At 69.1% G+C, this 56,163-nt stretch carries 53 protein-coding genes and 1 pseudogene (1 of these 54 only partly in view); 24 read left to right on the forward strand and 30 right to left on the reverse strand.

Annotated elements, in window-relative coordinates:
* From ABZ345_RS22930 to ABZ345_RS22945, 4 genes and pseudogenes are all read right to left on the reverse strand, one after another.
* A pseudogene (locus tag ABZ345_RS22930) lies at positions 1-396 on the reverse strand (chitinase); the annotation flags it as partial.
* A 166-nt stretch (positions 397-562) separates the two neighbouring features.
* Positions 563-1,249, reverse strand: a complete 687-nt coding sequence (locus ABZ345_RS22935; protein WP_359852120.1) for a chitinase — start codon at positions 1,247-1,249, stop codon at positions 563-565.
* 110 nt (positions 1,250-1,359) lie between these two features.
* Positions 1,360-2,055, reverse strand: a complete 696-nt coding sequence (locus ABZ345_RS22940; RefSeq protein WP_359852122.1) for a chitinase — start codon at positions 2,053-2,055, stop codon at positions 1,360-1,362.
* A gap of 98 nt (positions 2,056-2,153) precedes the next feature.
* Positions 2,154-2,537: a VOC family protein gene (locus ABZ345_RS22945; protein ID WP_359852125.1), complete on the reverse strand. Its 384-nt coding sequence runs from the start codon at positions 2,535-2,537 to the stop codon at positions 2,154-2,156.
* Positions 2,538-2,594: 57 nt separating this feature from the next.
* Between ABZ345_RS22945 and ABZ345_RS22950 the strand changes: the two genes are divergently transcribed.
* Positions 2,595-3,029, forward strand: coding sequence for a hypothetical protein (locus ABZ345_RS22950; RefSeq protein ID WP_359852127.1), 435 nt, complete (start codon positions 2,595-2,597; stop codon positions 3,027-3,029).
* Here the strand turns inward: ABZ345_RS22950 and ABZ345_RS22955 are convergent.
* Positions 3,026-4,288 (reverse strand): BNR-4 repeat-containing protein, encoded by a 1,263-nt coding sequence (locus tag ABZ345_RS22955; protein WP_359852130.1) that lies wholly within the window; start codon positions 4,286-4,288, stop codon positions 3,026-3,028. The genes ABZ345_RS22950 and ABZ345_RS22955 overlap by 4 nt on opposite strands.
* 52 nt (positions 4,289-4,340) lie before the next feature.
* On the opposite strand from ABZ345_RS22955, the gene ABZ345_RS22960 reads away from it, so the two are divergent.
* A complete protein-coding gene (locus ABZ345_RS22960) occupies positions 4,341-7,550 on the forward strand; it encodes a GH92 family glycosyl hydrolase (RefSeq protein WP_359852132.1) in 3,210 nt (1,069 codons plus the stop codon).
* Here ABZ345_RS22960 and ABZ345_RS22965 read toward each other — a convergent pair.
* Positions 7,537-8,214, reverse strand: a complete 678-nt coding sequence (locus tag ABZ345_RS22965; RefSeq protein WP_359852135.1) for an alpha/beta hydrolase — start codon at positions 8,212-8,214, stop codon at positions 7,537-7,539. The genes ABZ345_RS22960 and ABZ345_RS22965 overlap by 14 nt on opposite strands.
* A gap of 83 nt (positions 8,215-8,297) precedes the next feature.
* On the opposite strand from ABZ345_RS22965, the gene ABZ345_RS22970 reads away from it, so the two are divergent.
* The gene (locus ABZ345_RS22970; RefSeq protein WP_359852138.1) at positions 8,298-9,191 is read left to right on the forward strand and encodes a phosphotransferase; all 894 of its coding nucleotides are present in this window, start codon (positions 8,298-8,300) and stop codon (positions 9,189-9,191) included.
* Here the strand turns inward: ABZ345_RS22970 and ABZ345_RS22975 are convergent.
* The gene (locus ABZ345_RS22975; RefSeq protein ID WP_359852141.1) at positions 9,186-10,094 is read right to left on the reverse strand and encodes an RluA family pseudouridine synthase; all 909 of its coding nucleotides are present in this window, start codon (positions 10,092-10,094) and stop codon (positions 9,186-9,188) included. The genes ABZ345_RS22970 and ABZ345_RS22975 overlap by 6 nt on opposite strands.
* Before the next feature lie 93 nt (positions 10,095-10,187).
* Between ABZ345_RS22975 and ABZ345_RS22980 the strand changes: the two genes are divergently transcribed.
* Positions 10,188-11,051 (forward strand): EamA family transporter, encoded by an 864-nt coding sequence (locus ABZ345_RS22980; RefSeq protein ID WP_359852144.1) that lies wholly within the window; start codon positions 10,188-10,190, stop codon positions 11,049-11,051.
* On the opposite strand, the gene ABZ345_RS22985 is transcribed toward ABZ345_RS22980, so the two are convergent.
* Positions 10,954-11,841: a LysR substrate-binding domain-containing protein gene (locus ABZ345_RS22985; RefSeq protein WP_359852147.1), complete on the reverse strand. Its 888-nt coding sequence runs from the start codon at positions 11,839-11,841 to the stop codon at positions 10,954-10,956. The two genes, ABZ345_RS22980 and ABZ345_RS22985, sit on opposite strands and share 98 nt — an antisense overlap.
* 80 nt (positions 11,842-11,921) lie before the next feature.
* Between ABZ345_RS22985 and ABZ345_RS22990 the strand changes: the two genes are divergently transcribed.
* Positions 11,922-12,524 (forward strand): hypothetical protein, encoded by a 603-nt coding sequence (locus tag ABZ345_RS22990; RefSeq protein WP_359852150.1) that lies wholly within the window; start codon positions 11,922-11,924, stop codon positions 12,522-12,524.
* Complete coding sequence (locus ABZ345_RS22995; RefSeq protein ID WP_359852153.1) at positions 12,521-13,195, forward strand: fibronectin type III domain-containing protein; 675 nt, start codon at positions 12,521-12,523, stop codon at positions 13,193-13,195. Before ABZ345_RS22990 ends, ABZ345_RS22995 begins: the two co-directional genes overlap by 4 nt.
* A gap of 178 nt (positions 13,196-13,373) precedes the next feature.
* Here the strand turns inward: ABZ345_RS22995 and ABZ345_RS23000 are convergent, their stop codons facing one another.
* On the reverse strand, positions 13,374-14,018 hold the full coding sequence (locus ABZ345_RS23000) for a hypothetical protein (RefSeq protein ID WP_359852156.1): 645 nt from the start codon (positions 14,016-14,018) through the stop codon (positions 13,374-13,376).
* A 187-nt stretch (positions 14,019-14,205) separates the two neighbouring features.
* Between ABZ345_RS23000 and ABZ345_RS23005 the strand changes: the two genes are divergently transcribed.
* The 4 genes from ABZ345_RS23005 to ABZ345_RS23020 are packed head-to-tail and all read left to right on the forward strand — an operon-like array spanning position 14,206 to position 20,448.
* Positions 14,206-16,374, forward strand: a complete 2,169-nt coding sequence (locus ABZ345_RS23005) for a hypothetical protein (protein ID WP_359852159.1) — start codon at positions 14,206-14,208, stop codon at positions 16,372-16,374.
* The gene (locus tag ABZ345_RS23010; RefSeq protein WP_359852162.1) at positions 16,371-17,336 is read left to right on the forward strand and encodes a MoxR family ATPase; all 966 of its coding nucleotides are present in this window, start codon (positions 16,371-16,373) and stop codon (positions 17,334-17,336) included. Before ABZ345_RS23005 ends, ABZ345_RS23010 begins: the two co-directional genes overlap by 4 nt.
* A gap of 11 nt (positions 17,337-17,347) precedes the next feature.
* Positions 17,348-18,454 (forward strand): DUF58 domain-containing protein, encoded by a 1,107-nt coding sequence (locus ABZ345_RS23015; RefSeq protein ID WP_359852165.1) that lies wholly within the window; start codon positions 17,348-17,350, stop codon positions 18,452-18,454.
* A complete protein-coding gene (locus tag ABZ345_RS23020) occupies positions 18,451-20,448 on the forward strand; it encodes a transglutaminaseTgpA domain-containing protein (protein WP_359852168.1) in 1,998 nt (665 codons plus the stop codon). The genes ABZ345_RS23015 and ABZ345_RS23020 overlap by 4 nt, the downstream gene beginning before the upstream one ends.
* A gap of 406 nt (positions 20,449-20,854) precedes the next feature.
* On the opposite strand, the gene ABZ345_RS23025 is transcribed toward ABZ345_RS23020, so the two are convergent.
* Both ABZ345_RS23025 and ABZ345_RS23030 read right to left on the reverse strand, forming a co-directional pair.
* The gene (locus tag ABZ345_RS23025; RefSeq protein ID WP_359852170.1) at positions 20,855-22,453 is read right to left on the reverse strand and encodes a serine/threonine-protein kinase; all 1,599 of its coding nucleotides are present in this window, start codon (positions 22,451-22,453) and stop codon (positions 20,855-20,857) included.
* A 62-nt stretch (positions 22,454-22,515) separates the two neighbouring features.
* Positions 22,516-23,160: a DUF4230 domain-containing protein gene (locus tag ABZ345_RS23030; RefSeq protein WP_359852172.1), complete on the reverse strand. Its 645-nt coding sequence runs from the start codon at positions 23,158-23,160 to the stop codon at positions 22,516-22,518.
* A gap of 97 nt (positions 23,161-23,257) precedes the next feature.
* Between ABZ345_RS23030 and ABZ345_RS23035 the strand changes: the two genes are divergently transcribed.
* Genes ABZ345_RS23035 through ABZ345_RS23045 form a run of 3 tightly spaced genes read left to right on the forward strand, consistent with a single transcriptional unit; the run spans position 23,258 to position 25,043 of the window.
* Complete coding sequence (locus ABZ345_RS23035) at positions 23,258-24,148, forward strand: PAC2 family protein (RefSeq protein WP_359852175.1); 891 nt, start codon at positions 23,258-23,260, stop codon at positions 24,146-24,148.
* A gap of 10 nt (positions 24,149-24,158) precedes the next feature.
* Positions 24,159-24,518, forward strand: a complete 360-nt coding sequence (locus tag ABZ345_RS23040; protein ID WP_359852178.1) for an MmcQ/YjbR family DNA-binding protein — start codon at positions 24,159-24,161, stop codon at positions 24,516-24,518.
* 12 nt (positions 24,519-24,530) lie between these two features.
* Positions 24,531-25,043, forward strand: a complete 513-nt coding sequence (locus ABZ345_RS23045) for a YciI family protein (protein ID WP_359852575.1) — start codon at positions 24,531-24,533, stop codon at positions 25,041-25,043.
* Here the strand turns inward: ABZ345_RS23045 and ABZ345_RS23050 are convergent.
* Genes ABZ345_RS23050 through ABZ345_RS23065 form a run of 4 tightly spaced genes read right to left on the reverse strand, consistent with a single transcriptional unit; the run spans position 25,040 to position 27,855 of the window.
* Positions 25,040-25,495 (reverse strand): dihydrofolate reductase, encoded by a 456-nt coding sequence (locus ABZ345_RS23050; RefSeq protein WP_359852181.1) that lies wholly within the window; start codon positions 25,493-25,495, stop codon positions 25,040-25,042. The genes ABZ345_RS23045 and ABZ345_RS23050 overlap by 4 nt on opposite strands.
* Positions 25,492-26,289 carry a thymidylate synthase gene (locus tag ABZ345_RS23055; RefSeq protein ID WP_359852184.1) on the reverse strand — a complete coding sequence of 266 codons (798 nt, stop codon included), beginning with the start codon at positions 26,287-26,289 and terminating at the stop codon, positions 25,492-25,494. The genes ABZ345_RS23050 and ABZ345_RS23055 overlap by 4 nt, the downstream gene beginning before the upstream one ends.
* Positions 26,290-26,303: 14 nt before the next feature.
* Positions 26,304-27,395, reverse strand: a complete 1,092-nt coding sequence (locus tag ABZ345_RS23060) for an acyl-CoA dehydrogenase family protein (protein WP_359852186.1) — start codon at positions 27,393-27,395, stop codon at positions 26,304-26,306.
* Positions 27,396-27,417: 22 nt separating this feature from the next.
* Positions 27,418-27,855: a MarR family transcriptional regulator gene (locus ABZ345_RS23065; protein ID WP_359852189.1), complete on the reverse strand. Its 438-nt coding sequence runs from the start codon at positions 27,853-27,855 to the stop codon at positions 27,418-27,420.
* 83 nt (positions 27,856-27,938) lie between these two features.
* Between ABZ345_RS23065 and ABZ345_RS23070 the strand changes: the two genes are divergently transcribed.
* Both ABZ345_RS23070 and ABZ345_RS23075 read left to right on the forward strand, forming a co-directional pair.
* On the forward strand, positions 27,939-28,697 hold the full coding sequence (locus ABZ345_RS23070) for an SDR family oxidoreductase (RefSeq protein ID WP_359852192.1): 759 nt from the start codon (positions 27,939-27,941) through the stop codon (positions 28,695-28,697).
* Between the two features lie 52 nt (positions 28,698-28,749).
* Positions 28,750-29,535 (forward strand): aldo/keto reductase, encoded by a 786-nt coding sequence (locus ABZ345_RS23075; RefSeq protein ID WP_359852578.1) that lies wholly within the window; start codon positions 28,750-28,752, stop codon positions 29,533-29,535.
* Between the two features lie 63 nt (positions 29,536-29,598).
* Here ABZ345_RS23075 and ABZ345_RS23080 read toward each other — a convergent pair whose 3' ends face one another.
* Genes ABZ345_RS23080 through ABZ345_RS23090 form a run of 3 tightly spaced genes read right to left on the reverse strand, consistent with a single transcriptional unit; the run spans position 29,599 to position 32,614 of the window.
* A complete protein-coding gene (locus tag ABZ345_RS23080) occupies positions 29,599-30,927 on the reverse strand; it encodes an ABC transporter permease (protein ID WP_359852195.1) in 1,329 nt (442 codons plus the stop codon).
* A complete protein-coding gene (locus ABZ345_RS23085; RefSeq protein ID WP_359852198.1) occupies positions 30,927-31,625 on the reverse strand; it encodes an ABC transporter ATP-binding protein in 699 nt (232 codons plus the stop codon). The genes ABZ345_RS23080 and ABZ345_RS23085 overlap by 1 nt, the downstream gene beginning before the upstream one ends.
* Positions 31,625-32,614: an efflux RND transporter periplasmic adaptor subunit gene (locus ABZ345_RS23090; protein WP_359852201.1), complete on the reverse strand. Its 990-nt coding sequence runs from the start codon at positions 32,612-32,614 to the stop codon at positions 31,625-31,627. Before ABZ345_RS23090 ends, ABZ345_RS23085 begins: the two co-directional genes overlap by 1 nt.
* 140 nt (positions 32,615-32,754) lie before the next feature.
* On the opposite strand from ABZ345_RS23090, the gene ABZ345_RS23095 reads away from it, so the two are divergent.
* A complete protein-coding gene (locus tag ABZ345_RS23095) occupies positions 32,755-33,555 on the forward strand; it encodes an SDR family NAD(P)-dependent oxidoreductase (RefSeq protein WP_359852204.1) in 801 nt (266 codons plus the stop codon).
* Positions 33,552-34,028 carry a DUF1360 domain-containing protein gene (locus ABZ345_RS23100; RefSeq protein ID WP_359852207.1) on the forward strand — a complete coding sequence of 159 codons (477 nt, stop codon included), beginning with the start codon at positions 33,552-33,554 and terminating at the stop codon, positions 34,026-34,028. The genes ABZ345_RS23095 and ABZ345_RS23100 overlap by 4 nt, the downstream gene beginning before the upstream one ends.
* Here ABZ345_RS23100 and ABZ345_RS23105 read toward each other — a convergent pair.
* A complete protein-coding gene (locus tag ABZ345_RS23105; protein ID WP_359852210.1) occupies positions 34,023-34,616 on the reverse strand; it encodes a hypothetical protein in 594 nt (197 codons plus the stop codon). The genes ABZ345_RS23100 and ABZ345_RS23105 overlap by 6 nt on opposite strands.
* A gap of 84 nt (positions 34,617-34,700) precedes the next feature.
* Here ABZ345_RS23105 and ABZ345_RS23110 point away from each other — a divergent pair, with 84 nt between their 5' ends.
* Positions 34,701-35,369 carry a HemK2/MTQ2 family protein methyltransferase gene (locus tag ABZ345_RS23110; protein ID WP_359852213.1) on the forward strand — a complete coding sequence of 223 codons (669 nt, stop codon included), beginning with the start codon at positions 34,701-34,703 and terminating at the stop codon, positions 35,367-35,369.
* A complete protein-coding gene (locus ABZ345_RS23115; protein WP_359852216.1) occupies positions 35,338-35,580 on the forward strand; it encodes a CDGSH iron-sulfur domain-containing protein in 243 nt (80 codons plus the stop codon). Before ABZ345_RS23110 ends, ABZ345_RS23115 begins: the two co-directional genes overlap by 32 nt.
* Here ABZ345_RS23115 and ABZ345_RS23120 read toward each other — a convergent pair.
* From ABZ345_RS23120 to ABZ345_RS23130, 3 genes are read right to left on the reverse strand one after another with little or no spacing between them, the layout of a single operon-like run.
* Positions 35,502-36,524: an iron-containing redox enzyme family protein gene (locus ABZ345_RS23120; protein ID WP_359852218.1), complete on the reverse strand. Its 1,023-nt coding sequence runs from the start codon at positions 36,522-36,524 to the stop codon at positions 35,502-35,504. The genes ABZ345_RS23115 and ABZ345_RS23120 overlap by 79 nt on opposite strands.
* Entirely contained in the window at positions 36,499-37,485 is a 987-nt protein-coding gene (locus ABZ345_RS23125; protein ID WP_359852221.1) for a YbdK family carboxylate-amine ligase, read from the reverse strand. The genes ABZ345_RS23120 and ABZ345_RS23125 overlap by 26 nt, the downstream gene beginning before the upstream one ends.
* On the reverse strand, positions 37,460-37,891 hold the full coding sequence (locus ABZ345_RS23130; RefSeq protein ID WP_359852224.1) for a DUF4383 domain-containing protein: 432 nt from the start codon (positions 37,889-37,891) through the stop codon (positions 37,460-37,462). The genes ABZ345_RS23125 and ABZ345_RS23130 overlap by 26 nt, the downstream gene beginning before the upstream one ends.
* 123 nt (positions 37,892-38,014) lie before the next feature.
* Between ABZ345_RS23130 and ABZ345_RS23135 the strand changes: the two genes are divergently transcribed.
* The gene (locus ABZ345_RS23135) at positions 38,015-38,413 is read left to right on the forward strand and encodes a hypothetical protein (RefSeq protein ID WP_359852226.1); all 399 of its coding nucleotides are present in this window, start codon (positions 38,015-38,017) and stop codon (positions 38,411-38,413) included.
* On the opposite strand, the gene ABZ345_RS23140 is transcribed toward ABZ345_RS23135, so the two are convergent.
* The 3 genes from ABZ345_RS23140 to ABZ345_RS23150 all read right to left on the reverse strand — a co-directional run bounded on the left by ABZ345_RS23140 (position 38,362) and on the right by ABZ345_RS23150 (position 44,182).
* Positions 38,362-41,235: an AAA family ATPase gene (locus tag ABZ345_RS23140; RefSeq protein WP_359852229.1), complete on the reverse strand. Its 2,874-nt coding sequence runs from the start codon at positions 41,233-41,235 to the stop codon at positions 38,362-38,364. The two genes, ABZ345_RS23135 and ABZ345_RS23140, sit on opposite strands and share 52 nt — an antisense overlap.
* A 150-nt stretch (positions 41,236-41,385) precedes the next feature.
* Positions 41,386-41,574, reverse strand: coding sequence for a hypothetical protein (locus ABZ345_RS23145; protein WP_359852232.1), 189 nt, complete (start codon positions 41,572-41,574; stop codon positions 41,386-41,388).
* A 25-nt stretch (positions 41,575-41,599) separates the two neighbouring features.
* Positions 41,600-44,182, reverse strand: a complete 2,583-nt coding sequence (locus ABZ345_RS23150; RefSeq protein WP_359852234.1) for a type 2 lanthipeptide synthetase LanM family protein — start codon at positions 44,180-44,182, stop codon at positions 41,600-41,602.
* Positions 44,183-44,363: 181 nt separating this feature from the next.
* On the opposite strand from ABZ345_RS23150, the gene ABZ345_RS23155 reads away from it, so the two are divergent.
* Complete coding sequence (locus ABZ345_RS23155) at positions 44,364-45,419, forward strand: helix-turn-helix domain-containing protein (protein WP_359852237.1); 1,056 nt, start codon at positions 44,364-44,366, stop codon at positions 45,417-45,419.
* Between the two features lie 28 nt (positions 45,420-45,447).
* Here the strand turns inward: ABZ345_RS23155 and ABZ345_RS23160 are convergent, their stop codons facing one another.
* Positions 45,448-46,035: a superoxide dismutase family protein gene (locus ABZ345_RS23160; RefSeq protein ID WP_359852240.1), complete on the reverse strand. Its 588-nt coding sequence runs from the start codon at positions 46,033-46,035 to the stop codon at positions 45,448-45,450.
* Between the two features lie 13 nt (positions 46,036-46,048).
* Positions 46,049-48,451 carry a hypothetical protein gene (locus tag ABZ345_RS23165; protein ID WP_359852243.1) on the reverse strand — a complete coding sequence of 801 codons (2,403 nt, stop codon included), beginning with the start codon at positions 48,449-48,451 and terminating at the stop codon, positions 46,049-46,051.
* Between the two features lie 118 nt (positions 48,452-48,569).
* On the opposite strand from ABZ345_RS23165, the gene ABZ345_RS23170 reads away from it, so the two are divergent.
* Entirely contained in the window at positions 48,570-50,444 is a 1,875-nt protein-coding gene (locus tag ABZ345_RS23170; RefSeq protein ID WP_359852246.1) for a S41 family peptidase, read from the forward strand.
* 68 nt (positions 50,445-50,512) lie between these two features.
* Here the strand turns inward: ABZ345_RS23170 and ABZ345_RS23175 are convergent, their stop codons facing one another.
* Both ABZ345_RS23175 and ABZ345_RS23180 read right to left on the reverse strand, forming a co-directional pair.
* Entirely contained in the window at positions 50,513-51,082 is a 570-nt protein-coding gene (locus tag ABZ345_RS23175; RefSeq protein ID WP_359852249.1) for a hypothetical protein, read from the reverse strand.
* An 87-nt stretch (positions 51,083-51,169) separates the two neighbouring features.
* The gene (locus ABZ345_RS23180; protein ID WP_359852252.1) at positions 51,170-52,096 is read right to left on the reverse strand and encodes a LuxR C-terminal-related transcriptional regulator; all 927 of its coding nucleotides are present in this window, start codon (positions 52,094-52,096) and stop codon (positions 51,170-51,172) included.
* Positions 52,097-52,400: 304 nt separating this feature from the next.
* Here ABZ345_RS23180 and ABZ345_RS23185 point away from each other — a divergent pair, with 304 nt between their 5' ends.
* Positions 52,401-54,074 carry a S8 family serine peptidase gene (locus tag ABZ345_RS23185; RefSeq protein WP_359852255.1) on the forward strand — a complete coding sequence of 558 codons (1,674 nt, stop codon included), beginning with the start codon at positions 52,401-52,403 and terminating at the stop codon, positions 54,072-54,074.
* A gap of 81 nt (positions 54,075-54,155) precedes the next feature.
* Complete coding sequence (locus ABZ345_RS23190; RefSeq protein WP_359852257.1) at positions 54,156-55,262, forward strand: acyl-CoA dehydrogenase family protein; 1,107 nt, start codon at positions 54,156-54,158, stop codon at positions 55,260-55,262.
* A 1-nt stretch (position 55,263) separates the two neighbouring features.
* Here ABZ345_RS23190 and ABZ345_RS23195 read toward each other — a convergent pair whose 3' ends face one another.
* Positions 55,264-56,163, reverse strand: partial view of a glycosyltransferase gene (locus ABZ345_RS23195; RefSeq protein ID WP_359852259.1) — the 3' portion only. It continues 336 nt past the right edge of the window; only the last 900 of its 1,236 coding nucleotides appear in the window; its start codon lies beyond the right edge, outside the window; it ends in the stop codon at positions 55,264-55,266.

Genomic DNA, 56,163 nt, shown 5'->3' on the forward strand with positions numbered 1-56,163 from the left:
GCCGCCACCACCTCCGCCACCGTCACAGCTCGTCGGATCCCAGTACCACGTGGACACCGTTGGGCTGTAACCGGGATTGTCGTGCTCGGCGATGTAGAAGTTGCCTTCGAACTTCACGATTGCGCCGGTGGCGTACCACTGACCCTGCACCCAGTCGGTGTACGTGCAGGTGCCGCCGCCACCACCTCCGCCACCGTCACAGCTCGTCGGATCCCAGTACCACGTGGACACCGTTGGGCTGTAACCGGGATTGTCGTGCTCGGCGATGTAGTAGCTGCCTTCGAACTTCACGATCGAGCCCGTGGTGTACCACTGGCCCTGGACCCAGTTGGTGTACGTGCACGCCTGCGCGGTCACGTCCGCCTGGGAGGAAGCGGTCGGTGCGATGACGGCCATGGCAGCCGCCATCACACCTGCCGCGATAGACGCCAAGATGCGTTTTCTCAGCAAGGTCACCCACTCCTGGAGTCTGCGCGCCCTAGGAATCAAGGATGTGAACAAGGCTGAGATTGGCACCAGTGGTCCAGACCAGTCAAGGGTCTAGACCTATTCTGTCAAGAGGTCAGCAGGACAGGTTGCCGCCCTGCGCCACACCGATGATCCCGGTGAACTGCTTGTACTTCGACACGCGGCTGTTCACCGCTGCGGGGTTGCGGCCGTTGCACTCGAGCGAGCCGTTGATGCTGCGGATCGTCTCGCCGAAGCCGCGCGAGTTGACCATCGCGTTGTGCGGGGTCATGGAACCGGGGCCGGTCTGCGTCGTCCAGTACCAGAGCGCGGTCCGCCACGCGATGGTCGCGTTGGAGGACACCAGGTTCGGGTTGCCCAGCAGGTTCTGGCCGATGTAGTCGCCGGCGGCCTTGTAGTTGAAGTTCCACGACAGCTGGATCGGGCCGCGGCCGTAGTACTGCTTGGCTCCGGCCGGGCAGCCGTACGGCTTCGTCTCGTCGCAGTAGTCGCCGTTCTGGTTGATCTCCTTGATGTACACGAGGCCGCCGGTCTCGTGGGAGAAGTTCGCCATCGCCGCCGCGAACTCCTGCTTCTTCACCGTGTCACTGCCCTGGTTCGCGAAGCTGAACGAGTTCATCGCGGACTTCAGGCCGCTGTAGGTGTAGAAGCTGTTCCGCGACGGGAACATCTTGTTGAACTGCGCCTCGGTGACGATGAACGGCGCCGCCGTCGCCGGCTGAACGAGCGTGAAGACGCCGATCAGCGCGACGATCAGGGCGGCGGCGCGTGTTCCGGACATGGGGACCAACTCCTCAGAGCATCTGCGCGCCCACTGTGTGTCACCACGGTGGCAGGGCCGACACTCCGAGCACAAGAGATGGTCTATACCTTTTAAAACCGGAACTTCGGTCAGCAGGACAGGTTGCCGCCCGCGGAGACGCCGAAGATCCCGACGAACTCCTGGTACTTCGCGACCCGGCTCTGCACCTGGGCCGGGTTGCCGCCGTTGCACTCCTTGGCGCCGTTGATGCTGCGGATCGTCTCACCGAACCCGCGCTGGTTGACCATGGCGGCGTGCGGGGTCGTGGTGCCCGGTCCGGTCTGGGTGTTCCAGTACCAGAGCGCGGTCTTCCAGGCGGTCGTCGCGTTGGTGGCGACGAGGTTCGGGCTGTTCAGCAGGTCCTGCCCGATGTAGTCGCCGGCGGCCTTGTAGTTGAAGTTCCACGACAGCTGGATCGGGCCGCGGCCGTAGTAGGCGGACTGTCCGGCGGGACAACCGTAGGACTGGCTCCAGTCGCAGTAGGTCCAGTAGACGGACGTGTCCTGCTCGACGATGTACGCGAGGCCGCCGCTCTCGTGGTGGACGTTGGCGAGGAACGCGGCGAGCTCCTGCTTTTTCACCGTGTCGCTGCCGGTGTTCGCGAACGCTCCGAACGCGCTCATCGCGGACGTGAGGCCGCTGTAGGTGTAGAAGCTGTTCCTGCTCGGGAACATCTGGTTGAACTGCGCCTGGGTCAGCACGAACTGCGCGGCCGACGCCGGCTGGGCGAACGTGAGCACGCCCAGCAGGGCGACGACCAGTGCCACGAGACGGTTTGTAGCCATGACGACCAACTCCTCTTCAAGCCTCGCGCGCCCTCGTTGCGTTACATAGGGCACCAAAGCATCGGAGGAACCGGTCTGGGAACCTTTGGTCTAAACCATTAGTCTCCTGAGCCGTACGGCCTGGTGATGATCTCCAGGGCGTGCCCGTCCGGGTCGTCCCAGTAGACGCCGCGGCCGCCGTCGTTGTGGTTGATCTCCTTGTGCCGGCTGCGGAACGGGTCCGCCCAGTAGTCGAGGCCGCGCTCCTGGATCCTGCCGAAGATCTGGTCGAACTCGTCCTCGGTCACCAGGAAGGCGTAGTGCTGGCTGTGGATCGGGGCGTTGCTGGTCATGAAGTCGAGCGAGACGCCGTTCGCGACCTCGACGACGAGGAACGGGCCGAAGCGGACCGGCTCCGGCAGGCCGAGGAGCTCGGTGAGGAACCGGGCCGAGCGCTCCTGGTCGGTGGCGTGGACGATGGTGTGGTTGAGCTGTACAGGCATACCTCCTGCCTACTCCGGTGTCAGGGAGTTGTCAGCGCGAACGGCGATGATCGGCCCATGAAGAGAGGGATCATCGCCGTCGCCGTGGTGCTGCTGGGCTTCGTGTTCCCCGGTGTCGCGAACGCCGAGACGCCGCCCGGCTGCTCGAGCGCCGCGCAGATCGGGTCGACCGCGTACATCAAGTTCCAGGGCGACAACATCGCGTCCGTGAAGCAGTTCGCGGGTTGCGGCTCGAACTGGTCGTACGTCTACATGTGGGAGAGCTTCCGCAACTCGGGTCACCACTGGATCACCGAGACCGCGGTCGCCGTCTACAGCAGCGCGACCGACACGACGCCGAACGACCACAAGGGCGGCAAGAGCAACCCCTACGACCCGAAGGAGTTGTGGAGCAAGCCGACCGACACGCTGGACAAGTGCACTGCCGCCTGGGGTTCGGTGAGCGTCGCGCAGGACTACACCTACTTCAAGTACACCGGTAAGCGCTGCTAGCTCCGGATCGAGAAGACCGGCCACTTGCCCGTGTGGTTGGTCTTGCGGGTCTCGTAGTCGATCGTGTTCGCGACCAGGTCGCTCGGCCGGTTCTCCACGAAGTTCGCGTAGAACGTCGTGTCGGCGCCGGCCGAGAACGGCACCGCCAGGTCCTGCTTGGTGGTCGCGCTCCCACTAGGCGTCCACGACTTGACCAGCAACCGCTTCCTGTCCGCGGTGGCGTAGGAGAAGTCGACGCTGTTGCCGGTCGCCACGAGGTCCTTGAACAACGACGTCGTGGTGTCGACGGTGGTGGACGTCCACGTGCCACCCGCGAACCGCGACAGCGCGATCTTGGCGCTCGTCTTGGTGTGCACGCCGTAGCCCAGTACGAGCGAGCCGTCGTCGAGCGGCACGGTCACCGGGTTCTCCTCCGGCAGGTCCTTGCCGGCGGGCAGGTCCAGCGGATTCGTTGTCACGACACGGGTCTTGTCGAGTTCCGCCGCGTCGACGGTGCTGCCGAGGGTGGCGCCGCCGGCCGTGAACATCGTGCTCGACGCCGTGTCGAAGTAGGCGACGTAGATGTTCTTGCCGCCGCCGTTGTGGCCCTTGGGGCCGCCGTGCATCGACCAGGTCAGGTACACGCGGCCGTTGCGCTGCGTCACGCCGAACGCGTAGACCTCGGCGTACTTGTCGGCGGTGCGGCCGGAGTCGATGAGCATCTTCGGCGCGGACCAGGTCTTGCCGTTGTCCGTCGACTTGATCATCTTGTACGTGCGGTACGGGTGCGACAGGTCCGTGTTGTGGCTGTAGAACAGGTGGATCGTGTTCCCCGTGACGACCGGCTCGGGGTAGGTGTTCTTGTCGGTGGAGATCGTCTTCGCCGTCCACGTGCCGGTGATCGAACGCGGCGTGGGCGCGGTGTAGAACTGCAGCGACTTCGTGTGCGTGGCGCGGAAGATCGCGAGCCTGCCGTCGCCGAGCTGCGTGAGGATCGGGTAGTCGTGGTAGGCGTTGTCGTGCGTCAGGTTCAGCGTGGCGACCTTGACCGCCGCCGACCACGTGTTCGCGGCGTGGTCGAACGCCTTCACGTAGATGTCGTGCTTGGTGCCCGAGTACGTCACGAACGTCTTGTTGACCGTCGCGTCGTACACGCCCGCGCCGTTGGTCCTCAGGCAGCCGTAGACGCTCGCCGTCGTGACGGTGTCGAGGGTTGCGGCAGCCTGGGCTGGTTGCGCGAATGCGACGAGAAGCAACAGCGCTGCGGCGAGTGCTCGCATCGCCGACCTCCGATGGGTGTCGGGGCGGCGACGATCAGACAATACTGCCTCCATGCGGACACTGGTTGTAGCCGGGCTGTTACTGGGTCTAACAGTTCCTGCGCAAGCCGCCCTCGCTTCAACGGCACAGGCGGACGAAGACCCCTCGTCGCTGGTGAACCCCTTCGTGGGTACGCAGAACTTCGGCAACACCTTCCCCGGTGCGTCGGTGCCGTTCGGGATGGTGCAGGTCAGCCCTGACACGGGAGGTCAGGGCGGGTACGACTACAAGGCCACCTCCATCTACGGGTTCTCGCAGACACACCTGTCGGGCGTGGGCTGCGGCGTCATGGGCGAGCTGCCCGTCATGCCGACGGTCGGGTCCGTCGACAACGTTGACATCAACGCCTACAAGTCGGCTTTCAGTCATTCGGACGAGACCGCGCAGCCCGGCTACTACCGCGTCGGGTTGTCCCGTTACGGCGTGAACGCCGAGCTCAGCTCCACTCAACGCACCGGGTGGCAGCGCTACACGTTCCCGTCCTCCGCCGCGGCCAACGTCCTGTTCAACACCGGGCGCTCGAACCAGACGGTGCTCGACTCGGAGATCCACGTCGTCGGTGACCGGACCATCGAGGGCCGGGTGCGCAACGGCCGGTTCTGTGCGGGCAAGGACGAGCACACCGTGTACTTCACGGCGACGTTCGACCGGCCGTTCTCGGCGTTCGGCTCGTGGCGGGGGAGCGTTCCCACGCCTGGTGCTCGGGACGCTGCCGGAACCGGTGGCAACGGCGCGTGGGCCACGTTCGACGCCACTTCGGACCGCGACGTGGTGATGAAGATCGGCCTGTCTTACACGGGGCTGGAAGGCGCTCGCAAGAACCTCGCGGCGGAGGCTCCCGCCTTCGACTTCGACGGCACGGTCGCGGCCGCTCGTGAGGTGTGGCGCAAGCAGCTGGACGCCGTGCGGGTGTCCGGTGGGCCTCGCGATCGTCAGGTCGCCTTCTACACCGCTTTGTACCACTCGGTGTTGCACCCGAACCTCGCCGGTGACGTCGACGGCAAGTACATGGGTTTCGACGGTCGCGTGCGGACGGCTTCGGGCTACACGCCGTACCAGAACTTCTCGCTGTGGGACACGTACAGACCACAGAACCAATTGCTGCAGATGCTGGAACCGCGCGTGGCTCGTGACGTCGCACTGTCCGTCGTGGCCAGTGGGCGTGACGGAGGATGGTTGCCGCGCTGGGCTCTGGCGTCGTCCGAGACCAACATCATGACGGGTGACCCGGTCACGCCGTTCCTGGTCGAGGCCTGGTCGAAGGGGTTACTGCGCGGGCACGAGGAAGAGGCGTATCAACTGATGCGCACCAACGCCCTGTCGTTGCCTCCTGCTGACTCGCCCTACAACGGTCGGTCCGGTGTCGAGTACTACTCCGCCCGCGGCTACATCCCGTCCGGCCTGAAGCTGGGGACGGACTGCGCGCACAAGGGCGGCGACAACGACTGCGTGCATCCGGCTTCCGCCACCCTGGAGTACTCGGCGGCCGATGCCTCGCTGGCGTTGATGGCCCGCGGTCTGGGCCATCGCTCCGATGCTCGTCTGTTCGCTGATCGCGGCCAGTGGTATCGGAACCTCTGGGATGCCTCGATCGGCCACTTCCGGCCGCGGACGGTGGCCGGCACCTGGCTGACGCCGTACAACCCGGTCGACGCGTCGCACCAGTTCCACGAGGGCGGCGCCTACCAGCACCAGTGGCTGGTCCCGCAGGATCCGGCCGGTCTGGTGTCGCTGATGGGCGGCCGTCGTGAGTCCGAGAAGCGCCTGGACTCCTTCTTCGCCTACGAGAAGCTGCTCGTCGATCCTGCCGGTACCGCACGCCACGACTGGATCACCGAGCCGTACGACTACTACGGCAAGCCCACCTACAACCCGAACAACGAGCCCGACCTGCTCGCGCCGTACATGTACCTGTGGACGGGCACGCCGTGGAAGGCCGCGACGGTCGTGCGCGCGGCGATGACGTTGTTCACGACCGGCCCGGACGGCATGACCGGTAACGACGACCTGGGCACGATGTCGGCCTGGTACGTCTTCTCGTCGCTGGGCCTGTACCCGACGTTCAGCGGCTCGGACTTCCTCGCCCTGTCCACACCGCAGTTCCCGTCCGCGACCGTCCGAATCGGACAGTACGGTTCGCAGGGCGGCTCGCTGGTGGTGTCGGCGCCGGGTGTCTCGGATTCCGCGCGCTATGTGCAGAGCGCTTCGCTGAACGGGCGGGACGTGCGCAAGACGTGGCTGGACTGGTCTTCGGTGCAGCGCGGCGGAAAGCTGGCGTACTCGGTGTCTTCCCGGCCTTCGTCGTGGGGCACCGGGCGTTCCGACGAGCCACCGTCGTTGAACGACGGCAACGTGGACTCGCGGCGGGCGGTGTCCGCGTCCTTGCGGAACTCCGAGATCGTGATGCCGACCTCGGACGCCGCGCAGTCGCTGACGTTGCAGCTGGACGTTCTGGCGCAGTCGCCTTCCGCTGTGTCCGTGCGGCCTGAGGTTTCCGCGCCGGCGGGGTGGAAGGTGAGCGGTGCTCGGCCGTTCGTCATCGTGTCGCGACATCAGCCGACGCAGAAGACCGTGCCGGTGACGGTGACGGTGCCTGCGGGTGTCGCTGCTGGTTCCTACGAGGTCTCGGTGGTCGTCGACTCCGTGACGGTGAAGGCCGTGATCGAGGTGAAGCCGGCCGCGGTGTGCGCGTTCTCGACGTGTTCGGTGGACGTTGGGCCGGAGCGCAACCACGACGGCACGGCGACGGTCGCTGATCCGGCTTCCGGCGACTTCGACGGCGGCGGCTGGAGCTACGACGCGGCTCTGCTGCCCGCTGCCGGTCCGGTGACGTGGGGCGGGATCACCTACCAGGCGCCCGATCCTTCCGGTTCGGTCGCGAACTTCGTCGAGGCCCGGGGTCAGGGGCTGCTGCTGCCTTCCGGCCAGTTCTCCTGGCTGCACGTTGTCGGCGCCTCCTACAACGGGCCGGTGTCCACCGCGTTCACCGTCTGGTACACCGACGGCACCTCGGCCGAGGTCACTGCCTCGGTGCCGGACTGGGCGGGCGGCGGTCCGACGGTGCTGGAGATGCCTCACCGGATCAAGGCGGGCCAGGGCGTCGACGGACCGCCGGTGCGTCTGTTCGGTCAGTCCTTGCGGCTGGATTCCTCTCGGACCGTCCGGTCGGTGACGTTGCCTGACGACCCGCGGGTGCAGCTTTACGCGCTCACACTCGCCTGAGGATGATCTCGGCGATCTCCTGTGCGCGCGGAATGTGCGGGCAGTGATCGCCGTCGATCTCGATCGCCGATGTGCCGAGCCGTTCTTGGGCGGCTCGGCACATCCATTCCGGGCGGATGACGCGGTCCTGCCTGGGGACGATCACGGTGTGCTTCGGCAGGTCGTCGTGGTGGTGGCGTTGGGTGAACGCTCCTTGCGGCTGGAAGAGCCTGAGGGTGCCGAGGGCGAACTTCAGCTGTTCGAGGTCGCAGTCGTGGAAGAGGAAGTACGCGCTGACGGCCTGGTCTGTCAGCAGGTCGGCGCCCGACCACTGGAACCACTCGGGCGGGAACATCTCTTCGCCGTGGTCTTCCAGTTCTTCCATCATGCTCATGGTGCCGGTCAGGTCCGGGATGAGGGCGCCGATCCAGACGATGTGGCCGGCGTCGAGCCGTTTCGCGGTGGCTGGTGCGAGGAGTCCGCCGCCGGAGTGGGCGATCACGGTGGGGGAGTCGGTTTCCGGGAACTGGCGGTGGACTTCTTCGGCGTAGTCCTCGGCTTGCCAGCCCGGCTGGTCGGTGAGGTCTGCCGCGAAGGTGCGGTGGCCCTGTTGCTCGAGGATGGACCGCAGTGGGCGCCAGCAGGCCGGGGTTTGGGTGGTGCCGTGGAGCATCACGAAGTCCATGACTCACCAGCTTGCCTTGTGGCGGGTGTGGTGGCTGGGTGGTTCTGCGGACAGCAGAAGGCGTGACGCGCGAGGATGGTCGAGTGAGGAAACTGGGCAGCAGTCAGCGGTCCAACGTCTGGCGGGACGGCGAGCGGATCATCAAGCAGGTGATCGGCGACCCGAAGGCGTTCGAACGAGAGATCACCGCGCTGAGACTGGCCGAGCACACCGGCGTGGTGCCGCGCATCCTCGAGGTGGACCACGCCACCAGGACCGTGGTGCTGGAACGGCTGCGATCAGACCGGCCCGGGAAGGACTGGGTGGTCGACTACGCGCGAGGCCTTGCCAAGCTGCACATGGCCACCGGCCCCGAGCACGCCGGACTGCTGCCGCGGCAGGAGATTCCGGATCCGGAGCCGTTCCTGCGGTTCGTGCGGGCGATGGACGTCGAGATCGGGAAGGCCGAGGAGGAGCTCGCCTTCGAGGACACCGGGAAGTTCGACCTGCTGCACGGCGACCCGTGCCCTGGCAACGACATGTACACCGACGAGGGCGCCCGGTTCGTCGACCTCGAGGGTGCGGCGCTGGGGGACGGGCTGACGGAGCTCGTGTACCTGCGCATCGGGTTCCCGACGTGCGCCACCGTGACGGAGACGCCGAGAGAGCTGCGAGAAGCGGCGGAGCAGGCCTACTTCGGGGAACGGGGCAGCAAGGGCGAGCTCGAGGACGCTTGCGTGCGGTGGCTGGTGCAGGGCGATGCGTTGGTGCAGCGGGCCGAGCGGGACGGCACCGACTACCTCGCCAGAGTTCTCGACGAGGACTGGTTCTGGTACAGCACGACGGCGCGCGGCAGATTGATGTTCCGGGCGCGGGTGGTGGCGACGTTCACGGAGACTCATCCGGAGATGAGCGCGCTCGCGCAACGGTTGCACGAGAAGATGAGCCGGGTGTGGAAGCGGCAGCGGATCAAGACGAGGCGCACGCACGTCTCATGACCAGGCGGAGAGCCGCAGCCGTGAGGTGAACGTGTGCTCTACGCCCGATATTGGGTCCACAAAGGACAAGGTGCGCGCCAGGAGTTGCAGGGGCGAGGAGAAGTCGTCCAGAGGGCGTTCCTTCAGCTCCGGGTAGAAGTCGTCGTTCACGATCGGCACGCCCAGACCGGACATGTGCAGGCGCAGTTGGTGGGTGCGGCCGGTCAGCGGCTTCAGGTGGTAGCGGCCCAGCCCGCCATGATGCTCCACAAGGGACACGTGAGTCTCGGCGTTCGGCGGGCCGTCGGCCTCGAAGGCGGTGATGATGCCGCGTTCCTTGATGATCCGCGAGCGCACCACGCGAGGCAGGTCCAACGAAGGTGAGTACGGGGCGATGGCCTCGTACTCCTTGGTGACCAGGCGGGCGCGGAACATCGTCTGGTACTTGCCGCGCAGCTCGCGTCGCACCACGAACAACACCAACCCGGCCGTGACGCGGTCCAGGCGATGGGCCGGGGAGAGGTCGGGCAGGCCCAGCGAGTCGCGCAGGCGGACCAGGGCGGTCTGCATGATGTGCTGGCCCCGCGGGATCGTGGCGAGGAAGTGCGGCTTGTCGGCCACCACGATGGCGTCGTCCTGGTAGACGACGCCCACCTCGAACGGGACGGGCACCTCGACGGGCAGGTCGCGGTGGAACCAGATGTAGGTGTCGGGCACGAACGGCGCGTCGATGCCCAGCGGCCCGGAGACGCCCCAGATGCGCTCCTCGAGCAGCATCTCCTCGATCCGGGAGGGATCCACCCGGGGCAGGCGTTCCACGAGGTGGTCGCGCAGCAGGAGCCACTCGCCTTCGGGCGGCAGCTTCAGGCGCGCGGCGTCGAGGCCGTTGCGCTGGGGGAGCGGGGAGGAGGGTTTGCGTCTCATTGCACGAGCCAGTCTAAAGGTTCGGGAAAACCGAACGATATCGCTCGGAAACATTCGCTGTACTGAAGGGACTGGACGAACGAGGCTGAACGCATGGCGGTCTTCCTGGTCCTCGGTTCGGTCATCTCGCTGCAGTTCGGCGCGGCGTTCGCCAGTCAGCTGTTCGGGCAGATCGGCGCACCGGGCGCGACGGCGCTGAGGCTCGGCATCGCGGCGCTGATGCTGGCGGTCGTCGCCAAACCGAAGTTCCGCCAGGAGACCGTCGTGCTCGGCCTGACCATGGCGGGCATGAACGGCACGTTCTACCTGGCGCTCGACCGGATTCCGCTCGGCGTGGCCGTGACGATCGAGTTCCTCGGGCCGCTGGGGCTGGCGGCGATCCTGAGCCGCAGGGCGAGGGACTTCGTGTGGGTCGGGCTCGCGCTGGCCGGTGTGGTCGTTCTCGGCGTGCGCGAGTACACGGGCGCGCGTCTGGACCTGATCGGTGTGGTGCTCGCGTTGTTCGCGGCGGCGTTCTGGGCCTGTTACGTGCTGGCCGGGCGCAAGCTCGCGACGGCGGGGCTCGGCACCGGTGGGCTCGCGGGCGCCAGCCTGATCGCGGCGGCGCTCACGTTGCCGTACGGGCTGTCGACGGCAGGAACCGCGTTGTTCGAGCCCAGGATCCTGATACTGGGCACGCTGGTGGCGTTGCTGGCGTCCGCGATTCCCTACACGCTGGAGATCAGGGCGCTCAAGACGTTGCAGGCCAGCACGTTCGGCGTCGTGCTCGCGCTCGAACCCGCGGCCGCCGCACTGGCCGGCGCGGTGTTGCTCGGGCAGCACCTGAGCGTGATCTCGTTGTGCGCCATGGCGTTGGTGATCACCGCGGGGGTTGGAGCAGCGCTGCGGAAAGCGCCAGGGCCTCGCGAAACGCCCGCACAGCGGGATGCTGACCTCGTCCTGCCCGTGCCGCAGTGAACAGCAGCCGGGACTGCGGCACCGGCAGTTCGTGCAGGTCGACGGTCACCTCGCGGTCGTACCAGACCAGGTCGGGCAGCAGCGCGACCGCGAGGCCGCGTTCCACGAACCGCAGCTTCACCAGCACGTCGATCGAGGCGAACCGCACGTCCGGCTCGTAACCCTGACGGCGGCACCAGTTCGTGTTGAAGGTCCGCTGCGGCATGCCGATGGTCTCCATGATCCACGGGAACGCGCCGGCCTCGGCGATCGGCAGTCCACGTGGGACGGCCAGCCGGATCGGGTCCCGGCACAGCTCCCGGTACTCGAGACCGGGAAACCTGGGCTCGGGCTGGTCCGGCCACTCCTCCAGGAAGACGAGGTCGAAGTCGCGGGCGTTCAAGCCGGAAAGCGCTTCCGCGGGGTCGAGGACCTGGAACTCGATCCGAAGCGACGGATGCTCATCTCTCATGCGTGCCAACGTCGCCGGGATCAACGCGAGCGCCGCGGTCTGGAACGTCGCGACCCGCAACGTCCCGGTGATCTCGTGCAGCGACGCGGCGACCTCCGACTCGGCCTGCTCGAGCCTCGTCAGCACCTCTTCGGTGTGCCGCACCAGAATCTCGGCCTGGGGAGTGAGCTTCACTCGCCTTCCGACGGGCTCCAGCAACGGCACGCCGACCTCGGTCTCGAGCAACGACAGCTGCTGCGACACCGACGACGGGCTGTAGTTCAGCGCCTGGGCGACTGCGGCGAGCGTCCCCCTTTGGGAAAGTTCACGCAGCAGTCGCAGACGATGGAGGTCGAACATCAGATCATTATCGGCTACGCTGCCGTTACCGCCCCCTGAGAAAACGTGCTGACATCAGCACGTCTTGAGGAGGTATCGGTATGTCCAAACGACTCCGCATCGTCGCGGGGTTCGCGCTGGCGACCGGTCTGCTCGTGTCGGGTTCGCCCGCACAGGCTCAGGTCGAATCCGGTCCGTGGACCAGCTACTCGCCGTCGTTCAACGTTCAGCAGCGCGGGTGCGGCAAGGTCAGCGACCTCACGTTCCAGCTCACCTGCTCGACGGGTTCCGGCGATCAGCGTGCCGAGCGCCGGTACGCCACTTACACGGGCGGCACGCGACAGTTCGAGGGCAGCTTCCGGATCACGAGTCTCGGAGGCACCAGGATCAGTCTCAAGCAGACGTTCAAGGACGACCCCGGCGCGGGTCCGTACTTCATGCTCGCCGTGGAACGCGGCGGCCGGTTGTACGCGGTGCACGGTGGCAACACCATCGCGACCGGAGCGACCGTCGGCACGACCGTGCGCGTGAACACCGTGCACGTCGTGGGCAGCACTCACCGGACCTACATCAACGGCTCGAAGAAGCACGAGGTGTCGAGCTCCGGCGGGAACTTCTACGACAAGTTCGGCGCGTACCGGACCGGGAGCGGCCAGGGCCCGGCGACGGTCGTGTGGAGCGACATCAAGTTCTGGCGCAAGTGAGCCGACGCACGACACTGGTGGTGCTCCTGCTGTTCCTGGCTGCCTGCGGCCAGGAACAGCGGGACCCCGTGCTGACGTCCGAGCTGACCTCGCCGACCGACGTGACGCTGCACTGGCGTCCGGAGGCGGGAGCGGCCGGGCAGGTCGTCGAGTACGCGAACGCCGCCGACGGCGACTACGTGGCGCTGGAGTTCGCGCCCCCGGCGAAGAACTCCTACCAGCACCCGGACCTGATCCCGGAAACCCAGTTCTACTACCGGGTCCGGCCGTACAGCGGGCCCGCTTCGGCCACTGTGGACATCGCGCTGCCGCCGGGTGACGAGGTGCCGGAGTCCGACGGGCACAACTGGGCGGAGCCGGTCAAAACTGGAGGCGGCACGCATCCGGTGTCGTCACCGGAGGCCGTGCCGGGGAACCTGAAGGCGGAGGTCAAGCACGCCAACGGGATCCTGTTCACGTGGGAGGACCACGCGTCCGACGAGGAGGGCTACCTGATCGAGCTCAAGGCCGAGGGCGCGGCGGACTACCGCGTCGCGGCACAGCTCGATCCGGACGTCACCTCGTTCGGGCTGATCACACTCCCAGACGAGAAAACCGCGACCTGTCGGGTGCGGCCCTTCCGGTTCGGATCACCGTCGAACCTGACACATCAGAAGACGGGGAAGGCCTGAGGGCGTGTCTGGCACTCCACGCGCTCGCGGCGACGAGTAACGCCGCGAGCGCGTAGGGCCAGGTGGCTCTCTCCGTGGCGGCGAGGCCGATGTTGACCAAGGCCAGCAGTCCGAAAACGCTGCTCAGCAGCCACCAGGTCAGATGATCTTCACGTGTGTCGGCGGTCATGCGGGTGGGCTACCCGTTTTCGATCGCCTTCACACCTTCTTCCTCTTCCTTTTTTTCGCCGCGGCGGCGCATGAACCCGAAGCCCGGGATGCCGAGGATTGCCTGGCGCATGTCGCTCGTGACCTCGAGCAGCTGGTGCACCTCGGGACCGACCCGGTCCAGCGTCGCCAGGATCGGCAGGATGTCGCTGGTCAGGTGCTCGGTCAGCACCGGCAGCTCGTCGACCAGCTTGATCGCGGCCTCGACCTCGTGCGGTGACAGCTCGTCCACGAACCGCTTCGCGAGCGGCTGAGCCTGCTTGGCGATCGGTTCGTAGATGCTGATCAGCTCGTTGGCCGTGTGCGCGGTGTGGCCCGCTGTCGTGACGACCTGCGCGGCCCGTTCCGCGACGTCGCTCGCGCTCGCCGTGATCTCGCGGACCTCGTCGACGGCTTTCTCCGCGTCAGCGACGATGTGGTCGGTGCGGTCGACCAAGGCGTCGGCTTTCCTGACGATGTCGTCGACTGCGTCGATCGTTCCGTTGACCTTGCGGACGAGCTGCTCGATCTCGCCGATCAAGCTCAGCACGCGGCCGGGGACCGCGGCGACGGTCGACGTCGTCTCGATCGCGGCACCCAGCGCCTGCCTGGCCAGTCCCATGCCGGGGATCTCCATACACCCACTCTGCCCTATGCGTTGATCAGTTCGGGGTAGCGCCATTCGGTTTCCGAAACTGTCGGACCCCGTCATTAGGGTCCTTGATGTCGGCCAGTCGGCTGACCGGGCGATCCGGGAACCGTGCACCGTCCGAAGTTGTCATAACCGGGGGCTAGCATCCCCGGCGGGCGAGGGAGGGCGCGGTATGTCTTGGTGGCACCGGATCAGACGCATTATCTCCGGTGGAGGGCGGGAATCGGCGAGTTTCGTCGCGGCGCTGCTGGGTGTTCTGGTGCTCGCGGGCGCCGCGCTGGGGCAGGGCATCTCCCGGACGTCGGTCGCGGTGTCCGACGGGCTCACCTGGCTGGGCGACGACCAGCGCGGCGAGGTCGTGCAGGTCAACCCGGTGTCGGGCAAGCCGCAGACGCGCCTGCAGATCAGCGGGCCGGACTCGCAGCTGGAGATCGCGCAGGAGGACGGTCGCCTGATCGTCCTGAACCGGCGCACCGGCGAGATCACGGTCATCGACCTGGCGACGCTGCTGGCGTCCGGCCGGCGGCAGGCGCCGCCCGGTGCGTCGAGCAAGGTGCTGGTGTCGAACGGGATGGTGTTCGTCGTCGACCGCGCGTCCGGCACGATCCACACCGCCGACCCGTTGACGCTGGCCGACATCGGGCAGACGTGGGAGGCCGGGCAACCGCTTGCCGACGCCGTCGTGGACGAGCGCGGTGTGCTGTGGCTGGTCGATCACGGCGGCACGTTGCGGTCGCTGGACTGGTCCGACGACGAGGAGAAGTTCCAGGAGCGCTCGCAGCGCAAGGTCGACGGTGCCGGGCCGCGCACGGTTCTCGTGCCGCACGGCCAGGGCGTCACGCTGATCGGTCTCGACGGCGGTGTCGTGGTTCGCGACGGCACGGGTGAGGACGTGTCGAGGTCGACCGACCGCACCGATGCCGAGGTGATCGCCGCGCAGACCGCGCCGACGGACCTCGTGCCCGCGTCGGTGCCGGACTCGTCCGTGGTGGTGCTCGTCGTCGACGGGCAGGTCATGCGGGTCGACGTGGGTGCGCTGGGCTGTCCGAAGCCGGGCAGGCCCGCGGTGTTCCGCGACAAGGTCTACGTGCCGTGCAAGGGATCCGGCAAGGTCATCATCCTCGACCGCGGTGGTCGTCGCGGTGGCGACGACGTGCGCACGTCCGGTGGGTCCGACCCCGAGCTGGTGTTCGACGACGGCCGGTTGTTCGTGAACGTGCCCGGTTCGTCGACGGGTGTCCTGGTCGACGCGGACGGCGCCACGCGGTCGTTGACGATCCGCAGCCCCGAGCTGCCGGTGAAGGACCCGGACCGCTCGCCGCCGCCGTCGGTGCCGCCGCCCCCGCCGCCGAATCCGAACGAGCCGCAGAAGCCGCCGCGCAACCCCGGCAATAACAACAACAACGGGTCGACGACAGAGGTGAATCCGCCTCCGGGCCCGCCGTCCTCGCCGCCGTCCTCCACTCCGGGAGGCTCGGCTCCGGCCGCTCCCGCCGGGGTGACGGTGCGGGAGAAGTCGCGCACCGCTTCGGCGGTCGTCGTGACGGTGAGCTGGACCGCTGCTTCTTCGACGGATCCGATCGTGGGGTACACCGTGACGGGTTCCGGCTCGTTCAGCGGTGGTTCGGTGTCGGCGCAGTCGGCCGGTACCTCTGCTGACTTGTCGTTGCCGTGCACGGGTTCCACGTTCTGCACGAGCGGCCGGCTGGACGTGACGGTGCGGGCGTCGACGGCGACGACGGCAGGTGCTTCGGGCATGGCCGCGTTCACGGTGACGGCGCCGACCACGCCGCCCCCGAACAACCCGCCGCCCAACAACCCACCCCCGAACAACCCGCCGCCCAACAACCCTCCGCCGAACAACCCTCCGCCCACCACGACGACGACCACGCCCCCGCCGCCACCACCTCCGCCGTCGTTGCCGACCGCGGGTGCTGCGGTGATCACCGGCATCACCGGTGGCCGCATGGCGCCGACCCGCCGGGTGAACATGGCTCCGCCGGCGGACTGGGCGAACCACAACGGGCGCTGCGAGGTCGTGAACAAGACGCAGGGCTATGCCGTCGGCATCCCGTGCAACGCCACCACCGCGCAGATCGACGTCGAGGAGGGCACCAACTCGATCGTCGTGCGTGCCTACGCGGCGTCCGGTGCCGGTCAGGTCGATTCGGCGGCGAGAAACGCGCTGTACACGGCGGACGAGTGCGCGGGCAAACCCACCTGCGTTCCGCGGCTGGCTCCCGCCGGTGCGGAGACCGCGCCGATGGGCGCGGGTGGCCTCGGTTTGCTGGCGTGCGCGTTCCTGTTGCGCATCGGTGTTCGCAGAGAAGAGGAAAAGTGATCGACACCGGTGAGGTTTCCGCCTTCCGCGACCTGCACACCCGGCTCGGCGACGCGGTCGAGAACGCGGTGCGCGGCAAGCGCGACGTGATCGACCTGGTGCTGGTGGCGATGTTCGCGGGCGGCCACGTCCTGCTGGAAGACGTGCCGGGCACGGGAAAGACGACGCTGGCGCGTGCCGTGGCGGGTGCGTTGGGCGGCTTGTCGCGGCGTGTGCAGTTCACGCCGGACCTGTTGCCGTCGGACGTCACCGGCACGTCGGTCTACGACCCGCAGACGGGGCAGATCCGGTTCCGGCCGGGTCCGGTGTTCGCGAACATCGTGCTGGCGGACGAGATCAACCGCGCGGCGGCCAAGACGCAGTCCGCGTTGCTGGAGGTCATGGAGGAGCGGACCGTCACGATCGACGGTGTCGGGCACGCGGTGCCGGACCCGTTCCTCGTGGTGGCGACGCAGAACCCGATCGACCTCGACGGCACGTACCGGTTGCCCGAGGCGCAGCTGGACAGGTTCATGCTGCGGACCTCGATCGGCTATCCGTCGGTGGAGGACGAGCTCGACGTGTTGCGTCCGGGCAGTGGTGCCGGGCGGATCGCCGACGTGCGGACGGTGACGTCGCCGCGTGAGGTGAGCGCGTTCAGCGGGCGGTTGCAGCTGCTGCACGTGGCCGACCCGATCCTGCACTACATCTCCGCCCTGGGCACGGGGACGCGTTCGGACGAGCGGCTGCGGCTCGGCACGTCGACCCGCGGTCTGCGGACCCTGGTGCGCTGTGCGCAGGTGTACGCGGCGTCGAAGGGGCGGCATTTCGTTGTGCCGCAGGACGTTCAGGACATCGCGGAGTCGGTGCTGGCCCACCGCCTGGTGCTGACGCGGGAGAGCGTGCTGGCGGGCGTCACGACGTCCGAGGTGCTGGCTGACGTGCTCTCGCGCGTGCCGGTGCCCAAGCCCGCCTCTCAATGAGCTGGGGCACGATGAGACTGACGTTGCGCGGCACCGGAACCGCGGTGCTGGGTCTGCTGATGCTCGGTGTCGGGCTGTGGTGGCGTTACGCGGGCATGGCAGCGTTCGGGCTCGCCCTGACCGCGTTGGTCGTTGCGTCCGTGGTCTCGGTGCTGGTGGCTTCGCCGCTTTCTGTTTCGCGGTCAGTCCGTCCGCGCACCGTGCCCCGGTTGGCTCGGTGCAGCGGGCGCCTGGAGCTGTCCGCTTCGGGCCGGTGGCCGGTGGCGCTGGACGCCGTGGACATGGTGGCGGGGTCGCCTTCCGCGGTGGACGTGCCGTTGCTGAAGCCCGGTGTGGTCGAGGCGGTCGACTACGTGATTCCGACTTCTCGTCGCGGTGTGTTCGATGTGGGGCCGTTGACGTTGCGGCGCAAGGGATTGGCCGGGCTGGCGCAGGCGCGGACCGTGCTGGGCGAGGTCGTGCAGGTCCGGGTGGTGCCGCGAGTGCTGCCCGTGCGCGGGTTGCCGTCCGGTGCTCGCCGGGGCCAGGTCGGGGCTGATGAACGCGTCGAGCGCGGTGGCACGGACCTGGTCGGGCTGCGGGAGTACGTGCCGGGTGATGATCTGCGCCGCCTGCACTGGGCGACCTCCGCGCGCACCGGCACGTTGATGATCCGCGAGGACGCCGACCCGGCGCGTCCGCACCTGGCTGTGCTGCTGGACGACAACTCGTCGTCGTACGAGGACGAGCAGCGCTTCGAGGAGGCGGTGGAGGTGGCGGCGTCGCTGGTCACCTCGGCTCTGGAGCAGGGGCATCCGGTGCGGCTGCTGACGTCGTCCGGTGGCACCGATCTCGAGGAGACCCAGGACTCGGCGCCGATCCTGGCGGCGTTGGCCGACCTGGCGCTGCAGGACGTCGACGGGCGGCCGACCGTGCCGGTGCGCGACCTGGACGTGGTGGCCGTGATCAGCGGCAAGGTGGTGCCCGCGCTGGTGCTGGAGGCGGGGCGGGCCGCGTTCGGCACCGTGCTCGTGGTCGACGAGAAGCGCCCCGCGAGCGCCGTCGGAACCGTGCTGGTGATCAGCGGCGCGCGTGCGGAGGATCTCGTCGACTCGTGGAATGCGGTGGTGGCACGGTGAAGTACGCGTGGGTCGCCGCGGTTCTGCTGGTGGGTGCGCTTCAGCTGGCGCAGGCGTGGGACGGGGCTTTCGTCTACTTCGGACTCGCCGCTGCCGCCGGGTTTCTCGCGTTGCTGCTGAAGAGGCTCGTGCCGGCCGGGCTGGCGGCTCTCGCGGTCATGGTGCTGGCGATGGCAGGTGGGTTCTTCGCGGCTCGTGGCGCTTCACCGGACCGCGACCCGACGTGGGTGCTGCTGGACACCGTGCCCCGGCTGCTCACCGCGGCCCGCCCGGCTCCCGCGACGCCCGAGCTGCTGGTGCCGGGCCTGTTGCTGATCATCGGCGTCTCGGTCGTGACGGTGCTGTCGGTGACCAAGCGCGGGACGGCGTTGTTCGTGCCCGCGCTGGGTGCGGCGGTGCTGTACGTGTCGGCGGCGCTGCTCACCACGGGCAGGGCGGACCGGTACGGGCTCGTGGCGCTCCTGCTGGTCGTGCTGCTGGCGTTGGGCTGGCTGATTCTCGACCGGCGCGGCCCCGTGGTGCCGCCCGCGGTGCTGGCGGTCACGCTGGCCGCGCTGACGTTGGTGGCGTTCGTGTTGCCCACCAACGGTTTCGAGCCGCGCAAGCTGGTCACGCCGCCGATCACCGACGTGTCCATCGCGAACCCGTTGCCCCAGCTCGCCGCCTGGGCCGCGCAGGGCGACGCGGAACTCTTCCGGATGCGCGGACCCGAGGTGCCGGTCCGGCTCGTGACGCTGAGCCGCTATTCGGGGGCGTCGTGGGAGGCGGCTTCGGTGTACGGGCCGATCGGTGTCGTGGACGCGCCGGACCTGCCCACCGGCAGGAAGTTCCAAGATGCCAGCGTCGATCTGACGATCACCGGGCTGCAGGGCGAGTGGCTGCCCGGGGTCGGGAAGCCGCAGGCGGTGTCGCTGAGCAACGCCATGGTCGATCCGGACACCGGGTCGCTCGTGGTCGCGGAAGGTCTGAAGACCGGGCTGAGCTACACGGTTCGCGGTGTAGTCGAGACGCCCGCGGACACAGACCTGGCCGAGGCTTCGGTGCCCGCCGAGGCGAGCCGGTACACGGCGTTGCCACGGCTGCCGTTCACTTTGGCGGAGTACGCGCGGCAGGCGACTTTGAACGCTCGCACGCCGTACGAGAAGGCCGTGGCGCTGGAGCAGGTCGTGCGGCTCAACCGCCGTCCGGACGCCGAGGCGCCGGTCGGATCGTCCTACGCACGGCTGGAGACGTTCCTGTTCGGCTCTGCCGGTGAGGCCGGGGCCGGGGCGGGGACGGCAGAGCAGTTCGCGTCGGCCTATGCCGTGTTGGCAAGAGCTGTCGGTTTGCCGACGCGTGTCGTGGTCGGATTCCAGCCGGTGCCGGAGCAGAACGGCGAGCGGATCGTCCGCGCCGCCGATGCCACCGCCTGGCCAGAGGTGTACTTCAGCGGGTGGGGCTGGGTGGCGTTCGACCCGGTGTCCGGCAACGGAAGCGGGCCCAGCGCGGCCTCGAAGCGCGAGGTGCTGAACCGGCTCGCCTCCACCACAGCCAAGCCGACGCCGACGTCGCTGCCCTCGGTGCCGCCGCTGGTGCAGCCGACCGCGGTTCGGCCGGATGCCGTCGCTGCTCCTCCGTCGCCTCCCGGGTTTCCGTTCTGGGTGTTCGCGCCGGTGTTGCTGCTCGTGGCGCTGTACGTGGCGCGGACCTCGCGGCGGGTGCGGCTTCGGGCGGCGGGGCCGGTCGGGGCGTGGAACGAGGTGCTGGACTCGTTGCAGCTGGCCGGGTTGAGGCCGCGGGCCAGCCGGACGGTGCCGGACGTCGGGCGGGAGTGGGGCGAGGCCGGTGTGCGGCTGGCCGTGCTGGTGGACCATGCCGTGTTCGCGCCTGGGCCGGCTCGGCCCGAGAACAGCTGGCGGCTCGCGCGGCAGGTGCGGAAAGCGGTGCGGCGCAAGGCTTCGTGGTGGCGCAAGGCGGTGTGGGCGGTCGACCCGAGGCCGCTGTTCCGGCGGTAACACCTGCTGGGGCAGGCTTTCGCCTGGCGAGGTTGCGCAGAGTGCGGGGTGGGGTGCGGACGCGGGACGAGTCTTCGCCTTGAGTGACGTCGCGGACTCAGTGCAGCCGGTTCTCAATGCCCCAGTGGCCGCGGACGTAATGGCGGATGTTGCGTGGATGGACACGTACGGGTCGGGAGGTGGTGACGCCGAGCGTGGCGTGAGCCGTCGACCCGAGGCCGCTGTTCCGGCGGTGACGCCTGCCAGGGCAGGCTTTCGCAGGCGTCCCCCTGGTATGTGGACCCCCTGATCAACCCGACAATACTCAGGGGGTCTGACAAGATCGTTGTGGCCCAGATCGTTGTTTGCCCGGCTCTTGGTGGCCCGGTTCTTGGCGGCCCAGAACGTTGTGACCCTGTCTGGTGGGTCAGTTCTTCGTGGCGCAGACTTTGGCCGAGCTGCCGCGCTCGCCGTTGTAGCCGAACGCCGCGATCTGGAAGCACCGACGCTGCCCGCCGCCGTCCTCGATCACGTACTTGGTGCCGCCACCGGTCACCCTGGTCACGGCCTGCGGTTTGGCGCCGGTCACCTCGATCACCACGAACTCGGCGCGGCCGTCGCTCGGGTCCGACCACTCCAGCTCGATCGCCTTGCCGTGGTACTCGGCGCGTTTGAGCACCGGCATGAACTTCGGGTCGGCGTTCGGGGGTGGGCCCGCGTCGGTGGAGTCGGAGGTCGGGACCGGGATCGTGGTGGTCAGCGGGGGCTGGGACTGCTTGTCGTCCGGGCGGTTGAGCAGCAGGCCCGCGAGGACGCCGCCGGTCATCGCCACCACGGCCAGCAGGGCCAGGACGCCGGCGCGCTTGCTCTTGCGGACCGGGGCGGTCATCGGTTCGACCGGGGGGAGGTCGACGATCGGCAGTACGGCGATCGGGCGTGGGGGAGGGGGCTTGATCAGGTCCTGGCGGCGGTACGTCAGGTCCGCCAGTTGGCCCTGCCAGGAGTTGTCCGGCTCTTCCTCGGGTTCGGCTTCCGGCTCCGGTTCGGCTACGAAACCGCGCGGGCCGAAGCCGGGGGCTTCCGTGGGGCCGTCCGGGATGAAGTAGGTGCGTTCGCCGAGCATCGTCGTCGAGTCCGGGTCCACAACGGACACTGACGGGGCCGTTCCCGCGCTCACGGCCATGAGGGCGTCGCGCAGTTCCAGGGCCGAGCCGAAGCGTTCGGCGCGGTCCTTGCGCAGGCAGCGGTTGATCACGGCGATCAGGGAGGCCGGGACGTCGAAACGGGTCAGGGGGCGGGGGTCGGCGCGGGCCACGCGGCCCACGTAGGACAGGAGCGTGTCCTCGTCCGGGTTGTCGGAGGCGAACGGGGGCTTGCCTTCCAGCAGCGTGAAGAGGGTCGAGCCGAGCGACCAGACGTCGTCGGCGAACGACGGGGTGCCGCCCTCGAGCATCTGCGGGGCCGCGTGGCGGTAGCTGACCATCTGCAGCGAGGCGGAGTGGCCCGCGTCGGTGGCCCTGGCGATGCCGAAGTCGGCCAGCACGTAGGAGGTGGGGAGCACGAGGACGTTCTGGGGCTTCACATCGCGGTGCAGGATGCCTTGGCCGTGAGCGAACGCGAGCGCGTCGGCCACGGCGATGCCCGCGGAGACCACGTCCGGCACGGGGAGCGGGCCCATGGCGCGCAGGCGGTCGTGCAGCGAGCCGCGTTCGTAGTACTCCATGACGATGCATGGGCGGCCGTCCGGGAGCGTGCCGGTGTCGAGCACGGTGACGATGTGCGGGTGCTGGCGGCCGAGTTCGACGGTGATGGCCAGTTCGCGGCGGAAGCGCACCAGCGTCGCCGGGTCGGTGACCTGCAGAACCTTGACCGCGACGTCGCGGCCCAGGCCGTCCTGGCGCGCGCGGTAGATCGTGCCCTCGCCGCCCTGGGCGATCACGCGGAAACCGCTGTAGCCCGGCAACGCTATCTCGGGTGCCGGTGCGGCACCTCCCGTGGGCGCCCAGGCCATCAGATCGTCTTCCACCAACGAATCCTATCCCGCTGCGGCTGGCTCACCCCGACGTTCGGCGCCACCGCGGGAAGGGTTCAGTCCGGAACCACCTTCACCTGGAATCCCAGCGACTGCAGCATTCCCGTGAGCATCACGCGAGTGTTGTCCTCGGCGCGCTTGAGCAGCTCGGACTGCTTGGCCGCGTCCGCGATCTTCGCCTCCGCCGCGACGTAGAACCGTTGCTGGTCAGGGGTTTCCACGAGCGCCTGCAGGTCGTTGATCAGCCCGCGCTTCTGGCTGTAGACGTACGAGCGGTCGTGGTGGATGTTCGGTTTGTCCAGCTGCGGTTTCGGCAGCTTCAGCTCGACGGTCTTGCGGTCCGCTGACAGCATCAGCCCGTCGTCTTTGAGAGATCCGAGGTCGACGTAGGCGTTGACCGATCCCGCCGCGACGAACAACGTGCGTTCGCCGGCGAGCGCCGCGGGTACCCACTTCACGTCGTTCTCGATGTCGAGCACGACCTGGAACTCGCCCGCCGCCGCGTGATACTGGCTGAGGTCCCGCACCGATTTGAGCATCGCGGGCTGGCTGCGGTCGATCGACTCGTCACCGAAGGGCTTGAACTGCCCGAACACGTACAACGCCGCACCGAGGATGATGAAGAAGGCTGCGACCAGAGCTCCACGCGTCACCCAGCGCTTGTCCACTGCGTTGTAGTACCCGTGAAGTGATGCGCTCACACGATCCGTATGGGCTAATCGACCCGAGCGGAATCAGTCTCGTGTCCACGTGGTTGGCTTTGCAGGAGAGTGAAACGACAGTTTTTGGAGGCAAGCGGTGCTGGACCCGGAAAACCTGTACGAGGTGGACTCGGAGGTGCCGGACCTGACAGGTTCGGTGCTGCTGCACCACTTCGAGGGCTTCATGGACGCCGGTGCCGCGGGCCGTCTGCTCGCCGAGCACCTGCTGGAGACGCTGGAGAGCCGCGTCGTCGCGCGCTTCGACATCGACAGCCTGATCGACTACCGCTCCCGCCGGCCGCTGATGACCTACGCGACCGACCACTGGGAGGACTACGCCGCGCCCGAACTGGTCGTGCACCTGCTGTGGGACAGCGCGGGCCACCCGTTCCTGCTGCTCACCGGCCTCGAACCGGACCGCGCGTGGGAGGTGTTCGCGCTCGCGGTGCGCTCGCTGATCGACCGCTGGGGTGTGCGCCTGACCGTCGGTTTCCACGGCATTCCGATGGGCGTGCCGCACACGCGTCCGCTGAACGTCATCGGCCACGCGACCCGACCGGAGCTCGTGTCGGAGTACCAGCCGTTCTTCAACCGCGTGCAGGTGCCGGGCAACGTGTCGGGGCTGCTGGAGTTCCGGCTGGGCCAGGCGGGTCACGACGCGATGGGGTTCGCCGCCCAGGTGCCGCACTACCTGGCGCAGTCGCAGTACCCGACCGCCGCGGTGACCCTGCTGGACGCTGTCGCCAGGGCGACAGGTTTGGCGTTGCCGATCGGATCGCTCATCGACGCAGCTCAGGCCGCTGACGCCGAGATCCACCGGCAGGTCGCCGACTCGGAGGAAGTAGCCCAGGTGGTGGAAGCACTCGAGCGGCAGTACGACGCTTTCATCCAGACTGTCGGGAACACCGACCTCCCCAGCGCGGACGAGCTGGGCGCCGAGTTCGAACGGTTCCTCGCAGAGCAGCAGCGTCCGCCGGACCACCTGTAGGGAGCATGTGATGGCCACCTGGAACGACGTGCGCCGGATCGCCACCTCCATGCCCGATGTGACGGAGCGGGTGCGGGAGGGCGTCGTCGACTGGAGGGTCAAGGACAAGCTCTTCGTGTGGGAACGGCCGCTGCGCAAGACGGATCTGGCGGCCATGGGTGCCGCGGCGCCGTCCGGGCCGATCCTGGCTGCTCGGGTGCCGGACCTGGGGGCCAAGGAGGCGTTGCTGGCCTCGGACGGCTCGGTGTACTTCACCACGCCGCACTTCAACGGGTATCCGGCGATTCTGGTGCGGTTGGAGTACATCGAGGTGGGCGAGCTGGAAGAGCTGATCGTCGAGGCGTGGCACGCACGGGCGCGGCGAAGGTGACTTGGGCGAGTGATGGAGTTCTTCTGCTACCACCGGGATCGTCCGGGGTCGTTGCCGTTGCGCGAGCGCTTGATCGAGGAGCACTGGTCCTACATGGACCGGTTCTCGCTGATCGCGCGCGGGCCGACGTTCGACGGTGGCGTGCTGACCGGCAGCGTGCACATCGTCGACGTGCCTGATGCGGCCGCGGCTCGGGCGTTCGCGTTCGAGGAGCCCTGCTACCAGGCCGGCGCGTATCGCGACGTGGTGGTGCGCAGGTGGCGCAACGTGCTCGGGCGGACGATGTGGGACGCCCCAGCCGGTGGGGGACACCTCGTGCTCGGGTTCGGGTCAGGCTCGCCCGTCGATCTTCAGCCCGCGTCCGACGATGGCTTGATCGCGTACGGGCCGCTGCTGTCCGACGACGGGTCTTCGTGGCTGGGCACGGCGGCGCTGGTGCGGTCCGCGGACCCGGCGGCGGTGCTGAGCGTGGACCGCTACGACGCCGTCGAGGTCCACGAGTGGGAGCCCGGCGGCCGGCGCTAGTAGCTGACGAACCGGAAGTGCAGGCCCGACTTCGACTCCTGCCACTCACCGACGCCGAGAGGCTCGCGGTCGATCTTCGGCGCGTACGTGTCGCCCTCGAAGACCTCGCGGATCTCGGTGACCTCGACGCGGTCCGCGAACGGCAGCGTGGCCTCGTAGACCGCCGACCCGCCCATCACCCACAGGTCGCCGGTGACGTCCGCGAGCGCCTTCTCCAGCGAGGAGAACGTCTCGGCGCCTTCCTGCGGTGTGCGCGACAGCACGAGGTTGCGGCGGCCTGGCAACGGGCGGAATCGTGGTGGCAGGGACTCCCAGGTGCGGCGGCCCATCAGGACGGCCGCGCCCGCGGTGATCTCCCGGAAGTGCTTCATGTCCTCGGGGATGTGCCACGGCATGGTGCCGTCGCGGCCGATCACGCCGTTCGGGGCCTGGGCCCAGATCAGGCCGATCACACCGCCACCGGGGCCTTGATGCCGGGATGCGGGTCGTAGCCGGTGATCGTGAAGTCCTCGTACTTGTAGTCGAACAGGGATGCGGCGGGCGCGATCTGCAGCGTCGGGAACTCGCGGGCCTCGCGGGTGAGCTGGAGCTCGACCTGTTCGACGTGATTGTCGTAGATGTGGCAGTCGCCGCCGGTCCAGATGAAGTCGCCGACGCCGAGACCGGTCTGGGCGGCGATCATGTGGGTCAGCAGGGCGTAGGAGGCGATGTTGAACGGCACGCCGAGGAACAGGTCCGCGCTGCGCTGGTAGAGCTGGCAGGAGAGCTTGCCGTCGGCGACGTAGAACTGGAAGAACGCGTGGCACGGCGGCAGGGCCATCCGCGGGATCTCGCCGACGTTCCAGGCCGACACGATGATCCGCCGCGAGTCCGGGTTCTCCCGCAGGGTCTTCAAAACCTCGGCGATCTGATCGACGTGACCGCCGTCCGGGGTCGGCCACGAGCGCCACTGCACGCCGTAGATCGGGCCGAGCTCGCCGTCGGCACCGGCCCACTCGTCCCAGATCGTCACGCCGTGTTCCTGGAGCCAGCCGGCGTTGCTGTCGCCGCGCAGGAACCACAGCAGCTCGTAGGCGATCGACTTGAAGTGCACCCGCTTGGTCGTGATCAGCGGGAAGCCCGCGGCGAGCGGGTAGCGCAGCTGGTGGCCGAAGATCGACCGCGTGCCCGTGCCGGTGCGGTCCTCCTTGCGCACGCCCTCTTTCAGGACGTGGCGGAGCAGGTCTTCGTACTGCGTGTCGGCCATACGGGTGAGCCTACCTAGAAGCGCGACATGTCAGGTTCAAGGCCGAGGCGCAGCATGGCGTACGTCTCGAACAGGCGTCGCGACACCACGGTGTGCTGGGCGGCGACGTGGGCGTCTCGCAGGCAGCGTTGCAGAGGACTGGATGCGAAGACCGAGCTGCCGCCGCCCGCCGCGAACGCCTTCTGCGTCACGTCGGTGGCCTCGCCCGAGGCGAACGAGCACGCCAGCCGCAGCCGGGCCTTCACCGGATCCGGTGTCGGCGAGCCGTTCACCGCGAACTCCCAGGCGGTGCTCAGAACCTCGTGCAGGAACGCCGCCGCGGCCGAAAGCCTGGCCTCCATCAGCGCGATCTCGATCTGCGACCCGGTCTGCTCGGCGAGCCGGGTCGTGGCGTGCTGCGGGGTCTTCTCGACGGCCAGCGCCTCGATCTCCTCGATCGCGCGGCGGGCCACCCCCAGGCACACCGACGCGACGCCGACGGCCAGGAAGCTGAAGTACGGGAACACCGTGACCGGGCCCTCGATGCCGGGAGTGACGCCGATGGGCCACACCGTGCGCCGTACAGGAAGGAACGCGTTGTCGAGAGAGAACTCGTGCGAACTGGTGGCGCATAGACCGGCGGCGTCCCACGTGTCGTGGATCGTCACGTCCGAACGCGGGTACACGGCCAGACGCGGGCCTTCGGGCGTGAGGGTGCCACCGATGACCCACGCGGCGTGCGTGACGGCGCTGCCCCAGCCCCAGCGGCCGGTCACGCGGTAGCCGCCCTCGGCTGCCACGGCCCTGCCCAGCGGTGCCGCGGTGCCGGCGATCAGGGCGCGCGGGTCGGTGAAGATCTCGTCGGCGGCCTCCTGCGACAGGTACCAGGCCAGCGACGACGAGATGGTGGTCGTCATCGCGGTCCAGCCCGTCGAGGCGTCGGACCGCGACAGCTCCTGCAGCTCACGACTCCACGACGGCAGGTCCAGCTCGGCGCCGCCGTAGCGCTTCGGGGCGATCAGGCGGTGCACGCCGTGGTCGACCAGAGCGGTCACCACGGCGTCGGTCAGGCGGCGGTCCCGTTCGGAACCGGCGGCCTCGGCGCGGATCAGAGCGTGCAGCGACATGCGGCTGATCTTCGCCCGTGCGTCAGAGCTTGGCGAGCACCTCAACGAGTGGCTTCAGCTCGGGAACGTCCCCGGCTTCCGAAAGCGACTCGGACAGGACCTCGTCGTGCGTGGGGCGGGCCAGCGCGAGCAGCTCGTGGCCCTTCTCCGTGACCTCGGTGTAGATGCCGCGCCGGTCCGTGGGGCACAGGTAGCGCGCGAGCAGACCGCGCTCCTCCAGGCGGGTGACCAGGCGCGTCGTGGCCGACTGGCTGAGCACCACGGCGTTGGACAGCTGGTTCATCCGGAGGTGGAAGCCGTCCTGGCGGTTGAGGACGTCCAGAACGGTGTACTCGCTCACGGAGAGTTCGTGCGCCTTCTGCAGTGCTCTCTCGAGGCGGTCCTCGATGCGAGCGTGCAACGCCGCGAGCGTGCGCCAGCCCTGAGCGCGCGCCTGCACGGCGTCGTCGTCCAGTGACATAGGTCAACCCTTCTCAAATAGACAGCGTGTGCAACTATTGCGTACGCTCGTTATCGTCTTCAACAAGTCTACCGGGGAGAGACATGGATCTGTCTGGACGCACGGCGCTGGTGACGGGCTCCACCGCCGGCATCGGCTTCGCCACCGCGCAGGCGCTGCTCAAGGCCGGTGCGGCCGTCGTCATCAGCGGGCGCAGCCAGGAACGGGTGGACGAGGCGCTGGCGAAGCTGGACGGAGACGTCCGCGGCGTCGCGGCGGACATCGCGACCGCCGAGGGTGCGTCTCACCTGGTGAACCAGTTGCCCGACGTGGACGTGCTGGTGAACAACATGGGCATCTACGGGGCGCAACCGGTGTTCGAGATCGACGACGCCGAGTGGCAGCGCTACTTCGACACCAACGTCATGTCCGGCGTGCGGCTCTCGCGGCACTACACGCCGCGCATGGTCGAGCGCGGCTGGGGCCGGGTGATCTTCGTGAGCAGCGAGTCGTCGGTCTTCACGCCCACCGAGATGGTCCATTACGGCATGACGAAGACCGCACAGCTCGCCATCGCCCGCGGCATGGCGCAGGCGGTCGCGGGCACCGGCGTCACGGTGAACTCCGTGCTGCCCGGCCCGACCCTCACGCCCGGCGTCGAGGAGTTCATCCGCGACCGCGTCGGCGAGGGCGGCGAGGCGGAGTTCGTCCGCACCGAGCGCCCGACCCTGCTGCTGGGCCGCCTGATCCGTCCCCACGAGGTCGCGAACCTCATCACCTACGTCGCGTCGGACCTGTCGTCCGCGACGACCGGAGCCGCGTTGCGCGTCGACGGCGGCACGGCACCCACTTTGATCCCCTGAGAACTGGTGAGGATTGGTTTTGAACACCCTGAAGCTCAACAACGGCGTTCTGATGCCCCAGCTCGGTTTCGGTGTCTGGCAGGTGCCGGACGCGGAGGCCACGCCCGCCGTCACGGCGGCGCTGAAGGCCGGCTACCGCAGCATCGACACCGCCGCCATCTACGGCAACGAGCGCGGCGTCGGTGAAGCCATCGCGGGCTTCGACCGCGACGAGCTCTTCGTCACGACGAAGCTGTGGAACGCCGATCAGGGCTACGACTCGACGCTGCGCGCGTTCGACGAGTCGCTGAAGAAGCTCAAGCTCGACGTGCTCGACCTGTACCTGATCCACTGGCCGACGCCCGCCCGCGACCTGTACGCCGACACGTGGAAGGCGTTCGTGGAGCTGCAGAAGGAGGGCCGCGTCCGCGCGATCGGCGTCTCCAACTTCCAGCCCGCGCACCTGCGCAGGCTGATCGACGAGACCGGTGTCGGGCCCGCGGTCAACCAGATCGAGCTGCACCCGTACCTGCAGCAGGCCGAGCTGCGCGCCTTCCACGCCCAGCACGGCATCCAGACCGAGGCCTGGTCACCGCTGGGGCAGGGCGGCGAACTGCTGTCCGACCCGGTGATCGCGGAGATCGCGGAGAGGCACGGTCGTTCGGCGGCCCAGGTCGTGCTGCGCTGGCACCTGCAGATCGGCAACGTCGTGATCCCCAAGTCCGTGACGCCTGCCCGGATCGTGGAGAACATCTCGGTGTTCGACTTCGAGTTGTCGGACGAGGAGATCGCGGCAGTGTCCACTTTGGACCGTGCGGGTCGCATCGGACCGAACCCGGACACCTTCAGCGAGGCCTGAGAAGTACGAAGCCCGGACCGCCTCGTTCGCGGTCCGGGCTTCGCCGGCGACGGGCCTCGCCTCTCAGGCCCGCATGACTGTGGCGATCGGGATCCGTGCCGCGCGGATCGCCGGGATGAGGCCACCCAGCACACCGGCGACGAGACCCGCGATCACGCCCGCGACACCCGCCTCCCACGGGAAGGTGGTGCCCTGCAACGACGGGAAGCGGCCGCCGAACATCATCAGCGCCACCTGCAGACCCGCCGCGCCCGCGCCGATCGCCAGTGCGGCGGTCAGCAGGCCCGTCAGCAGCGTCTCGGCCAGCACGATTCCGGCCAGCAGCAACCGGGACATGCCCACCGCGCGGCGCAGGGCGAACTCCTCGACGCGCTCGCCGACCGTGGCGAGGCCTACGTTCAGGATGCCCGCGACGCCGATCAGCAGGACCAGGAACGCCATGCCGAGGAAGATCAGGCGCATGATCTTCAGCTCGGACTGCATGCGCTCCTTGGAGTTCACCGACTGGAAGTGCAGCTGGTTCTGGTCGACGCCGGCGCCGATGAGCTTGGCCTTCAGCAGCTGCTGCAGGTCGCCGGAGCCCGGCTCCATGTAGACCTCGAGGCTGGTGCCGCCGCCGCGGTACCTGTTGGCGTCGCTGGTCGGGGCCGCGGCGGGCATCCAGGTGCGGAGCTCGTCGAGACGCATGTAGATGCGCGGCTGCGAGTTGCCGTCCTGCACCACGCCGATGATCTGCGGCGTCACGTGGTGGGTGGCGCCCTCGATCATCATCTCGCCCGGGACGCGGTACTGCTTGAGGCCCTTGGCGGCTTCCTCGTTCAGCACGATGCGCGGGGCGAGTGACGGGACCGAGGTGAAGTCGAGCCAGCTGCCGGAGACCGGGCGGAACGGCTTGAACGGGCGGATGTCGCCGGTCAGCGCGACCATGCTGACCTCGATCGCCTGACCGGCCGGCTTCTTCTCCTGCTGCTTCTGCTCCTGGCAGACGCCGCCGGCGTCGCAGATCATCATCGGGCCGTAGTAGTCGCCGCCCCGGCCGGCGTACTCGAACGGCATGCCGCCCTCGTTGATCGGCCGCACGCCCGGTTCGCCGATGATCGCCTGAGAACTGATCATCGCGACCGCGTCGGCGCGGCCCTTCAGCGTGGCCTCGACGATCCCCGGCGCGCCTTTCTCGCCGGGGATGTAGCCCATCAGCGTGCCGTCCTTGCCGGCCTGCAGCTCGACGTCGGTGAGCATCGCCCGTTCGGCGATCTCGGAACCCGCCTGCACGGCCACGACCGCGAGGACACCGAGGAACAGCGAGACCATCGACAGGAACGTGCGCAGCTTTCGGGCGCGGATGCCCTGTCCGCCGATGACCAGGGCGGACCGCAGCTTGCCGGAGAACATCAGTTGAACCGCCCGTCGCGCAGCTCCAGCACGCGGCCCATCTTGCGCGCGTGGTCGTGGTCGTGCGTGACCAGCACGAGGCCGCAGCCCTGCCTGGTCGTGTTGAGCAGCACCTCGACGACGAGGTTGCCGGTCTCGGTGTCGAGCGCGCCCGTCGGCTCGTCGGCGAGGATCACGCGCGGCTGCCGGACCAGTGCGCGGGCGATCGCGACGCGCTGCTGCTCACCACCGGAAAGCCTGGAGGGCTTGGACTTCGCGAGGTGCGCGATGCCGACCGTCTCCAAGGCTTCCATGACCTGCTGCTTGCGCTTGCGGCGTGCGGACCAGCCCTGGCCGTTCACCAGCGCCATCGCCACGTTCTGCGCCGCGGTGAGGTGCTTGAGCAGGAAGAAGCGCTGGAACACGAACCCGAACTCCGCGCTGCGCAACGCCGCGGCCCTGCGCTCCGGGACCTTCGTGATGTCGTTGCCGTTCAGGAAGTACTGGCCGGAGTCGGCGCGGTCGAAGAGCCCGATGAGGCTCAGCAGCGTCGACTTGCCCGAACCCGAGCGGCCGAGGATCGCGACGCTCTGTCCAGGATGGACGGTGAGGTCCACACCGGACAGGATCGTGCGCGGTTCCTCCTGGCCCTTAAGCACTTTGGTGATGCCGTTGAGCTGGAGCAGCGGTGCCTGCACCTGAACCTGAGGCTGGGTCATCACGGTCCCGTCGGCTTCTGCTGCGGGTCGCCGCCCTGCTGCTGGCCCTCCGGCAGGTTCGGGCCGGGCACGGCGAGCTCCTCGTCACCGGTGAGACCCGACTTGACCTCGACGACCTTGCCGTCGGTCAGGCCGAGCGTGACGTCCGTGGTCTTGCGCGAGCCGTCGGACTGAATGACGTCGACCTTGCCCTTGCCCTGCTGACCTGCGACGGCCTCGACCGGGACGACCAGCGCCTGCGCGGACTTGCCGGTGGTGACCTCGATCGACGCCGCGGCGCCGTTGATCATCTGCACGTCCGCGGGGCCGGTGCACACGATGCGCAGCCCGGTCGACGAGCTCGGCTGCTGCGGCTGGTCGGGCTGCTTGGGCTGCTGCGGCTTGTCCGTCGGCGGGGTCTTCGGGTCCGGCGTCTGCGTGGGCTTGTCCGGGATGGTGCCCTGCGGCAGCGCGGCGATGGTGCCGAGCACGGTGCAGGGGAACGGGCCCGGCCCGTTCTTGATCTGCACGGTCACGTCGGTGAGCGCGCCGTTGATCTTGTAGGCCTGCGAGCCGTCGATGTCACCGACGATCGCGTAGCCGACGTGCTTGGCCGACGCGATCGGCATGCCCGCCGTCACCGTCGCCTTGTCGTCGACGAGCCTGCCGCCGAACGTGGCGCCGGCCGGGATCTCGACGTAGTTCGGGGTCTGGTCCTTCCACACGGTCGCGACCCTGGTGGGCTTGGTCGGCGTGCCGTTGGGCGCCGCGAGCTCGAAGTACCGCACCTGGCCCTCGACCGGCGCGACGAGCCCGAACGTCGGGTTCATCTCGACCTTGCCGGTGATGCTCAGCTTGGTGGTCAGGTCCTGCTTGGAAGGCTTGACCTTGGTCATCGTCGTGCCGCGCGGCGCCAGCTCCGGATTGGCCTGATCCGGACCTGACGGACTGCACGCCGCCACGGCGAGCGTGACCAGCGCGCACAGCGGCGCGAGAAGAATTTTGCGCACGAATGTCCCCCATGTCGTTTCAACCAACCTACCGATAAGGACACCTCATGGGTCCGGGAGGTTGCATCGGACTTTCGGCCGATGTCGCATCGACCTGGTGGTCATGGGTATCCGGGGTGTTGACCGGAAGGAGAACACCTGTGAATGCGCTTGCCGTGGTAACCGGCGCTTCCAGCGGAATAGGTTACGAACTCGCGAAAGTGCTCGCGGACAACGGCTTCGACGTCGTGGCCGTGGCGGAGGACGAGAGGATTGACGAGACGGCCGCGCAACTCGGGTCTCGCGGCGGGGCGCACGTGGAACCGGTGCGAGTCGACCTGCGCGGGTACGAGGGCGTGGAACTGCTGGTGTCGCGCGTGCGCGCGTTGGGCCGCCCTGTCGACGTGCTCGCGGTGAACGCGGGCGTCGGTGTCGGCGGTGACTTCGTGCGGGACACGTCGCTCGACGACAACTTGGAGATCGTGGACCTGAACGTCCGGTCATCGGTGCACCTGGCGCACCGGCTGATCAGCGACATGGTCGACCGCAAGGAGGGCAAGGTGCTCTTCACGTCGTCGATCGCCGCGACGGCGCCGGGCCCGTTCCACTCGGTTTACGCGGCCTCCAAGGCTTTTCTGGCGTCGTTCGCGCAGGGGCTGCGGGAAGAGCTGCGCGACACCGGGGTTTCGGTGACGACGCTGATGCCGGGGCCGACGGACACGGAGTTCTTCGAGCGCGCGGGCATGCAGGACACCAAGGTCGCGACGGGGGAGAAGGACGACCCGGCGCAGGTGGCCCAGCAGGGTTTCGACGCGTTGATGAAGGGCGACGACCACGTGGTCGCGGGCTCGGTGAAGAACAAGGTGCAGGCCATCGCCGGGAAGGTCGCGCCGGACACCGTGAAGGCCAAGATGATGCGGACGATGACCGAACCCGGTTCAGCGGAGGACGCGGACGAGTGAAGCGGATCTGGCAGGCGTACGGCGAGGACAGGCCGCTGCCCGGCTACCTCCTCGCCATCGGCAGTTACGCGGCTCTCGCGGGCGCGGTCTCGGTGGCAGGGCGTCTCACCGGCGTCCGGCTGCCCGAGCGGTTCTCGCTGCGCGACACCGCGCTCGTCGGCGTGGCGACGCACAAGGCGAGCCGGTTGCTCACCAAGGAGGCGGTGACGAGCCCGCTGCGGGCGCCGTTCACCCGCTACGAGGAACCGGCGGGGCATGCGGAGCTCAAGGAGTCCGCGCGGTCGGATCACCCGGCGCAGCACGCGATCGGTGAGCTGCTCACGTGCCCGTTCTGCGCGGGCGTGTGGATCGCGAGCGGGCTCACGGCCGGCCTGGTGTTCGCGCCGCGGTTCACCCGGCTGGTGTCGACGGCGCTCACGGCCGTGGCGGCGTCCGACGCGCTGAACCTGGTGTACGACAAGCTGAAGTCATGACCGGCGGCCGCGCCGGCTCCCCTCGTAGGCCTGTTCGCGCAGGAGGGCGAGCCAGCGCGGCGCCAGCTCCATCTCCGGCGGCCGGTTGAGCACCGGGTCGAACGCCACCGGTGCTGTGTCGCCGCGGTCGGGATGCAGCTTCAGGGAAGCGACCTGGCGCCAGACGGCGTCCGTGCCCGAGGCGTGGATGGTGAACCGCGCCGGCAGCTCGCCGTCGTCCGGCAGCTCGTCCGGCAGCTCGTCCGGCACCGCCATGAACCACAGCAGCTCGCCGCGGTAGCGGTACGGGGCGAGGGTGCCGAGCCGGGCGTCCCGCCAGTGGCGCACGAACTTCGGCAGCAACCGCGTGCGCTCGCCGGTGCCGGTGCTCGACATCAGCAGGTCCCAGTCACCGGACTCGGTGGGCACCCGCAGCGCGATTCCGAGCACGTCCGGCTTGCCGGGGCCGGTACCCGCGCCTTTCGACAGGCGCACGGTCACGGTGGCGGTCGCGGGAAACGGGGGAGTGCCGCTCAGTTCGCCGGTCCTCTGGACACCGAGCGGATGCAGTGCGCGAGCGTGCCTGGCCTTCGAGAGCAGGCGGAACACGGTGGACAGCACATCCTCGTGTACCCGCCCGCACCGCGCGAAAACGTGGTGTTTCAAGGTCTTTCGGCGGGGGATTCTCCGATTGTGAGGCTGCTCAGAGCTCCTGGCGTGTACGCGCCTCAGGACGACACGGACCTTCTCGTCGAGGCCATGCGCGCGGCGGCGATTCCTGCGGACGCGCGAGTGTTGGACATCGGTACGGGCACGGGAGCGCTGGCCATCGCGGCGATCCGGGCCGGTGCCGCCGAAGTGACCGGCGTGGACGTGTCCCGGCGTGCGGTGTGGACCGCGCGGGTCAACGCCGCCCTGCACCGGCTGCCGTTGCGGGTGCGGCTCGGCAACGCGCTCGAGGTCGTCGTGGGCGAGCGGTTCGACCTGGTGCTCGCCAATCCGCCGTACGTGCCAGCCGCGAGCCCGTGTGCGGCACGGGGGCCGGCGCGGGCGTGGGACGCGGGGCTGGACGGTCGTCAGCTGCTGGACCCGTTGTGCGCCAGGATGTTCGACCTCCTGGTGCCGGGCGGGGTGCTGCTGATGGTCCATTCGGCACTGTGCGGAGTGGACACGACGTTGCGGCAGTTGCGGGACAACGGGTTGAAGGCGTCGATCGTGCACCGCCGCTCGGTGCCGTTCGGGCCTGTCATGAACGGCAGGATCGGCTTCCTGGAACAGCACGGCCTGATCGAGCCGGGCCAGCGGCACGAGGAACTGGTGGTGATCCGCGGTGACCGGCCAGAACGCCCGCAGTCGCGATAAAAGCAGGGTGACGGTGGTGCCGAACGGGCCGGTGCTCGTCGAGGGACCGGTCGAGCTCGTCACCGAGGACGGCGTCACGCACACCAGCGACCGCTTCGTGGTCGCGGTGTGCGCGTGCCGCCGCAGCAAGCGTTATCCGTTCTGCGACACCAGCCACCGCAAGCGTGTGCGCAGCGACGACTCGCCGGCCTCCCACGACGACAGCAGGTGATCGGCGAGCCGGGCTTCGAGCAGTTCCGTGGCCTGGATGCCGAACACGACGTCCTCGCGCAGCTCGGGTTCCTGCTCCAGCAGTGAGCCGATGACGTCGCGGCGCATGATCTGCTCGTGCACGGCGTCGGCCTCGATGTGCTCGGTGAAGAACTCGACGCACCGCGGATCGGCGTCGAGGCGTTCGAGGGCCTGGACCATGCGGTGGGCGCTCGGGGCCGTGGTGATCTCCGCGGCGGCGAAGTGGCCGACCAGCGCGCCGCGCAACGACCGGTGCAGGCCGAACAACGACATCATGTTGACGAGCGCGATGGCCGGCGCGGGCACGTCGTCCAGGTAGTGCAGGTAGTCCGACGACATGCCGGCGCCCTCGAGCAGGTCGGCGTACAGCCGCGAGTGCATCCGATCGGCCCGGCCACCACCGAACTCGTCGAACTCCACCGCGACCAGCGCCGCCTTCGCCCTGCCCCGCAGGCGAGGGATTACCCACGCGTGCGGGTCGGCTTCCTTGTGGTGGTACACCGAGCGGTGCGCGAAGTACTCGCGCATCTGGTCCCAGGTTCCGTTGTCCCGCAGGTGATGCGACACGCCGCTACCGGGAACGCGTTCGACCAGCAGGTCGTCCAGCACCGCGTCCAGGTCGCCGCCGGCGTCCACATCGGACCGCAGCGTGGCGAGGAACGCGATCTCGGTCTGGGCGCGCAGCTTGAGCAGTGCCGGATCCCATTCCCAGGCCGGGTGCACGCCGTCGAAGCCGCCGTAGTGCAGTTCGTACATCGTGTGCAGGGCGATGGTGAGATCCTCGCCGTACGGGTCGGCGGCGGCGAACGGGATCGGCTGACCGTCAGGCTCACCGCTCAGCACGGCGTTCACGGTCTCGGACAACGGCCCGCGAGGGGAGGGAAGCTTCACCGTCGTGTCATACCCGCTGGTCGACGAGCTCATGCACCAGCGAGAGCTCGCCCCGTTGCGCCAACGCCGGCGTGACGTGCTCCACCAGCTTCTCGAGCAACTCCGTCGCGGGCACCCGGCACTCCCGCCACGGGTCGACCGCGGCGCCGTCCAGGCCGTACCGGGAAGCCGCCCAGACGGCCGCCGCGCACACCTCGTCACGCACCGGGCGCGGGTCGTCGTCCAGGAACGCCATGTGGACGAGCGCGCGCGACAGGGCGGCTTGCAGCATGGCGTCCTCCACCGTCGCCGCCGCGTCCGCCACGCGGAACTCCACGGTCGGCAGCTTCAGCGACAGGCGGGCCAGCCAGAACGACTGGGCGCGGTCGACGAGGGTTCCGCACGCGACCATCCGTGCCACGTGGGCGTCGTAGTCGGCGGCGGTCGTGAACACCGGTGGCACTCCGGAGCCGGGAAAGCGCGACTGCTGGACCAGACGCCAGCTCGCGTAACCGTTGTCCGGGGAGTTCGCCGAGAGGGCGAGCAGGGTGGGCAGCCAGGGGCGGAGGTGGTTGAGAACGCGCACGCCCGTCTCGCGGTCCGGCACGCCGACGTGGACGTGGCATCCGCAGGCCTCGTAGTGCTCGACGACGCCCGCGTAGGTGTCGAGCACGCGGTGGAATCGCGGGTTGGCACGGGAGACGATCGGGTGCAAGGACGGTTTCACCGGTGTGCCACGGGAGATCAGCCCGGCGCCGATCTCCTCGGCGGCTTTCGCGAGCGTGGTGCGAGCGTCCAGGAGCACCTGACCGAGCTCGGCGACGGACGTGCACGGACCGCTCGCGGCCTCCACCTGCGTCGCGGCCAGCTCGGCGTGGAACTTGGTGAGATCGGTGTCCTGCACGCGCGCCAGCACGGCGTCCGCACGTGTGGAAGTACGTCCGGACGCCGTGTCGACGAGCAGGAACTCTTCTTCTACGCCAACGGTGTCAGCGCACTGCGGAACGCCGGGCAAGCGCGACTCCCAGTCCGATCATGCCGACACCGAGGACGAAGTGCAGCCAGTCGTCCGCGCTGTTGAGCGGCACGAAGTTGGCGTCGCTCATCTTGTCGATCACCAGCCCGTACAGCCACAGCACGAGGTACACCGCGCCGCCGCCGATCAAGAACGCCCGTGCGCCCGCCGCCGAGCGCGCGGCCAGGAAGCCGGCGACGCCGAACAAGAGGTGCACGATGTTGTGCAGGATGGAGACCATGAAGACGCCGAGGAGCATCGCGCCGGACTCGTGACCGGCGAAGGTCATGGAGTCGTAGCCCGTTGTGACGCCGGGGATGAAACCGAGCACGCCGACCAGGGCGAACACCGCCGCGACGACGAGTGCGGCCTGCTGGACCCGTGTGCGGGTGGTGACGTCGGCCATGGGTGGTCACCTCGTTCTGTATGGATCTCGTTCTGGGGTGAGCCTCGCTCTGGGTTGAACACGGCCGGTGATCGACTACCCGGCGGGGGTAGACGCAAACCCTCGGTGGGTATTCGCAGCGGCATGGACGACCAGACGATCGAGGCGCTCGGCAAGCTCAGCCTGGCGCTGGAGACCACCGAACGGGCCCGCGGCCACCTCTACTCGTTCCACCAGCTCACCGGAACGGCGGACTTCACCCTCGACGAGGCGATCACCCTGTTGCGCCAGGCGGGCCACCACGAGCACGCCGACCGGGTTCAGCGGGAGCTGCTCGGCAGGAACGTGTTGCCGGGCCGGTGGACGTTCGAGATCGTCGAGCAGTACGACGACACCTACTACGACGTGTTCCGGGACGTGACGCGTGCTGCCAGGAACGACCTGGGCGGCGGCAAGCGGCACGAGTTCGAGGCACGGCTGAAGCGCGAGCGTCAGCGGCTCAGCGCCGCCGCGTACGCCGACAGGGACTCGCGGTCCGGCTGACCCGTCTTCGCGATCAGCGACGCCACGTGCTTCTCGACCGTGCGCGGCGAGATGTGCAGGCGGGTGCCGATCGCCTTGTTGCCCATCCGGTCGGCGAGCAGCACGAAGACCTCGAACTCGCGGACCGTCACGCCGTGCCCGCGCAGCTGTTTCGGAACCTGGTCGGTACCGGTGCGGCGTTGCTGCACCGGCGCGCCCGCCTGCCGCAACAACCCCCGGCACGCCGAGGCCACCGGCGGGATCCCCGCTTGGTGGAAGTACTCCTCGGCGGCGCGCAACCACGTCACCGGGTCGCCCCACGCCTCGGCTTCCGGCGCGACCAGCCGCAGCCCGAGGTGCCGTGCCATCGGGTACAGCGAGGCCGCCTCCTGGGCGCTGTCGAACGCCTGGCGCGCCTCGGCGTACCTGCCGTCGCGGCCGAGCAGCACGGCGTGGGCCAGGTCGGCGAACTGGCGGTTCCAGCGCATGCCGGCGGCACTCGACTTCGCCAGGACCTCGTAGTCGGACCAGCCGAAGCGGCCGTCGAGCACCGCGAGCAGCACGCGCGTGCCGTGCGAGCCGGAGAGGTGGAACGGGGTGGGGCTCTCCGACTCCCTGGCCTCCGCGAGGTCGAGCTCCTGCATCGCCAGCACGTGGTTCTCCTCGAGCAGGGCGCAGAACGCGCGCGCGAGCCCGTAACAGAGCGGAACTTCCTGGGCGCCACCGTTCTTCGCGACCGCCTCGAACTTGCCGACGGCCTCGTCGGTCTCCTGCCGGTTGCCGCGATGCGCGGCGAGCGTCGCCTTGACCATCAACAGGTACCGGGTCAGCGAGTGGAACCGCAGCCGCGCGGTGGCCTCCAGGCAGCTCTCGACCTGCTCGGCGGCTTCGTCGTAGTCGCCGGCCAGCACGAGCTGCAGCGCCATGATGGCGTTCACGCTGTACGCCACCGTGATCGCGCCCGCCCGGCACGCTTCACCGTGCGCGCGTTCCAGCGTGCCGGTGCTCCCGTTGGCGAGCCAGTCGTTGCCCGCCAACCGAACCAGCGCGTAGATGTGCTGGATCGGCATCTGGTGCGTGTCCGCCAGTGCGCGCGCTTTGTCGAAGCACCTGTTGGCCTCGTCGAGATCCTGTTCGCGCGCGATGATCCCGAGCAGCTGCCACGCCTCGCACGCGACGGCGGGAAGGCTGGCCCGTGCCGCCGCCTCCGCCGCCTGCCGCGCGAGGCTCGCCGCCGACTCGACCCGGTCGGAGCTCGGACTGATCAGCGACAGGTAGGCCGAGGTGACGTCCAGCTGCGCGGTCAGCTCGTCGGGCGCGTCCGGTCCGAGCAGCGCACGGGCGATGCGCACCTGCTCGACCCCGTAGGTGAACCGTCCGGCTTGGTGCGCGACGCGCGCGAGTCGCGTGTGGAGCTTCGCCTTTCCTGGCCCGTCCTTGAGTTCCGCCAGGTCCTTCTCGAACCCGAAGGCGCGCTCGAACTCGCCGGTCTCCGCGAGAGCCGGAAGGAGGGAGTCCAGCACCTCGGCGCGCGCGTCGTCGGTGAGCAGCCGTTGCGCGCGGTCCAGCAACGTGACCGCGGACCCCGCCGCACCCGAGGTCAGCGCCCGCTTTCCCGCCTCGGCGAACAGGAGTCCGGCCTGGGCCGGCGATCCGGCGTCGAACCTGAGCTTCGCGACGAGCGGGCACCAGTCGCCGGTCAGCCCGGGGTGCAGGTCCTCGATCACGTCGGCCGCGCGCCGGGACAGCTCCGCACGTTCGCCGGGGGTCAGCTGCGCCAGCAGGGCGTCCGCGGTCAGAGGGTGCCGGAAGGCGTACCAGTCGGGGGCGGGCTCGTCGGGCGTCACGAGCTGTGCGGCCACACCGGCGTGCAGATGGCTGAGGAGCTGGCGGTCGTCGGTGCCGGTCACCCGTTGCACCACGGACAGCGGGAACCGGTGACCCAGCACGGCCGCGATCGACAGCACCTCGCGTCCCTGAGGCCCCAGGCGGTCGGTGCGGTGGGCGACACTGCGCACGAACGCCGCCGGGACCGGCAGCTTCAGCTCGCCGAGCACCTGCCAGCCGGTGGAGCCTGCGACGAGCAGGCCGCTGCTCACCATGCCGTGCAGCAGTTCCTCGATGACGAACGGGTTTCCGTCGCTGTCCGTCCACAAGCGATCCGAGAGCTCCGCCGGGATCTGCTCGCTCTCGAGGCAGGCGGCGGTCATCTGCTCGACCTCGGGCCGGGTCAGCCTGCGCAGCTCCAGCGGCGTGGCCGCGCCTCTCTGCACGATCCGGTGGATCAGCTCCAGGGCGTTGCCCGGTTCGTTGCGGCTCGTGGCGAGCAGCAGGACGGGCTGGTCTTCCAGGTTGTCCGTCAGGTACTCGATGACCGCGAGCGTCTCGGCGTCGGCGTCGTGCAGGTCTTCGAGGACCAGCAGGCACGGTGTCGTCCTGGCGACCGACGCGAGCAGCCTGAGCACCGCTTCCGCCAGGACCACGACGGATTCCGTCGTGGACTGGTGGTCGTGCCACTCCGGGATCAGCGTGCCCAGCACCGGCTTGTACGGTCCGAGCGCGGAGTCGTCCGGCGGTTCGCCGCGAAAGAGCCCGAGCAACGCCTCTGCGATCGGCCGGAACGGCACCATCGGCCCGATCGTCGTGCCGCGTCCCTTCAGCACCCGGATGCCCTCGCCGTACGCCTGCCCGGCCGCGTACCGGGCCAGCCGCGACTTGCCGATACCGGCCTCGCCGGTCAGGAAGATCGCTCCTCCCTGCCCTGTCCGGGTGCGCCTGAGTGCCCCCGTGAGGGCCGTGACCTCTCGATCGCGGCCGACCACGTGGGGGGCTCGGGTCTGCATGGCAGGACCTTAACGGCAGGGTGACGTCGTCCGTGTCGGCTGCTCAGGCGTATTCGCCGCGACAGCCCGGTGAGATCAGGAAAGGATCTTTCCGCGATCAACGCGAAGGGCCGGGCTGCTCGCCCGGCCCCCCTCATCCGGTCTTGACTCTCACTGCACGCTGACGGTCGGGTCCGACAACGTGGGCGTGATGGACGCGAACGCACTCACCGCGAGCGTCAGTCCGGCGAGCGCGCGAGCTCGGGCGCCTGCCTTCGACCTCGGCGTGAGCTCCATCTCCCCGATCACGCTCTCGACCGGCTCGGGCAGGGCGGTCGGGCGGTGCAGGGACTCGTTCATCAGACGCTCTCCTCATCTGTTGGTGTCACGGTTCGAGCAGCAGGACCGACGGCACGGGAAACCCTTGGCGCAGCACGCCGTAGCCGATACCGGCCAGGCCCGTGAGCAGACCGGGCGACGGGACGCCTCCCGGGGTGGCGCAGCGGGCGCCGTGTTCGTCCAGTGCTCCCAGCAGCAGTGCCGTGCGGCGGGTCGCGGCACTGGGGTGGTGTGCGGCCAGGGCTTCCACGACGCCCAGTTCACCGTGGCAGAGACTCATGTCCCGCAACGGTTCCCGGGATGCCAGCGCCACACCCAGCCGCTCGTCCGAGCGGGCCAGTGCGGCGCCGGCCAGACCCGTGCACCAGCCGGTGTCGGTCGGGTCGATCGCGTCGCTTTCGAAGAAGGCCTCTGCTGCCACATAGAAGGACTCGTCGGAAACCGCCTCGGCGTAACGCCGCAGAGCCCATCCGATTCCCGCATGGCCGCGGGCGAACCCATTAGCAGAACAAATCGCCCCACGTAGGAGCGACGCGTAGTGAGTCGCCAGCGTCATGGATTTAGGCGTGCCCACGGCGAGCATGGCGGCGAGCGAGCCGGCGACGCCGTCCACGACGCTGAACGACGTGTCCTCCACCGGCATCAGCGACACGGCGGACGCGAGCAGTCCGGGGTCGAGGCCGAGCAACGGGGTCAGGCGCGAAAGCGCGTAACAGATCCCGCCCAGGCCGTGGAGCCCGCCACCCACCGCCGTGACCAGTTCCGGGGTTGACGCGAACAGGTCCAGGAGCCGCGGCAACGGACGCACGGCGTCACGCGCGAAGTCGACATAGCGGGCGGCACCGGTCAAAGCACCCAGCTCGGCCAGGAAGAGCGCGACCCCCGTGTAGCCGTTGGACAGACCGGCGCCGAGCGGCTGCACCGTCCAGTGCCGGTCGTCGATCAGCTCCAGCCCCAGCCAGTTGACGCGATCCGGGCCCTTCACGGCGTGCGCGAGGATCTGGTCCGCGATCCCGCACGCCGCCACCAGCAGCCGCGCCGGATCCGGGTCCACCGCGGCGACGTGACCGGGCAGAGCACCGCCGGAGTGATGCGACACCGGCCGTGGCCGGGACGCCAGAGCGGCCGCGATCACCCACTGCTGGTCGTGCCGGTCCACCTCGCTCATCGCCGCGATCTTGCGTTCGACGGCGTGCAGTCCGGGCTCCGGCAGCATCCCCGGCAGCCGGAGCCCGGACGTGGTCCACAGGTCGCGCGACCCCGGCCGGCACGTGAACAGGGGCACGTCACCACGCCACAGGTCCGCCACCTCGAAGGGCACCAGCCGGTCGAGCAACGGGTCGTCGACGATCAGCACGCCGAACGCCAGGTCGCGGTCCATCGCGTCGACGAGAACGCTCGGATGCGTGGATTCGTCCAACAACACGGCGTACTGACGGGTCGCACGCGCCACGAACCGCACCTCGTCGTCAGCGCACGCACGGACCAAGCGCAGCAGCTCGCCTCGGTGCGCCACGATCGCGTCGTAGCCCGCGCGGAACCCCGCCAGCAGCGATTCCTGGTAGTCGGCGGGCTCGGCCGGCACACCACCCAGCAACGGCCGGTTGAACGCCCCTGGGGACTCGCGGGGGCGCCGGACGAGCCGCATCCGGTCCGTTCCGGCGTCGGCCCAGTCGACGACGTCCAACGGCGACGGCACGCCCTGGTCACCGCCGACCCCGGACACGTCCACGACGCCGTTGTCGCCCATCAGCACGTGGGGGAGCAACGCCGTCCGATGCACAGACCGTGCGAGGGCCAGCGCGGCCGGATCGTCGGAGGACGAAGGCGTCGGGTGGAACAGCGTCTCCACGTCGACCAGCACCGGCTGGTCACCGCACGCGATCAGGTTCTCGTAGTGCATGTCGGTGCCGTCGACCGCGTAGAGCAGCGCGAGCAACGCCCCGAGCCGCCGGTAGAACTCGGCCACGCCCGGCACGTCCGCACACGGCGCGTGCTCCACGAACTCGAGCCACCCGTACCCGTCGCGCGCCACGAGCCGCGGCGAGCGGAAGTTCATTCCAGTTCGCATGGAAAGCCACGACAGCTGGGCGACGAAGTGCACGTGCAGCTCGACCGGCCGCGGCCGGTAGACCAGCCGGTCACCGGACTCGAAGGTCAGCACCGCGACCGTCCGGCCCTGCTGGTGCGGATCGCCCTGGCCCGTCTCGATCGCCACCAGCGCACCCGGATCCAGCCCGCCGAAGATCGTCCTGATGATCTCCGCGCGGTCCCGGGTGAAGCGCGACGACAGCTCGTGGTGCGCGGAAACGGCCTGCTCACAGGCCTGCGCGAGCAACCGCGCCAGCACCGGGTAGCGGGCGAACAACTCCGGCAGGTCCAGGTTCCGCGTGAACGACGTGAACCGCTCGGCCGGGGAGTCCCCGACGAGCGTGCCGCGCGCGTTGTGCAGCTCCAGCACCAGCGTGCGGGTCGCGATCCCCACCAGGCGGCGGCCCAGCTGCTCGGCGAACGAGGCGTCGAACGGGGGCGCGACCTCGATGCGGGCGGCGTCGATCAGCGGGCGCAGCGCGTGGGCGAAGGCCGCAGTCCAGCTCTCGCCCGTGGTGGTCTCAGCCGCGGAGGTCACCGGCAGAACCTCGCATGCGCGCACGCGGAACACATGGGGGGCACGCCCCCAGATTTGCGGTGAACGTGAATATGGGGGATCGCCCCCCATGTTTCGAGACCCCGGCGGCCTGAGACTCGTGGCCGGAGAGGGGAACGAGCATGAGGGAGTTTGCGGTCCGGGACCTGAGAGGGGAGCGGGCATGAGGGAGTTCGGGGAGCTGTTGCGCACCTACCGCATCCGTGTCGGCCTCACCCAGCAGCAGCTGGCCGACTTCGCGATGGTGAGCGTGCGGGCCATCCGCGACCTGGAGTGCGGCCGCACGAGATCGCCGCGCGCCGAGACGGTGCGGCTGCTCGCGGCCGGGCTCCGGCTGGACGACGACAGCCGCGCGACCCTGCAGGAGGCCGGGGGAAGGCCGGCCGGGCCCGTGTCGGTGCCGCCACCGGCGCCGTCGTCGGCGATCGTGGGCCGCGAGATCGAGTCCGCCGCGCTGATGGACCTGTTCGTCGACGGACGGCGGCTGGTGACGATCACCGGCGTCAGCGGGGTGGGCAAGACGCGGCTCGCGCTGGAGGTGGCGGGGGAGCTGCACTTCCGGCTCGGCTGGTCGGTGGCGTGGCTGCCCGCGTCGCGCACTCCGGCGATCGACGACAACCAGGACACGGTCCTCGTCACCGACCACAGTCCTGACGTCGAGTTGCTGGCCTCGCACCCGAGGCTGCGGGTCATCGTCACGTCGCTCGCACCGACGGGGAGTCCGGGCGAGCACGTCTTTCCGCTGGCACCACTGGCGGACGACGCGGCGGTGCAGCTGCTCGTGACGCACGTGCGGCGGGTGCGGCCCGGGTTCCGGCAGGAGGCCGCGAACCACGCCGCGCTGATCGGGCTGGTGCGCGAGCTCGACGGGCTGCCGTCGGCACTGGAGTTCGCCGCCGGGTGGTTCATGGTCTACTCGCCCGAGCACCTGCTGGAGCGGCTGCGGACCAATCCGCTGGACCCGACCTCGGCCCACCTGCGCGACTCGCTGCGGCTCTCGCTGTCCACATTGGACGTCGAGGAACGCGATGTGCTGGTGCGCATGGCCGATCGCGGTGACGGGGACAACGAGCACGTCGCACGCGCTCTGAGCGTGCGTGGACTGGTCCGTCGCGCGGGACCCCGATACGAGGTGCTCAACCTCGTGCGTGCGGCGGTGCTGGAACCGGTGTCAGGGCCACATCTCGCGGGGGGTGTGGCCCTGACCTGGCCCTGTTAGAACTGCACCGATCAGAACTGCGCCCGAATCAGAACTGGGCGGTCAGGCACGCAAGGCGGTCACCGGCGGTGCCCGCCTTGCCGTGCTCGGTGCTGGAGTGCGTGGCGTGGATGATGACCGCGTTCGCCTCGCCCTTGCGGAACTCCCACTTCACCCTCGCCTTGCCGGTCGCGGCACCCTGCGCGTCGGTGGTGAAGTCGAGCCAGATCTCGTTCTCCGCGTTGGCGAACTTCGGGTCGACGCTCGGCGTGACCGGGTCCTTGTCGTTCTGGTAGTGCGGGCCCGAGTCGGCGGGCTTGGCGCCGCACGGCTTGGTGTGCACGTGTGAGCCGTACTTCGTGTTCGGCAGCAGGCCGGACACCTTCAGCTCGACCGTCGTCTGTCCGTTCTCGACGGACGAGCCGGCGGAGAGCTTGGCGCCCAACGGGATCCGCTTGACGTCGTAGGTGAGGCCCTTGGGCTGGTCACCGGACGCGGCGGGCTCGGCCACCGCGGTTTCCGCCACCGGCTTGATCTCCGGCGCCTGGGGCGCGGAGGACGGAGTCTCGCTCGAACAAGCGGCCAGTCCGCCGGTGAGCAGTACGGCACCCACGAGGGCCGCCACAGTCGTGCGCATGTTTCTCCTTGAGTCAGCTGCGTTCCAGGTTCCCACCCCCTCCACGTTCACCATCGGGTGACTGGTTCAGATCAAGTGAGACGAGGTCGCGGAACGCGTCTCGATAGGCTCCGCACAGGTGGTAGCCGCCGTGAGTCTCCACTTTGTCCGGTGAGCCGTTCGTCTCCCCGGCACGACGGTCGACCGTGTTGTCGTCCCAGCCGTGCACCGGGAAGCCGAGGTAGTCGGTGCGGCGCCACAGGTTGATCCAGTTCGGACCCAGCAGGAAAGAGAGGCCGCGATCCGGTGTGGCGCCAGGCTGCCGGCGCCACGGGTCGCACGAGAACAGCGCGCCCGCACGGACTTCCGGTGTGCCGAGCACCACAGGGCCGAGCAGCTCGGGGAAGATCCGCCCGAAGTACGGCCGCAGCTGCACGCCGTACGTCAGCAGCTGCGCACGCCCCAGGTACCCCTCCGGCAACGCGTACAGCGCGGCTACGGCCAGCACGGCGCCCAGGCTGTGCGCGGACAGCACCACGCGGTTGTCCGGCGACTCGTCGAGGAACTCGCGGGTCCGGTCCGCGATCTCCGGCACCGCGCGCTCCGCGTAACAGGGCGGCGCGAACGGGTGTGCCGTGCGCGGCAGGAAGCACATCAGGTCCCACAGCAGGCCGAGCGGGCGCCGGTTCGTCAGCATCCCCGCGCCGACGAACGACCCGATCACCGCGACCCCGGCGAGCCCGGTGACCCAGTCGCCCTTGCCCAGCACCCACGTGACGCCCCGCCACTGCGACCACGACGGCGCGTCGAACGTGAGGTGGCAGGTCAGGATCAGCGCGAGCACGCCGAGCGTCGACAGCACACCGATGACGGTCTCGGCCCGGTGCGAGACGGCGACCACGTGCCGCACTCGCACGACGAGCACGTCGGCCTCGCTGTCCAGGGCGGTGGGCTGGAAGAGCCGCGACAACAACGTGAACGCCTGCGCGATCACCAGCAGCACCAGCGGAACCAGCGCCACCGCGAAGGCCGCGCTGAACCACGAGTAGAACGACGGCGCGCGCAGCCCGGTGCCGACCCAGCCCCGGAACGTCAGCACCAGCACCGTCGAGAGCATCACCGACGAGGTGAGCGACAACCCCAGCAGCACACCGGGACCCGCGCCGCGCCAGGCCTGCCACTCGTCACCGTGCCGCGGCCGGGCCCGCCACGCGAGCACCACGCCGACGAGCGCGGCACCGATCCACGACAGCGAAACCCAGTACGTGGCAACCATGAACGCCACGAACAGCACGAGCAGGATCAACGGCCCTTTGGCGTCGTTGCGCCGCCACGACCACGCTGCCAGCACGGACCCGAGCAGCGCCACCGTGACGACCGGCGGCCCCCACGACGTCAGCCACAGCGGCCCGTCGAACACCGGCGCGATCGCGTAGAGCCCGAACCCGTGCGCCACCAGCACGATCACCGCCGAGATCATCAGCAGCCACGACCACAGGCCGCCCTTCTCGGTCGACGGCACGTCCGGGCAGTCCGTCGTGGTCACCACGACCCTGGCCATGACCGTCGCCAGCAGGCCGCCCGCGAGCACGGTCAGCACCAGGAAGAACGCGTGCTGCAGCAGCTGCGCGCTCGTCACCAGCACCACCACGCAACAGCCCGCCGCGATGTGCAGCCGGGTGAGCCGGCGGATCCGCGGGCTGCCCTCCCACATGGACGACCGGCTGAGCATCACGCCGGGCCGCCGCACCGGGGACCGGCGCATCGTCGTCATCTCGTATCTGCTGCGGGACAACGACGTGAGCGCCAGCAACCCCAGCAGCAGCAACACCGGCACGGCGGACGCGGCCAGCACCCGGATGTGCCGCGCGGGATCGCCGAGCAGGTCCAGGAACTCCGGCAGCCGCTTGCACGTGGTCCCGGGTAACGCGCACTGGATCGCGTAGATGTCGATCGCGACCTCGCACACCGACAGCACCAGCAGCACCGTGAGCCCCAGCCCGAACAGCCGCGTCGAGGCGGCGCCGCGCCCGGCGTTCCACCACACCATCCGCTTCGTGGTCGGCGTCGAGTCGTCGGGGAGCTTGCGAGACCAGTAGGCGACGTTCGCAAGCCCGAACGGCAGCAACAACGCCCAGCCGATGCGCCCCAGCGCGTTCGCGAGCACCGACGGCACCCCGCTGCCGGGCAGTCCGGGGCTGCTGCGCGCCATCCCGCCCCACGAGTACGCCTCGCGCCGCACGGCCTCGGGCACTCGTCCGGCGTGATCCGGTGGCAGCTCGGCGACCTTGTCCGGTTTCGGGCGCCAGAAGCTGCCGAACCTGTCCCCGCGGAACTGTTCGACGGCGTGGTCGGGGAGCGCCAGCATCGCGGGCGGGGGCGTGTTGTTGACCCCGTGGATGCGCAGTTCAAGGGTACGTGGGCTCGTCGACGTCACCGCGGCCTCCCTTTACTCCAGTTGTCGTCCGGAAAACTGCTCCAGTTAGCGGCCGAACGGGTGAAATAGGTGTATCCAACCGCCCTGGAAAGCCTCTACTTGGCAAGGAGGCCCCACCATGACCACAACCGCTCACCCGAACGTCGCAAACTCCGTCGGACTCGCCGAGTTCCTCGCCACCGCGGGCACGCTCACCCTGGCGCAGCGCAAGCTCATCGTCGACCAGGCGTTGGTCCTGCTGGAACAGAACTACGCGCACCTGCCTCTCAAAGTCGCGATGCACGCGGTGAATCCTGTGCAAAGACTCAGGGTCTTACGAGCCAGACTCGAACGGCAGACCGACGCCACGGCCGAGCCCGAGTGGCAGTTCCACCGCGAGCTGTCGAGCACCTTCCACTCGGTGCGCGACCTGCACACGAACTACCTGCTGCCCGCGCCGTTCGCGGGCAAGATCGCGTTTCTGCCGTTCCAGTTGGAGCACTGCTTCGACGAGGACGGCACCGAGCACTACCTCGTCGCCCGCGCGGTCGCCGGCTTCGACGGGTTCGCCGTCGGCACCGAGGTCACGCACTGGAACGGCGTGCCGATCGGCCGTGCCGTCGCGTTGAACGGCGCGATCTTCGCGGGCAGCAACACCGCCGCGAACCTCGCCCGCGGCCTGGAGTCGCTCACGTTGCGCCCCTTGGTGATCCAGCTCCCGCCCGACGAGGACTGGGTCGTCGTCACGTTCGTCGGTGCGGCCGGCTCCGAGGAGATCCGCGTCGACTGGCAGGTGACCGACAACCTGCCGCCGATGACCGACGTCGACTCGCTCAGCTCCGCCGCGGCCGCGCAGGGCGTCGACCTCGACTCCGACGAGAAGGCGCGCGCCAAGAAGTTGTTGCACGCGCCCAAGGTCGTGCAGGCCGAGGCCGCCGGTGGCGCCGTCGCGATGGCCGTGCAGGACGTGCCGACGACGATGCCCGGCGTGTTCCGGGCACGCCCGGTCACCACGCCGTCCGGCGAGTTCGGCCACCTGCGGATCTTCACGTTCAGCGTCGACGACCCGGAGGCGTTCCGCACCGAGTTCGTGCGGCTCGCGGCTCTGCTGCCGCAGAACGGGCTGATCGTCGACGTGCGGGACAACGGCGGCGGCCACATCTTCGCCTCGGAGTTCCTGCTGCAGACGATGACGCCGCGCCGCATCGACCCGGAACCCGTGCAGTTCCTGAGCACGCCGCTGAACCTGCGCATCTGCCGCCGTCACGCGGACGACCCGACCGGCCAGATCGACCTCGGCCCGTGGTTCCCGTCGCTGGACTCCTCGACCGAGACCGGGCAGGCGTTCTCCTGCGCCCACACCATCACGCCGGTCGACGGCGCGAACGAGGTGGGCCAGACCTACCACGGCCCGGTGCTGCTGATCACCGACGCGCGCTGCTACTCCGCGACCGACATCTTCGCCGCGGGCTGGGCCGACCACGAGCTGGGCCCGATCCTCGGTGTGGACGACAACACCGGTGCCGGCGGCGCTAACGTGTGGACGCACGGGCTGCTCGCGCAGCTGCTGAAGATCCCGGCGCCGGGCGACTCCGAGTCGCCGTACAAGCCGTTGCCGGGCAGGGCGAACATGCGCGTGGCGATCCGCCGCACGTTGCGCGTCGGCAAGCTTTCCGGGACGCCCGTGGAGGATCTGGGCGTGCGGCCGACGCACCAGCACAAGCTGACGCGCGCGGACCTGTTGCAGGGCAACGTCGATCTGCTCGCCCGTGCCGGGTCGCTGCTCGCCGCGATGCCGGTGCGGCGGCTCGGAGTGGCGGTCGCGGGAACGACCGTCTCACTGGACACCGTGAACCTCGACCGGGTGGACGTCTACGTCGACGGCCGCCCGGCCACCTCGCTGGACGTGACCGACGGCGCGCACACCGCGACGTTGAGCGCGACCGGGTCCGAGGTGCGGGTCGAGGGGTTCGCGGACGGACAGCTGGTGGCCGCGCGCAAGGTCGCCAGTTGACAGGGCGGGCGCTTCCGGTGACTCCATGACCGGAAGCGCCCGCTCCTGTTGTACCGCCTGGTACTTACTTACTTGGTGAAGGTGAAGGCGCGGTCGGAGGCGACGGCCGCCAGCTGCTTCTCCGTGCCCGGCGTCCAGCTCTGGACCCAGACGACCTCACCGTTCGGGCGGAAGTTGCGGGCCTCCACGATGCCGAACCTGTCGTCCTTGGCGAGGACGGTCACGCCACCGCGATGGTCGCTGACGGTGGCGGTGCACGTGGTGGTCTCGCAGTACTCCTTCGGCGACAGCTTGTGGAAGCCCGGCGCGTTGACCTGCGTGAACGTCGAGACGTTCGCGCCGTTGTAGGTGAACGACACCGAGTTGCCCATGTACTGCATGTCGTCGAAGACGCCCTCGGCTTCGCCGCCCCAGTTGCCGGTCACGACGTCCCTGGCGCCGAGGAAGGCACGCGGGAACGCCTTCTTCTGGTGTGCGGAGAACCTGTCGGCCTGCTTCTGCAGCTCCGCCTTGGTCTTGTGGACCGGCTTGACGTCCTTCGGCGGCCACGTGAGGTCCGTCGAAGCCGATGCCGAGCTCGCGAATCCGAGGAGTGCGAGGCCTGCAACGGCAGCCGTCATCACGTTGCGCATGCGCATGAATCCCCCTGGTGAGTATTAACCTCTCAATCTCAGAGACGCCCCAAGATCACCATAGGTTGCACACGAGTTTTTCCGTGGTGTGGCCTAGAGCCAGCCGCGCCGCATCGCCTGCACTCCCGCCTGGAACCGGGTCTGTGCCCCACATCGGTCCATCAGCTGCCGCACTCGCCGTTGCACGGTCCGGGGTGCCAGACCCAGCTGCCGCGCGATCGACTCGTCGGTGAGCCCGGCCGCGAGCAGTCCCAGCAGGTTCGGGTCCACATCGGCCGCCGCCGCGTAGATCCCGCCCGGGCTGAACGGGATTCCCTTGTCCCAGTAGAGCTCGAACGTCGAGCGCAGCACGTCCAGCAACGCCGACGGGCGGATCAGCAGCACCTTGTCGACGACGTCGCCGTTCGCCACCGGCAGCACCGCGGCGTGCGTGTCGATCACGGCGAGCTTGAACGGCAGCGTCGGCGTGACGCGGGCCCGTTCGCCCGCCGCGACCAGTTCGATGATCTCGGTGACGCGGCCGGGAAGGTCCACAGCGGACCGGTCGTAGACCACGCGCCACTGCACGTCGCGTTGCCGCGTCTCGTCTTCCAGCGCTACGTGTTCGCCCAGCGGCGTCACGTACGGCGGCTGGTCGAGCACGCACACCTCGTCGCGGGCGCCGTTGAGCAGCGTGTGCCACAGCTCCCGCACCGCGCCGACGCCGGTCACGGTCTCGACGAACGCGTCGTCCGCCTGCTCCTCGTCGCGGTTGCGCAGGTAGAGCTCCATCAGCGGGCCGACGTCCGCGCGGGCCCTGCGGTTCTGGTCCTCGCGCGCCGCGATGAGCGCCTCCACGGCGAGGTCGGGCGCGACGGCCTGCCACACGTCGCCCGGCAGGTGCCGGACGATGCCCAGCTGTCGCATTTGCGCCAGCAGGTCGGGTGCGACGCCGATCTCGTCCGTGGTGCGGCTACCTCCCGTTACCAGAAGCTCGTAAACGGCCGTTAGCTCCGGCGCGACGCCCAAGTGTCCGAACACGGCCATATTGTGCGCCATTCAGCCCAGTACACCTGTCGTGAACACGCCAGTGTCGTTATTCGGACTCCGCCAGACCTGTTTTCGCCGGTGTGACCCGACTTACGGTCCTCGTCAACCTCCGCAGCCGGTTCAGAACACTGACGCCCTCAACGGCACGCGAAGGCCCTGCGTGGAAGGACCTCACGTGAACGGATTGCGACGCACGAGCGTGTGCGCCGCGGCTGTCTCCGCCGCCGTGCTCAGCGTTATCTCACCCGCTAACGCTGCCCCCGCCCCGGTTCAGTCCCAACCGGACTCGACCCAGGTGAACCGCCCGTTCGAACGGCTGATCGTCGGCTACAAGCCCGGCACCGCCGAAGCCTCGTCCGACACCGCTGCCTCGGACGATGTGAAGAGCAAGGGCAAGTCCGTGCACCGCCGCATGTCCAGCGGTGCCGTCGTCGTCGACCTGGGCTCGAAGACCGCCAACGCGGACTCGGCCATCCAGGCGTTCAAGAGCGACCCCGACGTCGCTTATGTCGAGCCGGACCTGCTGATGCAGCCGTTCGCCGACCCGAACGACACCGAGTACTCCCGGCAGTGGGACCTGTTCGAGGCCACCGCGGGCATGAACGTGCCCGGCGCGTGGTCCAGCACGACCGGCGCGGGCGTGACCGTCGCCGTGATCGACACCGGTTACGTGGCGCACAGCGATCTGGCGAGCAAGGTCGTCGCGGGGTACGACTTTGTGTCGGACGCTTCGCGTGCACGTGACGGCAACGGCCGCGACGCGGACCCGTCGGACAACGGCGACTGGATGAAGGCCGGTGACTGCGGCACCGACGCGTCCGGCAACCCGTCCCCGCCGTCGGACCAGAACTCGTCCTGGCACGGCACCCACGTGGCCGGCACCATCGCCGCGTCCACGAACAACAGCAAGGGCATCGCGGGCATCGCCTACGACGCCAAGATCCAGCCCGTCCGCGTGCTGGCGCAGTGCGGTGGCTCCACTTCGGACATCGCCGACGCGATCACCTGGGCGTCCGGCGGCACCGTGAGCGGTGTACCGGCCAACGCGACGCCCGCCAAGGTCATCAACATGTCGCTGGGCGGTCAGTCGTCCTGCTCGACGACCTACCAGAACGCGATCAACGGCGCGATCAACCGCGGCACCACCGTCGTCGTGGCGGCCGGCAACTCGAACGCCAACGTCGCGAACTTCACCCCGGCGAACTGCTCGGGCGTGCTGACCGTGGCGGCGCTGGGACGTGAGGGCAACAAGGCCTTCTACTCGAACTTCGGCTCCCGCATCGACGTCGCGGCGCCCGGCGGCGAGACCCGTCGCGGCACCGACACCCCCGGCACCATCACCACGCCGGAGAACGGCATCTGGTCGACCCTGAACACCGGTGCCACCACGCCGGGTTCGGAGACCTACAAGCCGTACCAGGGCACGTCGATGGCCGCTCCGCACATCGCGGGCCTCGCGGCACTGCTGGTGGCCAAGAAGTCGTCGCTGACGCCGGCCCAGGTCAAGGACCTGATCAAGACCAACGCCCGGCCGATCCCCGGCACCTGCTCCGGTGGCTGTGGCGCGGGCCTGGCCGACGCGACCAAGGCCGTGAACGCGATCGACACCACGCCGCCGCCCTCCGGTGGCCTGGAGAACACGACCGACGTCGCCATCCCTGACCGCGGTGCCGCGGTGACCTCGTCGATCGTGTCCACCCTGTCCGGTAACGCTTCGTCGGCGGTGAAGGTCGGCGTGGACATCGTCCACACCTACCGCGGCGACCTGGTGATCGACCTGGTCGCGCCGGACGGCACCGCCTACCGGCTGAAGAACTCGTCCTCTTCGGACAGTGCCGACAACGTGGTGGCGACCTACACGGTCAACGCCTCGTCCGAGGTCGCGGCGGGCACGTGGAAGCTGCGGGTCCAGGACGTGTACTCCGGTGACACCGGGTACATCAACTCCTGGAACCTGACCCTGCAATAGCTCCACGAGTTCGCCGAGGGGCGGTGCCTTCCATCCTGAGGAAGGCGCCGCCCTTTCACATTCTGTGCCAAGGTCGGATTCATGGTGTTCGACGACGTGCTCGCGGAGCTGGCCGAACGCAGGGCGGAGTTCCGAGAGCAGAGGTACGTGCCGAGGGACTTCATCGCCCGGCTCAAGGAGACCGGGATCTACCGGGCCGCGGCACCGGCCAGGTTCGGCGGCGAACCGTTGCCGCCCGCCGAGTTCCTCGACCGGATCGAACGCATCTCGGTGGTCGACGGGTCCACGGGCTGGGTCGCGAGCTTCGGGTCCGGCCTCGTCTACCTCGCCGCGCTGCCCGAGGACACCCAGGCCGAGCTCTACCGCGACGGCCCCGACGTCGTCTTCGCCGGCGGGCTCTTCCCCGTCCAGCAGGCCAGGCCGACCGCGCGCGGGTTCGTGGTCGACGGCCGCTGGAAGTACGCCAGCGGGTGCGTGGGCGCGGACGTTCTCGGCGTCGGCATCCAGAGCGGCACCGCGGGCAAGCCCAGAGTCGCCCTGCTGCCGCCGGACCAGGTCGAGATCGTGCGGGACTGGGACGTCGTCGGCATGGTCGGCACCGGCTCGTTCGACCTGGTCGTCCGCGAGGTCGAGGTGCCCCGGGAGTGGACGTTCGTCCGTGGCGGCGCATCGACGATCGACGAGCCGTTGTACCGCTATCCGACCATCGCCTACGCGGCCCAGGTGCTGGCCGTCGTCGGTGCTGGCGTCGCGCGGGCCGCGCTGGACTACGCCGCGGCGGCCGGTGCCGGGTACACGGGGGTCACCGGCGCACCGGCACTGGCCGACAGGCCCTACTACCGTGCGGAGGTCGCCGCCTGTGAAGCCGCACTGCGCTCGGCGCGGGCGTGGTTCTACGAGCTCAGCCACGAGGTCTGGGACACCGTGATGACCGGGGACGACGTGAGTGACGAGCAGAACGCCCACCTGAGGCTCGCCGCCGCCCATCTGGCCAAGACCTCGTCGGAGGTCGCCGGCAGGCTGCTGGAGGTCTCCGGCACCGCGCCGATCAACACCGGCCACCCGCTGCAGCTGCTGTTCGGTGACGCGCTCGTCCCGAAGCAACACGCGTTCCTCGGTCCCGCGATGTACGACGCCGCCGGCGCCGTGCTCATGGGGCTGCCACCCACCGCACCCGGTTTCCGGTGAGTCACCAGGTGACGGTCAGCTTCCGGTTGCGCTGCGCGATCCGCTCCAGATATCCGGCCACCGCCCGGATCGACGGCAGTCCCAGCAGGTGCCGCTGAGCCCGTCGTACCGTGGCGTGGATCTCCAGGTCGCCGAGAATGCGGTGGCAGGCCTCGGTCACCGCGTCGGCGTGGAAGTCGTGCACCCGCACGCCGAGCTTGAGCTCACCGACGCGGTGCGCGTTGTGCATCTGGTCGTGCAGCACGGGGAGCACCGCGGTGGGGATGCCGGCCCGCATCGCCTCGCGGATCGAGTTGTAGCCGCCGTGCGACACGAGGAGATCCGCGACCTGCAGGAGCAGGGCCTGCGGCATCGACTCGACGAGGTGCACGTTGGCGGCCTGCGCCTCGACCGGCAGCCCGCCGGTCAGCACCACCGCCTCGCAGTCCACCCTGGACAGTCCGTGGACGAGGGTTTCCAGGTGCGCCAGGGGAGAGTGGCGCAGGACCTGGTCCGGGACGGCGTCGAGGTCGAAGAGCCGCAACGCGCTCTCGGTCGCGAACACCCCGCCGGACGTGCTGGTCGACGCGACGATCAGCGGCCTCTCCGGGTCGAGATCCGCGAGCCACTGCGGAAGCCGTTCACCGGCGCTGTGGTGCGAGGGCTGCTGGTAGGCGAACGCCGCGGGCATCGGCTGGCGGGCAAAGGAGTATCCAGGAGGGACGGCGTCCAACCGGCCGTACCGGTGGGTTGAATCGAGCGACTCGTGCAGCGGCAGACGGAGCTCCGCGCGGCGTTCGTTCAGCGCGTTCAGCAACGTCAGGCGGTCCATGTACTGGCCGACGCCGGTCGGTGCGGCCACGTGCGGCACGCCGAGTCGTTCCGCGACGAGCACTCCGGCGAACTCGATCCCGGCGCGCAG

Origin of the sequence: Lentzea sp. NPDC005914 (assembly GCF_040629405.1) — a bacterium.
Taxonomy (GTDB): Bacteria; Actinomycetota; Actinomycetes; order Mycobacteriales; family Pseudonocardiaceae; genus Lentzea.

Coding starts and splice junctions, on each gene's coding strand:
- ABZ345_RS22935 (WP_359852120.1), bottom strand. CDS start 1,249: ATGTCCGGAACACGCGCCGCCGCCCTGATCGTCGCGCTGATCGGCGTC.
- ABZ345_RS22940 (WP_359852122.1), bottom strand. CDS start 2,055: ATGGCTACAAACCGTCTCGTGGCACTGGTCGTCGCCCTGCTGGGCGTG.
- ABZ345_RS22945 (WP_359852125.1), bottom strand. CDS start 2,537: ATGCCTGTACAGCTCAACCACACCATCGTCCACGCCACCGACCAGGAG.
- ABZ345_RS22950 (WP_359852127.1), top strand. CDS start 2,595: ATGAAGAGAGGGATCATCGCCGTCGCCGTGGTGCTGCTGGGCTTCGTG.
- ABZ345_RS22955 (WP_359852130.1), bottom strand. CDS start 4,288: ATGCGAGCACTCGCCGCAGCGCTGTTGCTTCTCGTCGCATTCGCGCAA.
- ABZ345_RS22960 (WP_359852132.1), top strand. CDS start 4,341: ATGCGGACACTGGTTGTAGCCGGGCTGTTACTGGGTCTAACAGTTCCT.
- ABZ345_RS22965 (WP_359852135.1), bottom strand. CDS start 8,214: ATGGACTTCGTGATGCTCCACGGCACCACCCAAACCCCGGCCTGCTGG.
- ABZ345_RS22975 (WP_359852141.1), bottom strand. CDS start 10,094: ATGAGACGCAAACCCTCCTCCCCGCTCCCCCAGCGCAACGGCCTCGAC.
- ABZ345_RS22980 (WP_359852144.1), top strand. CDS start 10,188: ATGGCGGTCTTCCTGGTCCTCGGTTCGGTCATCTCGCTGCAGTTCGGC.
- ABZ345_RS22985 (WP_359852147.1), bottom strand. CDS start 11,841: ATGTTCGACCTCCATCGTCTGCGACTGCTGCGTGAACTTTCCCAAAGG.
- ABZ345_RS22990 (WP_359852150.1), top strand. CDS start 11,922: ATGTCCAAACGACTCCGCATCGTCGCGGGGTTCGCGCTGGCGACCGGT.
- ABZ345_RS23000 (WP_359852156.1), bottom strand. CDS start 14,018: ATGGAGATCCCCGGCATGGGACTGGCCAGGCAGGCGCTGGGTGCCGCG.
- ABZ345_RS23005 (WP_359852159.1), top strand. CDS start 14,206: ATGTCTTGGTGGCACCGGATCAGACGCATTATCTCCGGTGGAGGGCGG.
- ABZ345_RS23015 (WP_359852165.1), top strand. CDS start 17,348: ATGAGACTGACGTTGCGCGGCACCGGAACCGCGGTGCTGGGTCTGCTG.
- ABZ345_RS23040 (WP_359852178.1), top strand. CDS start 24,159: ATGGCCACCTGGAACGACGTGCGCCGGATCGCCACCTCCATGCCCGAT.
- ABZ345_RS23045 (WP_359852575.1), top strand. CDS start 24,531: ATGGAGTTCTTCTGCTACCACCGGGATCGTCCGGGGTCGTTGCCGTTG.
- ABZ345_RS23055 (WP_359852184.1), bottom strand. CDS start 26,289: ATGGCCGACACGCAGTACGAAGACCTGCTCCGCCACGTCCTGAAAGAG.
- ABZ345_RS23060 (WP_359852186.1), bottom strand. CDS start 27,395: ATGTCGCTGCACGCTCTGATCCGCGCCGAGGCCGCCGGTTCCGAACGG.
- ABZ345_RS23065 (WP_359852189.1), bottom strand. CDS start 27,855: ATGTCACTGGACGACGACGCCGTGCAGGCGCGCGCTCAGGGCTGGCGC.
- ABZ345_RS23070 (WP_359852192.1), top strand. CDS start 27,939: ATGGATCTGTCTGGACGCACGGCGCTGGTGACGGGCTCCACCGCCGGC.
- ABZ345_RS23075 (WP_359852578.1), top strand. CDS start 28,750: ATGCCCCAGCTCGGTTTCGGTGTCTGGCAGGTGCCGGACGCGGAGGCC.
- ABZ345_RS23080 (WP_359852195.1), bottom strand. CDS start 30,927: ATGTTCTCCGGCAAGCTGCGGTCCGCCCTGGTCATCGGCGGACAGGGC.
- ABZ345_RS23085 (WP_359852198.1), bottom strand. CDS start 31,625: ATGACCCAGCCTCAGGTTCAGGTGCAGGCACCGCTGCTCCAGCTCAAC.
- ABZ345_RS23120 (WP_359852218.1), bottom strand. CDS start 36,524: ATGAGCTCGTCGACCAGCGGGTATGACACGACGGTGAAGCTTCCCTCC.
- ABZ345_RS23130 (WP_359852224.1), bottom strand. CDS start 37,891: ATGGCCGACGTCACCACCCGCACACGGGTCCAGCAGGCCGCACTCGTC.
- ABZ345_RS23135 (WP_359852226.1), top strand. CDS start 38,015: ATGGACGACCAGACGATCGAGGCGCTCGGCAAGCTCAGCCTGGCGCTG.
- ABZ345_RS23140 (WP_359852229.1), bottom strand. CDS start 41,235: ATGCAGACCCGAGCCCCCCACGTGGTCGGCCGCGATCGAGAGGTCACG.
- ABZ345_RS23145 (WP_359852232.1), bottom strand. CDS start 41,574: ATGAACGAGTCCCTGCACCGCCCGACCGCCCTGCCCGAGCCGGTCGAG.
- ABZ345_RS23155 (WP_359852237.1), top strand. CDS start 44,364: ATGAGGGAGTTCGGGGAGCTGTTGCGCACCTACCGCATCCGTGTCGGC.
- ABZ345_RS23160 (WP_359852240.1), bottom strand. CDS start 46,035: ATGCGCACGACTGTGGCGGCCCTCGTGGGTGCCGTACTGCTCACCGGC.
- ABZ345_RS23170 (WP_359852246.1), top strand. CDS start 48,570: ATGACCACAACCGCTCACCCGAACGTCGCAAACTCCGTCGGACTCGCC.
- ABZ345_RS23175 (WP_359852249.1), bottom strand. CDS start 51,082: ATGCGCATGCGCAACGTGATGACGGCTGCCGTTGCAGGCCTCGCACTC.
- ABZ345_RS23190 (WP_359852257.1), top strand. CDS start 54,156: ATGGTGTTCGACGACGTGCTCGCGGAGCTGGCCGAACGCAGGGCGGAG.